Annotated in this window: 56 protein-coding genes (2 of these 56 only partly in view); 21 read left to right on the top strand and 35 right to left on the bottom strand. The window is 60.9% G+C overall.

Annotated elements, in window-relative coordinates; translation table 11 throughout:
• From nuoG to ACWHXD_RS17825, 15 genes are all read right to left on the bottom strand, one after another.
• Positions 1-206, bottom strand: partial view of an NADH-quinone oxidoreductase subunit NuoG gene (nuoG, locus tag ACWHXD_RS17895; protein ID WP_138761663.1) — the start only. The gene continues 2509 nt to the left of window position 1, outside the view; 206 of the gene's 2715 nt are visible here — the first part of the coding sequence; the start codon lies at positions 204-206; the stop codon falls past the left edge of the window.
• 135 nt (positions 207-341) lie between these two features.
• Complete coding sequence (nuoF, locus tag ACWHXD_RS17890; protein WP_032896666.1) at positions 342-1697, bottom strand: NADH-quinone oxidoreductase subunit NuoF; 1356 nt, start codon at positions 1695-1697, stop codon at positions 342-344.
• Positions 1694-2191: an NADH-quinone oxidoreductase subunit NuoE gene (gene nuoE / locus ACWHXD_RS17885; RefSeq protein WP_003174721.1), complete on the bottom strand. Its 498-nt coding sequence runs from the start codon at positions 2189-2191 to the stop codon at positions 1694-1696. The genes nuoF and nuoE overlap by 4 nt, the downstream gene beginning before the upstream one ends.
• Positions 2192-2193: 2 nt before the next feature.
• On the bottom strand, positions 2194-3978 hold the full coding sequence (gene nuoC, locus ACWHXD_RS17880; protein WP_003192111.1) for an NADH-quinone oxidoreductase subunit C/D: 1785 nt from the start codon (positions 3976-3978) through the stop codon (positions 2194-2196).
• A gap of 71 nt (positions 3979-4049) precedes the next feature.
• Positions 4050-4724 (bottom strand): NuoB/complex I 20 kDa subunit family protein, encoded by a 675-nt coding sequence (locus ACWHXD_RS17875; protein WP_003174719.1) that lies wholly within the window; start codon positions 4722-4724, stop codon positions 4050-4052.
• A 10-nt stretch (positions 4725-4734) separates the two neighbouring features.
• The gene (locus tag ACWHXD_RS17870; protein ID WP_003192109.1) at positions 4735-5148 is read right to left on the bottom strand and encodes an NADH-quinone oxidoreductase subunit A; all 414 of its coding nucleotides are present in this window, start codon (positions 5146-5148) and stop codon (positions 4735-4737) included.
• 656 nt (positions 5149-5804) lie between these two features.
• Positions 5805-7130, bottom strand: coding sequence for an isocitrate lyase (aceA, locus tag ACWHXD_RS17865; RefSeq protein ID WP_003174717.1), 1326 nt, complete (start codon positions 7128-7130; stop codon positions 5805-5807).
• A gap of 494 nt (positions 7131-7624) precedes the next feature.
• Positions 7625-8362, bottom strand: a complete 738-nt coding sequence (locus ACWHXD_RS17860) for a secretin N-terminal domain-containing protein (RefSeq protein WP_138761661.1) — start codon at positions 8360-8362, stop codon at positions 7625-7627.
• Between the two features lie 210 nt (positions 8363-8572).
• Positions 8573-8995 carry a GNAT family N-acetyltransferase gene (locus ACWHXD_RS17855; RefSeq protein WP_032896670.1) on the bottom strand — a complete coding sequence of 141 codons (423 nt, stop codon included), beginning with the start codon at positions 8993-8995 and terminating at the stop codon, positions 8573-8575.
• Complete coding sequence (locus ACWHXD_RS17850) at positions 8988-10154, bottom strand: ribosomal protein uL16 3-hydroxylase (protein WP_014718907.1); 1167 nt, start codon at positions 10152-10154, stop codon at positions 8988-8990. The genes ACWHXD_RS17855 and ACWHXD_RS17850 overlap by 8 nt, the downstream gene beginning before the upstream one ends.
• An 84-nt stretch (positions 10155-10238) precedes the next feature.
• Positions 10239-11609 (bottom strand): adenylosuccinate lyase, encoded by a 1371-nt coding sequence (purB, locus tag ACWHXD_RS17845; protein WP_014718906.1) that lies wholly within the window; start codon positions 11607-11609, stop codon positions 10239-10241.
• 125 nt (positions 11610-11734) lie between these two features.
• Positions 11735-12358 (bottom strand): high frequency lysogenization protein HflD, encoded by a 624-nt coding sequence (gene hflD, locus ACWHXD_RS17840; protein ID WP_003192101.1) that lies wholly within the window; start codon positions 12356-12358, stop codon positions 11735-11737.
• On the bottom strand, positions 12355-13479 hold the full coding sequence (mnmA, locus tag ACWHXD_RS17835) for a tRNA 2-thiouridine(34) synthase MnmA (RefSeq protein ID WP_138761659.1): 1125 nt from the start codon (positions 13477-13479) through the stop codon (positions 12355-12357). The genes hflD and mnmA overlap by 4 nt, the downstream gene beginning before the upstream one ends.
• Before the next feature lie 59 nt (positions 13480-13538).
• The gene (locus ACWHXD_RS17830; protein ID WP_138761658.1) at positions 13539-13985 is read right to left on the bottom strand and encodes an NUDIX hydrolase; all 447 of its coding nucleotides are present in this window, start codon (positions 13983-13985) and stop codon (positions 13539-13541) included.
• 290 nt (positions 13986-14275) lie between these two features.
• On the bottom strand, positions 14276-16501 hold the full coding sequence (locus tag ACWHXD_RS17825; protein WP_138761656.1) for an NADP-dependent isocitrate dehydrogenase: 2226 nt from the start codon (positions 16499-16501) through the stop codon (positions 14276-14278).
• Positions 16502-16984: 483 nt separating this feature from the next.
• Here ACWHXD_RS17825 and icd point away from each other — a divergent pair, with 483 nt between their 5' ends.
• Positions 16985-18241 (top strand): NADP-dependent isocitrate dehydrogenase, encoded by a 1257-nt coding sequence (gene icd / locus ACWHXD_RS17820; RefSeq protein ID WP_032897879.1) that lies wholly within the window; start codon positions 16985-16987, stop codon positions 18239-18241.
• A gap of 75 nt (positions 18242-18316) precedes the next feature.
• Here icd and cspD read toward each other — a convergent pair whose 3' ends face one another.
• A complete protein-coding gene (gene cspD, locus ACWHXD_RS17815) occupies positions 18317-18577 on the bottom strand; it encodes a cold shock domain-containing protein CspD (RefSeq protein ID WP_032897881.1) in 261 nt (86 codons plus the stop codon).
• Positions 18578-18802: 225 nt separating this feature from the next.
• Here cspD and clpS point away from each other — a divergent pair, with 225 nt between their 5' ends.
• Both clpS and clpA read left to right on the top strand, forming a co-directional pair.
• Positions 18803-19171 (top strand): ATP-dependent Clp protease adapter ClpS, encoded by a 369-nt coding sequence (clpS, locus tag ACWHXD_RS17810; RefSeq protein ID WP_005789091.1) that lies wholly within the window; start codon positions 18803-18805, stop codon positions 19169-19171.
• 29 nt (positions 19172-19200) lie between these two features.
• Positions 19201-21471, top strand: coding sequence for an ATP-dependent Clp protease ATP-binding subunit ClpA (gene clpA / locus ACWHXD_RS17805; RefSeq protein ID WP_138761655.1), 2271 nt, complete (start codon positions 19201-19203; stop codon positions 21469-21471).
• Positions 21472-22304: 833 nt separating this feature from the next.
• Here clpA and infA read toward each other — a convergent pair.
• The 3 genes from infA to aat all read right to left on the bottom strand — a co-directional run bounded on the left by infA (position 22305) and on the right by aat (position 24068).
• Positions 22305-22523, bottom strand: a complete 219-nt coding sequence (infA, locus tag ACWHXD_RS17800; protein ID WP_002553999.1) for a translation initiation factor IF-1 — start codon at positions 22521-22523, stop codon at positions 22305-22307.
• A gap of 100 nt (positions 22524-22623) precedes the next feature.
• A complete protein-coding gene (locus ACWHXD_RS17795; protein WP_032896674.1) occupies positions 22624-23331 on the bottom strand; it encodes an arginyltransferase in 708 nt (235 codons plus the stop codon).
• 56 nt (positions 23332-23387) lie between these two features.
• Positions 23388-24068, bottom strand: a complete 681-nt coding sequence (gene aat, locus ACWHXD_RS17790; RefSeq protein ID WP_138761653.1) for a leucyl/phenylalanyl-tRNA--protein transferase — start codon at positions 24066-24068, stop codon at positions 23388-23390.
• 476 nt (positions 24069-24544) lie between these two features.
• On the opposite strand from aat, the gene ftsK reads away from it, so the two are divergent.
• Genes ftsK through cysG form a run of 6 tightly spaced genes read left to right on the top strand, consistent with a single transcriptional unit; the run spans position 24545 to position 32046 of the window.
• Entirely contained in the window at positions 24545-26953 is a 2409-nt protein-coding gene (gene ftsK / locus ACWHXD_RS17785) for a DNA translocase FtsK (protein ID WP_032896677.1), read from the top strand.
• A gap of 54 nt (positions 26954-27007) precedes the next feature.
• Positions 27008-27631 (top strand): outer membrane lipoprotein periplasmic chaperone LolA, encoded by a 624-nt coding sequence (gene lolA, locus ACWHXD_RS17780; protein ID WP_032896679.1) that lies wholly within the window; start codon positions 27008-27010, stop codon positions 27629-27631.
• Positions 27632-27658: 27 nt separating this feature from the next.
• Complete coding sequence (locus ACWHXD_RS17775; RefSeq protein ID WP_032896681.1) at positions 27659-28984, top strand: replication-associated recombination protein A; 1326 nt, start codon at positions 27659-27661, stop codon at positions 28982-28984.
• Positions 28981-29355, top strand: coding sequence for a fluoride efflux transporter CrcB (crcB, locus tag ACWHXD_RS17770; RefSeq protein ID WP_003192080.1), 375 nt, complete (start codon positions 28981-28983; stop codon positions 29353-29355). Before ACWHXD_RS17775 ends, crcB begins: the two co-directional genes overlap by 4 nt.
• Before the next feature lie 15 nt (positions 29356-29370).
• A complete protein-coding gene (gene serS / locus ACWHXD_RS17765) occupies positions 29371-30651 on the top strand; it encodes a serine--tRNA ligase (protein ID WP_032896683.1) in 1281 nt (426 codons plus the stop codon).
• Entirely contained in the window at positions 30652-32046 is a 1395-nt protein-coding gene (gene cysG / locus ACWHXD_RS17760; RefSeq protein ID WP_138761652.1) for a siroheme synthase CysG, read from the top strand.
• Positions 32047-32171: 125 nt separating this feature from the next.
• Here the strand turns inward: cysG and ACWHXD_RS17755 are convergent, their stop codons facing one another.
• The 6 genes from ACWHXD_RS17755 to tusD form a co-directional block, all read right to left on the bottom strand.
• The gene (locus ACWHXD_RS17755; RefSeq protein WP_098951007.1) at positions 32172-33167 is read right to left on the bottom strand and encodes a glutathione S-transferase family protein; all 996 of its coding nucleotides are present in this window, start codon (positions 33165-33167) and stop codon (positions 32172-32174) included.
• Positions 33168-33255: 88 nt separating this feature from the next.
• Entirely contained in the window at positions 33256-34257 is a 1002-nt protein-coding gene (locus ACWHXD_RS17750) for a glycosyl transferase family protein (protein ID WP_138761651.1), read from the bottom strand.
• The gene (locus ACWHXD_RS17745) at positions 34254-34589 is read right to left on the bottom strand and encodes a TusE/DsrC/DsvC family sulfur relay protein (RefSeq protein ID WP_138761650.1); all 336 of its coding nucleotides are present in this window, start codon (positions 34587-34589) and stop codon (positions 34254-34256) included. Before ACWHXD_RS17745 ends, ACWHXD_RS17750 begins: the two co-directional genes overlap by 4 nt.
• Positions 34586-34864, bottom strand: a complete 279-nt coding sequence (gene tusB / locus ACWHXD_RS17740; RefSeq protein ID WP_044274586.1) for a sulfurtransferase complex subunit TusB — start codon at positions 34862-34864, stop codon at positions 34586-34588. Before tusB ends, ACWHXD_RS17745 begins: the two co-directional genes overlap by 4 nt.
• Complete coding sequence (tusC, locus tag ACWHXD_RS17735) at positions 34864-35214, bottom strand: sulfurtransferase complex subunit TusC (RefSeq protein ID WP_138761649.1); 351 nt, start codon at positions 35212-35214, stop codon at positions 34864-34866. The genes tusB and tusC overlap by 1 nt, the downstream gene beginning before the upstream one ends.
• A 1-nt stretch (position 35215) precedes the next feature.
• On the bottom strand, positions 35216-35608 hold the full coding sequence (tusD, locus tag ACWHXD_RS17730) for a sulfurtransferase complex subunit TusD (protein WP_032896695.1): 393 nt from the start codon (positions 35606-35608) through the stop codon (positions 35216-35218).
• Between the two features lie 157 nt (positions 35609-35765).
• Here tusD and ACWHXD_RS17725 point away from each other — a divergent pair, with 157 nt between their 5' ends.
• Positions 35766-36941 carry a CaiB/BaiF CoA transferase family protein gene (locus ACWHXD_RS17725; RefSeq protein WP_078467873.1) on the top strand — a complete coding sequence of 392 codons (1176 nt, stop codon included), beginning with the start codon at positions 35766-35768 and terminating at the stop codon, positions 36939-36941.
• A 626-nt stretch (positions 36942-37567) separates the two neighbouring features.
• On the opposite strand, the gene ACWHXD_RS17720 is transcribed toward ACWHXD_RS17725, so the two are convergent.
• Together ACWHXD_RS17720 and ACWHXD_RS17715 are read right to left on the bottom strand one after the other, a co-directional pair.
• Entirely contained in the window at positions 37568-38062 is a 495-nt protein-coding gene (locus tag ACWHXD_RS17720) for a SprT family zinc-dependent metalloprotease (protein ID WP_032897884.1), read from the bottom strand.
• A 128-nt stretch (positions 38063-38190) separates the two neighbouring features.
• Positions 38191-38793 (bottom strand): Yip1 family protein, encoded by a 603-nt coding sequence (locus tag ACWHXD_RS17715; RefSeq protein ID WP_003192065.1) that lies wholly within the window; start codon positions 38791-38793, stop codon positions 38191-38193.
• Positions 38794-39074: 281 nt separating this feature from the next.
• Between ACWHXD_RS17715 and ttcA the strand changes: the two genes are divergently transcribed.
• Positions 39075-39899, top strand: coding sequence for a tRNA 2-thiocytidine(32) synthetase TtcA (gene ttcA / locus ACWHXD_RS17710; RefSeq protein WP_138761648.1), 825 nt, complete (start codon positions 39075-39077; stop codon positions 39897-39899).
• A gap of 67 nt (positions 39900-39966) precedes the next feature.
• Positions 39967-40638, top strand: a complete 672-nt coding sequence (locus ACWHXD_RS17705) for a DNA-3-methyladenine glycosylase I (RefSeq protein ID WP_034127867.1) — start codon at positions 39967-39969, stop codon at positions 40636-40638.
• Positions 40639-40727: 89 nt separating this feature from the next.
• Here the strand turns inward: ACWHXD_RS17705 and ACWHXD_RS17700 are convergent, their stop codons facing one another.
• Genes ACWHXD_RS17700 through arsC form a run of 3 tightly spaced genes read right to left on the bottom strand, consistent with a single transcriptional unit; the run spans position 40728 to position 42092 of the window.
• Positions 40728-41144, bottom strand: a complete 417-nt coding sequence (locus ACWHXD_RS17700; RefSeq protein WP_044274584.1) for a DUF2069 domain-containing protein — start codon at positions 41142-41144, stop codon at positions 40728-40730.
• Positions 41128-41742 carry an NAD(P)H:quinone oxidoreductase gene (gene wrbA / locus ACWHXD_RS17695; RefSeq protein WP_003192060.1) on the bottom strand — a complete coding sequence of 205 codons (615 nt, stop codon included), beginning with the start codon at positions 41740-41742 and terminating at the stop codon, positions 41128-41130. The genes ACWHXD_RS17700 and wrbA overlap by 17 nt, the downstream gene beginning before the upstream one ends.
• Positions 41739-42092 carry an arsenate reductase (glutaredoxin) gene (gene arsC / locus ACWHXD_RS17690; protein ID WP_032896703.1) on the bottom strand — a complete coding sequence of 118 codons (354 nt, stop codon included), beginning with the start codon at positions 42090-42092 and terminating at the stop codon, positions 41739-41741. The genes wrbA and arsC overlap by 4 nt, the downstream gene beginning before the upstream one ends.
• 115 nt (positions 42093-42207) lie before the next feature.
• Between arsC and ACWHXD_RS17685 the strand changes: the two genes are divergently transcribed.
• Positions 42208-42669 (top strand): TlpA disulfide reductase family protein, encoded by a 462-nt coding sequence (locus ACWHXD_RS17685; RefSeq protein WP_003192057.1) that lies wholly within the window; start codon positions 42208-42210, stop codon positions 42667-42669.
• Positions 42670-43263: 594 nt separating this feature from the next.
• On the opposite strand, the gene ACWHXD_RS17680 is transcribed toward ACWHXD_RS17685, so the two are convergent.
• The 4 genes from ACWHXD_RS17680 to ACWHXD_RS17665 all read right to left on the bottom strand — a co-directional run bounded on the left by ACWHXD_RS17680 (position 43264) and on the right by ACWHXD_RS17665 (position 48062).
• Complete coding sequence (locus ACWHXD_RS17680; RefSeq protein WP_138761647.1) at positions 43264-43668, bottom strand: META domain-containing protein; 405 nt, start codon at positions 43666-43668, stop codon at positions 43264-43266.
• Positions 43665-44105, bottom strand: a complete 441-nt coding sequence (locus ACWHXD_RS17675) for a hypothetical protein (RefSeq protein ID WP_003192054.1) — start codon at positions 44103-44105, stop codon at positions 43665-43667. Before ACWHXD_RS17675 ends, ACWHXD_RS17680 begins: the two co-directional genes overlap by 4 nt.
• A gap of 71 nt (positions 44106-44176) precedes the next feature.
• A complete protein-coding gene (locus tag ACWHXD_RS17670) occupies positions 44177-45166 on the bottom strand; it encodes a 2-hydroxyacid dehydrogenase (RefSeq protein WP_138761646.1) in 990 nt (329 codons plus the stop codon).
• Between the two features lie 142 nt (positions 45167-45308).
• Positions 45309-48062 carry a response regulator gene (locus ACWHXD_RS17665; protein ID WP_032896707.1) on the bottom strand — a complete coding sequence of 918 codons (2754 nt, stop codon included), beginning with the start codon at positions 48060-48062 and terminating at the stop codon, positions 45309-45311.
• A gap of 205 nt (positions 48063-48267) precedes the next feature.
• Between ACWHXD_RS17665 and ACWHXD_RS17660 the strand changes: the two genes are divergently transcribed.
• Both ACWHXD_RS17660 and ACWHXD_RS17655 read left to right on the top strand, forming a co-directional pair.
• A complete protein-coding gene (locus ACWHXD_RS17660; protein ID WP_032897887.1) occupies positions 48268-48996 on the top strand; it encodes a response regulator transcription factor in 729 nt (242 codons plus the stop codon).
• The gene (locus tag ACWHXD_RS17655) at positions 48983-50341 is read left to right on the top strand and encodes a sensor histidine kinase (protein ID WP_032896708.1); all 1359 of its coding nucleotides are present in this window, start codon (positions 48983-48985) and stop codon (positions 50339-50341) included. The genes ACWHXD_RS17660 and ACWHXD_RS17655 overlap by 14 nt, the downstream gene beginning before the upstream one ends.
• A gap of 3 nt (positions 50342-50344) precedes the next feature.
• Here the strand turns inward: ACWHXD_RS17655 and ACWHXD_RS17650 are convergent, their stop codons facing one another.
• A complete protein-coding gene (locus ACWHXD_RS17650; protein WP_003192045.1) occupies positions 50345-50860 on the bottom strand; it encodes a DUF2062 domain-containing protein in 516 nt (171 codons plus the stop codon).
• A gap of 135 nt (positions 50861-50995) precedes the next feature.
• On the opposite strand from ACWHXD_RS17650, the gene ACWHXD_RS17645 reads away from it, so the two are divergent.
• The 6 genes from ACWHXD_RS17645 to kdsB all read left to right on the top strand — a co-directional run.
• Positions 50996-53221, top strand: coding sequence for a DNA internalization-related competence protein ComEC/Rec2 (locus ACWHXD_RS17645; protein ID WP_238344538.1), 2226 nt, complete (start codon positions 50996-50998; stop codon positions 53219-53221).
• A 108-nt stretch (positions 53222-53329) separates the two neighbouring features.
• Complete coding sequence (locus ACWHXD_RS17640; protein ID WP_003192043.1) at positions 53330-53965, top strand: flagellar polar localization protein PocA; 636 nt, start codon at positions 53330-53332, stop codon at positions 53963-53965.
• Complete coding sequence (locus tag ACWHXD_RS17635; RefSeq protein WP_014718877.1) at positions 53962-54390, top strand: flagellar polar localization protein PocB; 429 nt, start codon at positions 53962-53964, stop codon at positions 54388-54390. The genes ACWHXD_RS17640 and ACWHXD_RS17635 overlap by 4 nt, the downstream gene beginning before the upstream one ends.
• Positions 54390-55400 carry a tetraacyldisaccharide 4'-kinase gene (gene lpxK, locus ACWHXD_RS17630; protein WP_138761645.1) on the top strand — a complete coding sequence of 337 codons (1011 nt, stop codon included), beginning with the start codon at positions 54390-54392 and terminating at the stop codon, positions 55398-55400. Before ACWHXD_RS17635 ends, lpxK begins: the two co-directional genes overlap by 1 nt.
• Before the next feature lie 24 nt (positions 55401-55424).
• Positions 55425-55610, top strand: a complete 186-nt coding sequence (locus ACWHXD_RS17625; protein WP_003174668.1) for a Trm112 family protein — start codon at positions 55425-55427, stop codon at positions 55608-55610.
• A protein-coding gene (kdsB, locus tag ACWHXD_RS17620) for a 3-deoxy-manno-octulosonate cytidylyltransferase (protein WP_056783729.1) crosses the window boundary here: on the top strand, positions 55607-55665 show its start. It continues 706 nt past the right edge of the window; only the first 59 of its 765 coding nucleotides appear in the window; it begins with the start codon at positions 55607-55609; the stop codon falls past the right edge of the window. Before ACWHXD_RS17625 ends, kdsB begins: the two co-directional genes overlap by 4 nt.

The raw sequence follows: 55665 nt of genomic DNA, 5'->3' as shown, positions 1-55665 counted from the left end.
GTCATGCAGGACATGACGATACGACCACGGGTGTCGTTCTCGTCGGTGTATTGCTTGACCGCACACTGGCGGCAGGCACCGACGCTACCAAGCGCGGGGTGCCAGCAGAAATACGGGATGTCGAGGCCGAGTGACAGACACGCCTGTAACAGGTTGTCTGCCCCATCGACTTCGAGCGCTTTGCCGTCTACGTGGATAGTGGCCATGGTTCAAAGTTCTTCGTTGGCCCGTTGTCAGCGGGCGTGGCTAATGGAATCTTGTTATTCATGTGCATCTACACAGCCTTGAAGGCGTCAGCACATGAGCAGGCGAAGGGCACGGACCCTCCGCCTGTTTAAGCGTTACGCGCCGACTACGATCGGCTTCGCCAGAGGCGGGACGGCGGCGCTGGTGGGCGCGATGCCGGCTTCGAACTCCGAGCGGAAGTATTTGATTGCGCTGCCCAATGGCTCCACGGCGCCCGGTGCGTGAGCACAGAAGGTCTTGCCTGGGCCGAGGAAACCGACCAGGCCCAGCAGGGTTTCGATATCACCCTCGCGGCCTTCGCCGTTTTCCAGGGCCATCAGCAGCTTGACGCTCCACGGCAGGCCGTCGCGGCATGGGGTGCAGAAGCCGCAGGATTCACGGGCAAAGAACTGCTCCATGTTGCGCAGCAACGAGACCATGTTCACCGTGTTGTCCACTGCCATCGCCAGGCCAGTACCCATCCGGGTACCCACCTTGCCAATGCCGCCGGCATACATCTGTGCATCGAGGTGCTCAGGGAGCAGGAAACCGGTGCCGGCGCCGCCTGGCTGCCAAGCTTTCAAGGTGTAGCCGTCGCGCATGCCGCCGGCGTAGTCCTCGAACAGCTCGCGCGCGGTCACGCCGAACGGCAGCTCCCACAGGCCAGGGTTCTTGACCTTGCCGGAGAAGCCCATGAGCTTGGTGCCCATGTCTTCGCTACCTTCGCGCGCCAGGGATTTGTACCAGTCCACGCCGTCGGCGATGATCGCCGGCACGTTGCACAGGGTCTCGACGTTGTTCACGCAGGTCGGCTTGCCCCACACGCCCACGGCGGCAGGGAAGGGCGGCTTGGAGCGCGGGTTGGCGCGGCGGCCTTCGAGGGAGTTGATCAGTGCGGTTTCTTCACCGCAGATATAACGCCCGGCGCCGGTGTGCACGAACAGTTCGAAGTCGAAACCGGAACCGAGGATGTTCTTGCCCAGCAAGCCGGCGGCTTTGGCTTCTTCCACGGCACGGTTCAGGTGCTTGGCGGCGGTGGTGTACTCGCCACGCAGGAAGATGTAGCCGCGGTAGGTTTTCAGCGCACGGGCACTGATCAGCATGCCTTCGATCAGCAGATGGGGCAGTTGCTCCATCAGCATGCGGTCTTTCCAGGTGTTGGGCTCCATTTCATCCGCGTTGCACAGCAGGTAACGGATGTTGATGGATTCGTCTTTGGGCATCAGGCCCCACTTCACGCCGGTGGGGAAACCCGCACCGCCGCGACCCTTGAGGCCGGCGTCCTTCACGGTCTGGACGATATCGTCCTGGGCCATGTCGGCGAAGGCTTTGCGCGCTGCCGCGTAACCGTTCTTGGCCTGGTACTCGTCGAGCCATACCGGCTCGCCATCGTCACGCAGGCGCCAGGTGAGGGGGTGAGTCTCGGCCGAACGCTTGATCAGGTTGGCCGGGCCGAAGGAAGTCAGGGTCATGGGTAGCCCTCGAGCAATTGGGTGACGCCAGCGGGCTGTACGTCACCGAATGTGTCGTCGTCGATCATCAACGCCGGCGCCTTGTCGCAGTTGCCCAGGCAGCACACCGGCAGCAGCGTGAAGCGGCCGTCCGGGGTGGTCTGGCCGAGGCCGATGCCCAGCTTGTTCTGGATCTCGCTGACCACGGACTCATGGCCGCCGATGTAGCAGACCATGCTGTCGCACACGCGAATGATGTGGCGGCCCACCGGCTGGCGGAAGATCTGGCTGTAGAACGTGGCCACGCCTTCAACGTCGCTGGCGGGGATGCCGAGGATCTCGCCGATGGCGTAGAGGGCGCCGTCGGGCACCCAGCCACGTTCCTTCTGGACGATCTTCAAGGCTTCGATAGACGCCGCGCGCGGGTCTTCGTAGTGATGCAGCTCGTGCTCGATGGCCGAGCGCTCGGTTTCACTCAAGGTGAAACGGTCTGTCTGGATAAGCGTGCTGTTCATGCTTAGCGGTCCACGTCGGCCATAACGAAATCGATACTACCCAGGTACGCAATCAAGTCCGCGACCATCTCGCCTTTGATCACCGAAGGGATCTGTTGCAAGTGGGCAAAGCTTGGGGTACGAATCCGGGTGCGGTAGCTCATGGTGCCGCCATCGCTCGTCAGGTAATAACTGTTGATACCCTTGGTCGCTTCGATCATCTGGAAGGATTCGTTGGCCGGCATGACCGGGCCCCACGAAACCTGCAGGAAGTGCGTGATCAGGGTTTCGATGTGCTGCAGCGTGCGTTCTTTTGGCGGCGGCGTGGTCAGCGGGTGATCCGCCTTGTACGGGCCGGCCGGCATGTTGCGCATGCACTGCTCGATGATCTTCAGGCTCTGGCGCATTTCTTCGACGCGCACGATGCAACGGTCGTAGGCATCGCCATTGGCCGCCAGCGGTACTTCGAACTCGAAGTTCTCGTAGCCGGAGTACGGGCGCGCTTTACGCAGGTCGAAGTCGCAACCGGTGGAGCGCAGGCCGGCACCGGTGACGCCCCATTCCAGGGCCTCTTTGGTGTTGTACTGCGCAACGCCGATGGTGCGGCCTTTGAGGATGCTGTTGTCCAGGGCGGCTTTCTGGTATTCGTCCAGACGCTTGGGCATCCAGTCGATGAATTCCTTGACCAGGCGCTCCCAGCCGTTCGGCAGGTCGTGGGCTACGCCGCCGATGCGGTACCAGGCCGGGTGCAGGCGGAAACCGGTGATGGCTTCGATAACCTTGTAGGCGCGCTGACGGTCGGTGAAGGTGAAGAACACCGGAGTCATGGCGCCGACGTCCTGGATATAGGTACCCAGGAACAGCAGGTGGCTGGTGATCCGGAAGAACTCGGCCATCATGATGCGGATGGTGTCGACGCGGTCTGGCACCTTGATACCGGCCAGCTTCTCGACCGAGAGCACGTACGGCAGGTTGTTCATCACGCCGCCGAGGTAGTCGATACGGTCGGTGTACGGGATGAAGCTGTGCCAGGACTGACGCTCGGCCATCTTCTCGGCGCCACGGTGGTGGTAGCCGATGTCCGGGACGCAGTCGACGATCTCTTCGCCGTCCAGTTGCAGGATGATCCGGAAGGCACCGTGGGCCGAAGGGTGGTTCGGGCCCAGGTTGAGGAACATGTAGTCCTCGTTGGTGCCCGAACGCTTCATGCCCCAGTCTTCGGGGCGGAAGCGCGCGGCTTCTTCTTCCAACTGCTGCTTGGCCAGGTTGAGGCTGAACGGGTCGAATTCGGTGGCGCGTGCAGGGAAGTCCTTGCGCAGCGGGTGACCTTCCCAAGTCGGCGGCATCATGATGCGCGTCAGGTGCGGGTGGCCCGGGAAGTCGATACCGAACATGTCCCAGACTTCACGCTCGTACCAGCTGGCGTTCGGCCAGATACCGGTCACGGTCGGGATGCTCAGGTCGCTCTCGCTCAGCGCAACCTTGATCATCACGTCGCTGTTACGTTCCAGCGACATCAGGTGGTAGAACACGGTGAAATCGGCGCCGCTCGGCAGCCCCTGGCGCTTGGTCCGCAGACGCTCGTCCACGCCATGCAGGTCATAGAGCATGACGTACGGCTTGGGCAGGTTGCGCAGGAAGGTCAGGACTTCGACGAGCCTGGCACGCGCCACCCACAGCACCGGCATGCCGGTGCGTGTGGCCTGGGCGGTGAAGGCGTCAGGGCCAAAACGGTTATTGAGTTCGACAACCACATCCTGGTCGTCTGCCTTATAAGGCGGGATGTACAGAGCACTGCCTGTAGTCATGGTTTTTTATCGCTTTCGGTCAACGTAAAGAATGAAGCCAGGTTTTCGTTCTATAAAAGAAGCGGGCTGGATCAGACTTCGTCGGGGCTGCGCAGGTTGGTGACTGCGATTCGCTGTTCGCGGCGCTGTTCCTTTTGAGACGGCATCTCGGCGCGATAAACGCCTTGATCACCGACCACCCAGGACAGTGGGCGACGCTCCTTGCCAATCGATTCCTGCAACAGCATCAAGCCTTGCAGGAACGCTTCGGGACGGGGCGGGCAGCCAGGCACGTAGACGTCCACGGGCAGGAACTTGTCCACCCCTTGAACGACCGAGTAGATGTCGTACATGCCACCGGAGTTGGCGCACGAACCCATGGAGATAACCCATTTTGGTTCGAGCATTTGCTCATAGAGACGCTGGATGATCGGCGCCATCTTGATGAAGCAGGTACCGGCGATAACCATGAAATCCGCCTGGCGCGGCGAGGCCCGGATAACTTCGGCGCCAAAGCGCGCGATGTCGTGGGGCGCCGTGAAGGCGGTGGTCATTTCCACGTAGCAGCACGAAAGGCCGAAGTTGTACGGCCACAGGGAGTTTTTACGCCCCCAGTTGACCGCGCCACTCAGCACGTCTTCCAGCTTGCCCATGTAGATGTTTTTGTGGACTTGGTCTTCTAACGGGTCGGAAACGGTTTCCCGTTCGCCGATGGGGTACTGCTCGTTAGGAGCATCCGGGTCGATCCTGGTGAGATTGTATTGCATTGCCAAAGCCTCATTGTTTCAGCTTCGCCTGCCGCTTGCGACGAGCTTCCGGAGCCCAGTCAAGGGCGCCCACTCGGAACAGGTAGACAAGACCTGCCAACAGAATTGCTATGAAAACGAGAGCTTCGACGAATCCGGTCCAGCCGCTTTCGCGGACGGACACAGACCATGCAAAGAGAAAGAGGGCTTCGATATCGAAGATCACGAACAACATCGCGACCAGATAGAATTTGGCTGAGAGCCGCAAGCGGGCGCCACCTGTAGGCAGCATGCCGGATTCGAACGGTTCGTTTTTGCTGCGGCCCCAGGCTTTTGACCCGAGGAGGCTGGACACGCCGAGCATGAAGGCGCAGAGGCCTACAACACCGAGAAGGAAAATGGCAAAGCCCCAGTTGTGGGCCATGAGTCCTGTCGCGTCGGTCATGCTGGAAATCCTTAACAGAGAGCAAAGGTCTCTGAGCTCGAAAAAGTAACGATGCAGTGACGATATGTCGCACTGCAATCAATCGCGGTGATTTTATGGCTAAACACCGGGCAAGTAAAATTCCCAGGGCGAAATTATTCGGTGGAATAAGCACATAGTGCACCTTCTTGGGGCTGTAGCCCTTGTGGTGTGGGCATTAGCGGGCTTTTCATCAAATATGTTTTGTTTAAGCTGTAACGAAGTTTTCAAGCGCCAAATGATAATGACTATTGTTTGCGCGGGGTTTAAGCGAGTGTTTCTCATGTGGCGCGGGAAGTTAGCGTTACTTGCTTGAGTGTCGCTTAGTTGTCGCAACGGTCCTTTTAACCGATTGGGCCTGTGCGGATACCGCTCTGGATCAATGTTTTGCGCAAAAACCAAGCTCATGCACGCGCTCTCTGTAGGAGCGAGCTTGCTCCCGAAAATCGTCAACGATAACGCGGGTAACCCGCCAGCCAGCGGTGCTCTCAGGTTTTTCGCGAGCAAGCTCGCTCCTACAGGGGGCTATGAGCCTTTTTTTAAGGCAAAAAAAACGCCCCGAACCAGTCGGGGCGTGATTGTTGCGCGGCACTGCGGTTAGGTCTTCCGTGGGGCCGCAGTGGCCGTGTACGCGGTACTTAGTGGAACTGTTCTTCTTCGGTCGAACCGGTCAGCGCGGTCACGGACGAGGTGCCGCCCTGGATCACGGTGGTCATGTCGTCGAAGTAGCCGGTGCCCACTTCCTGCTGGTGCGCCACGAAGGTGTAGCCTTTGGCGGCGTCAGCGAATTCCTGCTCCTGCAGCTTCACGTAGGCCGTCATGTCGTTGCGAGCGTAGTCGTGCGCCAGGTTGAACATGCTGTGCCACATGTTGTGGATGCCCGCCAGGGTGATGAACTGGTGCTTGTAGCCCATGGCCGACAGTTCGCGCTGGAACTTGGCGATGGTCGCGTCGTCCAGGTTCTTCTTCCAGTTGAAGGAAGGCGAGCAGTTGTAGGACAGCAGTTGGTCCGGGTATTCCTTCTTGATCGCTTCGGCAAAGCGGCGTGCTTCGTCCAGGTCCGGCTTGGCGGTTTCGCACCAGATCAGGTCGGCGTATGGCGCGTAAGCCAGGCCACGGGCGATGGCCTGGTCGAGACCGGCGCGCACTTTATAGAAGCCTTCCTGGGTGCGTTCGCCGGTGACGAACGGCTGGTCGTACGGGTCGCAGTCCGAGGTCAGCAAGTCTGCTGCGTTGGCGTCGGTACGGGCCAGGATGATGGTTGGCGTACCGGCCACGTCAGCAGCCAGGCGAGCAGCGGTCAGCTTCTGTACGGCTTCCTGGGTCGGTACCAGTACCTTGCCGCCCATGTGGCCGCATTTCTTCACCGAAGCCAGTTGGTCTTCGAAGTGCACGCCGGCAGCGCCTGCCTCGATCATGCTCTTCATCAGTTCGTAGGCGTTGAGTACGCCACCGAAACCGGCTTCGGCGTCGGCCACGATTGGCGCGAAGTAGTCGATGTAGCCTTCATCGCCCGGGTTCTTGCCGGCTTTCCACTGGATCTGGTCGGCACGACGGAACGAGTTGTTGATGCGCTTGACCACGGTTGGCACCGAGTCCACCGGGTACAGCGATTGGTCGGGGTACATGGATTCAGCGGAGTTGTTGTCCGCTGCCACTTGCCAGCCGGACAGGTAGATCGCCTGGATACCGGCTTTTACCTGCTGGACTGCCTGGCCGCCAGTGAGGGCGCCCATGCAGTTGACGAAATCTTTGTCGGGACGGAAAGAAGGCTTGGCACCTTGGGTGACCAGGTTCCACAGCTTCTCGGCGCCGAGTTTTGCAAAGGTGTGCTCAGGTTGAACCGAGCCACGCAGGCGGACGACGTCAGCAGCGGAATAAGCGCGGGTTACGCCTTTCCAGCGTGGGTTTTCAGCCCAGTCTTTTTCAAGGGCTGCAATTTGCTGTTCGCGTGTCAGTGCCATGGGGAAAAACCTCGTCGCGTCTTGTTTGAAGTATCCGTTTGCCAGCCCGGCATTCGTTGCCTGGGTAGGGTTGCTCGCTGACCAGAAGCTTTGGTGTTCAAGTCAAATCTGACGGAGGGAGGCGACGGGATGAACGATGGGGCTCAAAGGGGGAGTTGAGCAGGTAAGGGCAAACTGCGAACGGTCTTCGGGCGTCGTGGGCCTTTGTACGATCCATCAGTGTGTAGCCGGGTTACCTGGTTAGCTTCCGTCCCTCGGGACAACTTCGTTCCAGTCGCAACCAACGTCAAACACACCTTGTGGGCGGTACAGACACGAATCGGCTCAGGTGGGTAGCTTAGAGCAGCGATCCGAAGGCCCTTGCCAGGGCCCCTGATTAGCGGGAGCGAGGCCATCATGCCCATGCTTTTTTGGCTCGTCAAATGTTTTGTAGTGCTTTTTTTCAAGCACTACATCTTTAGTCTAATGCGACTTGCCAGTCAGTTTTCGGTGCCTCAGTTCAGGGTGTCGACCTTGACCCGTAAAGTCAGGTCATCGCGGCCCTGAGTAGAGTAGCTGCGGGTTGTAGAGGATTTTTCCGCCTGGGTTTCACGATTGATGCCGGCCAGGGGAATCCACTCGCCCAAGCGGCCGCTGACTGTTGTGTCGGTGCTTTGCACGTTCACTACATCGGGACGTTCCTGGCTCATCCGGTCACGGTTGGTACTGATGGCCAGGTGCACGGTTTCGCCAGTGACGCTGGCGGTCACGTAAAACCCCTGTGTGACGTTGCGATACTGGGTCTGGTTTTGCAGACGGCCATAGCTGTCCTGCTGCGTGGAGGTCAGCGGCACGCTCTGGCCAACCTGGATCAGCGCGGGCACGCCTTCGCTGGCCTGGATCTGCTGGATGCCGCCATCGCGGCTGGCGGTACCATAGCTGATGATGCGGGTCTGGCTGTCACCGCTGTTCTGCTGGTTGTTCTCGTTGGTATCGACGGTGATCAGCAAGCGTTTGGCTGGTGTATCCAATTGGCCGAGCAGTGCGCGCAAGCCCTCGATCTTGGCGGGCTCGGCGTTAACGATTAGCTGGTTGCCGTAGGCGCTGACGGTGCCGTCCTTGCCGATGAAGTTTTGCGCGACCGGCAACAGGTCGGCGCTGGTACGGTTGTTCAGGTTGACGACTTCGGTGGCGGCCATGGCGCAAGCGCTGACGGTCATCAGGAGGGCGGTGAGCAGGGTGCGTAGGGACATGTCCGTTATCTCTGCGAGTCATTTGCTTGATAGTGCCAGTTTGTCGGCCTGGCAGGGCGCAAGTTGAATCGTAGACGGCAAAATGCCCTGGCAGGCAGGGCATTTAGGGTGTTGCTGAAATAGCTATCGCAGGCAAGCCAGCTCCCACACTTGGAATGCATTCACATGTGGGAGCTGGCTTGCCTGCGATAAAGGCGACGCGGTCTCAAATCAGCCCCCGCGCACCATATCCACATGCGGAATCCCGACTTCAAGAAACTCATCGCTGACAATCTTGAAACCCAGCCGCTCATAGAACGGCGCCGCATACACCTGCGCACTCAGGAACTGCCGGGTCTGGCCACGTTGCTCGGCCACGCCAATCACGGCTTCCATCAGCTTGTCGCCGACTTTCAGCCCGCGCCAGTCCTTGAGCACCGATACGCGACCAATCTCGCCGCTGGGCAGCAGTCGAGCAGTGCCAATCGGGAAGTCGCCTTCGAATGCCAGAAAATGCACCGCGTCGGCATCGTCGGCGTCCCACTCCAGTTCAGGCGGAACCGATTGTTCGGCGATAAATACCGCTTCACGAATGCGCCGAATCTCGTCGATATCCTTTCGCCAGTCCGCGACACTTACGTGAATTTTATTCATCCGCAAACCCCAGGCTGCCTTGCTTGACCAGTTCGCACAGCAGGTCGCGACCGTCTTCGTCGGCCAGCCACTCGCCCAGGTTTTCGCTGTGCAGTGCATCGGCCGAGCACACCAGCTTCAACAGTTCACGCAGTTTGCCCGGCAGGTAACGGCTCTGGCCGCTGGCGAACAGCAGCACGTCGTCGTCCACTTCGGACCAGGCCAGGCGCGCGCTTGGGTTGCGCACCAGAATCGCGCCGTCTTGCAGGCTGTTGATGAAGTCTTCTTCGCCCAACTCTTCGCCGGCTACCAGTTCCGGGTAGCGTGGTTCGGTCATGAACTGGCCGAACCAGGTCAGCAGCATGCGCTCATCGCTCATGTGTTCGGCGAGCAGGCCCTTGAGGCGGTCCAGTGCGTCGCCCTGAATCTGGTGCGGGTCGCTGACCGGCTGGGCGTCTGCGTCGGTGTAGCGTTCTTCGTCGGTCAGGTACTGGCTGAGGAAGTCGGTGAAGTGGGTCAGCACTTCAGCTGCGCTCGGTGCACGGAAACCTACGGAATAGGTCATGCAGTCGTCTTCAGCAATACCGAAATGGGCCAGGCGCGGCGGCAGGTAGAGCATGTCGCCCGGCTCCAGCACCCATTCGGCGCTTTCTTCGAATTCGGCGAGGATGCGCAGGTCGGCGTGTTGCAGCAACGGGCTTTCGGAATTGCACATCTGGCCGATCTTCCAGTTGCGCTTGCCTTGGGCTTGCAGCAGGAACACATCGTAGTTATCGAAATGCGGACCGACGCTGCCACCCGGCGCGGCGAAGCTGATCATCACATCATCGATACGCCAGCTCGGCAGGAAGCGGAAGTGCTCCAGCAGCTCGGCCACTTCCGGCACGAACTGGTCGACCGCTTGCACCAGCAGGGTCCACTCACGCTCGGGCAGGGTGCTGAAAGCGTCTTCGGCGAACGGGCCGCGACGCAGTTCCCACGGGCGCTCGCCGTGTTCGATCACCAGGCGCGACTCGACTTCTTCTTCCAGGGCCAGGCCTGCCAGTTCGTCGGCGTCGATCGGGCTTTCGAAGTCAGGGATGGCCTGGCGGATCAGCAGCGGTTTTTTCTGCCAGTAGTCGCGCAGGAATTCCCGTGCCGTGATGCCGCCCAGAAGTTGAAGAGGGATATCAGGATTCATGTGTAACCTATTGAAAAAAAGCACTTTTAAGACAGGAATAAAAACGCCCGGCGCGGCCGGGCGTCTCAAAGGAGCTTGCTTGGATCAGATGCGCTTGGCTTGCTCTACAGCGTTGCCGATGTAGTTGGCCGGGGTGAGCAGCTTCAGCTCGGCCTTGGCCGCGGCTGGCATGTCCAGGCCGTCGATGAAAGTTTGCAGCGCTTCGGGGCTGATGCCCTTGCCGCGCGTCAATTCTTTCAGCTTCTCGTAGGGGTTTTCGATGTTGTAGCGGCGCATCACGGTCTGGATCGGCTCGGCCAATACTTCCCAGCACGCGTCCAGGTCAGCGGCAATCTTCTGCTCGTTGAGCTCCAGCTTGCTGATGCCTTTGAGGCTGGCTTCGTACGCGATCACGCTGTGGGCAAAGCCCACGCCGAGGTTGCGCAGTACAGTGGAGTCGGTTAGGTCGCGCTGCCAGCGGGAGATCGGCAACTTGCTGGCCAGGTGCTGGAACAGGGCGTTGGCGATGCCCAGGTTGCCTTCGGAGTTTTCGAAGTCGATCGGGTTGACCTTGTGCGGCATGGTCGAAGAACCGATTTCGCCGGCAATGGTGCGCTGCTTGAAGTAGCCCAGGGAGATGTAGCCCCAGATATCGCGATCGAAATCGATCAGGATGGTGTTGAAGCGTGCAATCGCGTCGAACAGTTCGGCGATGTAGTCGTGCGGTTCGATCTGCGTGGTGTAGGGGTTGAAACCCAGGCCCAGCTCGTCTTCGATGAAGGCGCGGGCGTTGGCTTCCCAGTCGATCTCAGGGTAGGCCGACAGGTGGGCGTTGTAGTTGCCTACGGCGCCGTTGATCTTGCCCAGCAATGGCACGGCGGCGACTTGGGCGATCTGGCGCTCCAGGCGGTACACCACGTTGGCCAGTTCTTTGCCCAGAGTTGTCGGCGAGGCCGGCTGGCCGTGGGTGCGCGACAGCATCGGCACGGCAGCGAAACGGATCGCCAGCTCGCGGATGGCTTCGGCGGTCTGGCGCATCAACGGCAGCATCACGTCATCACGGCCTTCACGCAGCATCAGGGCGTGGGACAGGTTGTTGATGTCCTCGCTGGTGCAGGCAAAGTGGATGAATTCGCTGACCTGGGCCAGTTCCGGCAGTTGGGCCGCTTGCTCTTTGAGCAGGTATTCGATGGCTTTTACATCGTGGTTGGTGGTGCGCTCGATCTCTTTCACACGCTCGGCGTGCTCCAGGGAGAAGTTTTCCGCCAGGGTGTTCAATACAGCGTTGGCCTCGGCGGAAAACGCCGGCACTTCGCTGATGGCGGGATGAGCGGCCAGGCGCTGGAGCCAGCGCACTTCAACCAGGACGCGGGCACGGATCAGGCCGTACTCGCTGAAAATAGGGCGCAGGGCCTGGGTTTTGCCGGCGTAGCGGCCGTCAACAGGGGAAACCGCAGTGAGCGAAGAGAGCTGCATGGGGTGTTCTCGGACAGTCGGGCAACGAAATGGGGCGCGTATCATACATGAAAAAATCCGCCGGTCCGTCGCCAACTGACCGGCGTATTACGCGTAATGGCTTGAAAACAGCCTGTTGGTGCGACTTATTCGTTGCGCATCAACGGGTAAAGCTCTTTGAGCAATTTGCGCCGGCTGATCACCAACTGCCAGCGATGACCGCCCAACTGGCGCCATAGGCGTGCCGAACGAATACCGGCCAGGAGCAGGGCGCGGATTTTCGACGCGTTGTTGGGTTGCTGCAGGTTGCGCATGTCGCCGTGCACCTGGATACGCTGGCGCAGGGTGCTCAAGGTGTCCTGGTACAGCGCACCACAGGCGGCGATCACGTTTTCGTGGGCCGGGCCGAAGTGTTCTACCTGGGACTGGATCTGCGGCAAGCGCTTGCCGATGGTGTCCAGCAGGTCGTCGCGCTTGGCCAACTGGCGCTCAAGGCCAAGCATCGACAGGGCGTAGCGCAACGGTTCGCGCTGCAAGGTGCTGGGGTCGCGCTCCAGGGCGCCGATCAGGGCGCGATAGCCTTCGCGCAGGGCCAGGTCGTCGCCGCCGTAAACCTCAAGGGTGTCCTTGGGGTCGCGGATCAGCAGGCTGCCGAGCATGCAGGTCAGGCCGGCTTCCGTGACCTGGCCGGTCTTGGCGATCTTGTCCACCAGTACCGCAGCGAGAAACACACCGCCAAGGGCCGTCAATTGCTCCTGGGTCGGGCTCATGCCGGGTTGCTCCAGGCTTGCGCGACTTCAATCACGCCGCCGCCCAGGCAGATTTCACCGTCATAGAACACCACGGACTGGCCAGGGGTGACCGCGCGTTGCGGGTCATCGAAGGTGGCGCGGTAACCGGTGGCGGTCTTTTCCAGGGTGCAGGGCTGGTCGCTCTGGCGATAACGCACTTTGGCGGTCAGGCGGCGCGGGGTGCTCAAGTCGACAGGGTTGACCCAGTAGATCTCGGAAGCGAGCAGGGCGCCGGAGAACAGCAGCGGGTGCTCATTGCCTTGGCCGACCACCAGCACGTTGTTTTCCAGGTCTTTGACCAGCACGTACCACGGCTCAACGCCGGCGTCCTTCAGGCCGCCAATGCCCAGGCCCTGGCGCTGGCCAATGGTGTGGTACATCAGGCCATGGTGGCGGCCGATCACTTCACCCTCGGTGGTCTTGATCTCGCCCGGTTGCGCGGGCAGGTATTGCTTGAGGAAGTCGCTGAAGCGACGCTCGCCGATAAAGCAGATGCCGGTGGAATCTTTCTTCTTGGCGGTGGCCAGGCCATGTTTCTCGGCGATCTTGCGCACTTCGGGCTTTTCCAGCTCGCCGACCGGGAACAGGGTCTTGGCGATCTGTTCACCGCCCACGGCGTGCAGGAAGTAGCTCTGGTCCTTGTTCGGGTCCAGGCCCTTGAGCAATTCGGTGCGGCCATCGATATCACGACGGCGCACGTAGTGGCCGGTGGCTATCAGGTCGGCGCCGAGCATCATGGCGTAGTCGAGGAACGCCTTGAACTTGATTTCGCGGTTGCACAGGATGTCCGGGTTCGGCGTGCGGCCTGCCTTGTACTCGGCCAGGAAGTGCTCGAACACGTTGTCCCAGTACTCGGCGGCGAAGTTGGCGGTGTGCAGCTTGATACCGATCTTGTCGCACACGGCCTGAGCGTCCGCGAGGTCGTCCATGGCGGTGCAGTATTCGGTTCCATCGTCTTCTTCCCAGTTCTTCATGAACAGGCCTTCCACCTCATAACCCTGCTCCATGAGCAGAACGGCGGAAACGGAAGAGTCCACGCCGCCGGACATGCCGACGATGACGCGCTTCTTTTGTGTGTCAGAAGGGGCTGGATCACGCATAGGGTTTCAACGGGTGTCTTGAAAAAGGACGCGATTCTAGCAGGCCTGGGCCCGCAAGGCTAAAGAGAAGGGCGGATCAATTCGAGACTGTGGCGCTGGTCGGCCAGGTAATCATCGATGCAGCGGATAATCAGCTCGCTGCGCCAGTCGTCGCGCACCGCCATCAGCTCGTCACGGGTCATCCAGCGGGCGCGCAGGATGCCTTCGTCGAGTTGATACTCCGGGTGGTGTCTCAGGGCGTTGGCGATAAAGCAGACCCGTTGATAGGTCACGCCATTGCTGGGTGCGGTGTACAGGTAAATGCCAACGATGCCGGTAGCTTCCACGTCCCAGCCGGTTTCTTCCAGGGTTTCGCGCACGGCGGCTTCGGTCAGAGTTTCGTTCGGGTCCAGATGGCCGGCGGGCTGGTTGAGCACGGCGCGGCCGCCCTTGAGTTCTTCGACCATCAGGAACTTGCCGTTGTCTTCGACGATGGTGGCGACGGTGATGTGGGGGAGCCAGGTCATTGCAAACCTCGGTATCTGGAAGGTGGCACGGTCAATGTGGGAGCTGGCTTGCCTTAATGCCAGTCAATTAAGGCTTTTTTGTAGGAGCGAGCTTGCTCGCGAAAAGCGTCAACGATAACGCGTGCTTGCTGAATGAACGCGGCGCCTTTGAGTTTTTCGCGAGCAAGCTCGCTCCTACAGACTGCAATCGCAGGCAAGCCAGCTCCCACATTTGATGGGGTTTGTTCAATGAAGTCCCGATAAACAGAAACCCCGGCACTTGGCCGGGGCTTCTTTGCATCCTTACAACCTTACTTCAACTTGGCAATCGCCGCATTGAGGGTGTTGCTTGGGCGCATGGCTTTGCTGGTCAGCTCCGGGTTCGGCGCGTAGTAGCCGCCGATGTCCACTGGCTTGCCCTGTACGGCGTTGAGTTCGGCAACGATGGTTGCTTCGTTCTCGGCCAGGGTTTTGGCCAGTTCGCCAAACTGCGCTTGCAGTGCGGTGTCTTCGGTCTGGGCGGCCAGGGCTTGTGCCCAGTACAGTGCCAGATAGAAGTGGCTGCCGCGGTTGTCGATGTTGCCGACTTTGCGCGATGGCGACTTGTTGTTGTCCAGGAACTGGCCTGTGGCCTGGTCCAGGGTCTTGGACAGCACCAGGGCTTTGGGGTTGTTGTATGTCACACCCAAATGCTCAAGGGACGCGGCCAGGGCCAGGAACTCGCCCAAAGAATCCCAGCGCAGGAAGTTTTCTTCCAGCAGTTGCTGCACGTGTTTTGGCGCCGAGCCGCCAGCGCCGGTTTCGAACAGGCCGCCACCGTTCATCAGCGGCACGATCGACAGCATCTTGGCGCTGGTGCCCAGTTCCATGATCGGGAACAGGTCGGTCAGGTAGTCGCGCAGTACGTTACCGGTCACCGAGATGGTGTCCAGGCCCTTGCGGGTGCGCTCCAGGGTGAACTTCATCGCATCGACCGGGGCCATGATGCGGATGTCCAGGCCTTCGGTGTTGTGGTCTTTGAGGTAAGCCTGAACTTTCTCGACGACTACACCATCGTGGGCGCGCTTAGGGTCCAGCCAGAAGATGGCCGGGGTGTTGCTGGCGCGGGCACGGTTGACGGCGAGCTTGACCCAGTCCTGGATCGGCGCGTCTTTGGTCTGGCACATGCGGAAGATGTCGCCAGCTTCGACGTTCTGTTCCATCAGCAGGTTGCCCTGGCTGTCGGTGACGCGGACAACGCCGTCAGCCTTGATCTGGAAGGTCTTGTCGTGGGAGCCGTACTCTTCGGCTTTCTTGGCCATCAGGCCAACGTTTGGCACGCTGCCCATGGTGGTTGGGTCGAAGGCGCCATTGGCCTTGCAGTCTTCGATGACCGCCTGGTAGATGGTGGCGTAGCAGCGATCCGGGATCACGGCCTTGGTGTCGTGCAGTTGGCCGTCGGTGCCCCACATTTTGCCGGAGTCACGGATCATCGCTGGCATCGAGGCGTCGACGATCACGTCGCTCGGCACGTGCAGGTTGGTGATGCCTTTGTCGGAGTTGACCATCGCCAGGGCAGGGCGAGCGGCGTAGACCGCCTGGATGTCGGCTTCGATCTGCGCTTGCTGGTCGGCCGGCAGGGCCTTGATGCGGGCGTACAGGTCGCCGATGCCGTTGTTCAGGTTGAAGCCGATCTGTTCCAGCACGGGGGCGTGCTTGGCCAGGGCGTCTTTATAGAACTCGGCAACGATCTGGCCGAACATGATCGGGTCGGAGACCTTCATCATGGTGGCTTTCAAGTGAACCGACAGCAGCACGCCTTGCTTCTTGGCGTCTTCGATTTCAGCGGCGATGAAGCTGCGCAGGGCTTTCTTGCTCAGCACGGCGGTGTCGATGATTTCGCCGGCCTGTACGTTGGTCTTTTCCTTCAGGACGGTGGTGGTGCCGTCCTTTGCAACCAGCGCAATTTTGACAGTGTCAGCGGCTTCGATCTGCACGGCTTTTTCGCTGCCGTAGAAGTCGCCGTTGTTCATGTGGGCAATGTGCGACTTGGAGTCGGCGGCCCAGGCGCCCATCTTGTGCGGGTGCTTGCGTGCGTAGTTCTTGACCGACAGCGGTGCGCGGCGGTCAGAGTTGCCTTCGCGCAGCACCGGGTTCACGGCGCTGCCCTTGACCTTGTCGTAACGTGCACGGGTTTCTTTTTCCGCGTCGGTGGTTACGGTTTCAGGGTAGTCCGGCAGGGCGTAGCCCTGGGCCTGCAGTTCCTTGATCGCGGCTTGCAGCTGCGGGGTCGAGGCGCTGATGTTGGGAAGCTTGATGATGTTGGCTTCAGGCGTAACGGCCAGGTCGCCCAGTTCGGCGAGGTGGTCCGGGATGGCCTTGGTGCCCAGTTGCTCGGGGAAGCTTGCGAGGATGCGCCCGGCGAGGGAAATGTCGCGGGTTTCCACGGCAATATCAGCGGAAGCGGTGAAGGCCTCTACGATAGGCAGCAGTGAATAGGTGGCGAGGGCTGGGGCTTCGTCGGTGAAGGTGTAGATGATCTTCGAGCGGGTGGGCATATTCGGATTAACTCTCTTCTTTGCTGAAAGCGTGCGCAGAAACTCGAGATGCGCCGGGTAGAGCGCGTTCGTTCAAAGTCATCCATGAGCGAAATGTCGAGGTTTCTTCGCGGTGATGTTGGTTTGCATCAGTCGAGCGTCAAGCGGGTGGGCTATGGTAATAGTCCGGCTTTCTGGCGAAAGGCTACGTTCTAGAGCGGTCCGCCGTCGTGACTCTTTGGTCAGCGGCGGCATTATACATAGGTCGCTATGCTTACGCTGAGCCTTCATGAAAAAGGAGGCTCGTCCATTGGTCTAAAGGTCGCAGGCGCACAGGGTGGTGGGATGTGCTCAAGATTGGCGCTTTTCCCTTTGCTTTCAGGCTTGTAGGCCACCAAATATGCTGTTTTCGATGCAAATGAGCATGGCGTGAGGTTTCAGTCGCCATTTATCTGGAGTAGGCTCGAACGCAGCCAGATGTTCAATCCATAGATGGAGTTCAGCATGGGATACAAGAAGATTCAGGTTCCGGCAGTCGGCGACAAAATCACCGTCAATGCAGACCATTCTCTCAATGTTCCTGACCAACCGATCATCCCCTATATCGAAGGTGACGGTATTGGCGTCGACATCAGCCCGGTGATGATCAAGGTGGTCGACGCCGCTGTTGAAAAGGCTTACGGCGGCAAGCGCAAAATCTCCTGGATGGAGGTGTACGCTGGCGAAAAGGCCACGCAAGTTTACGACCAGGATACCTGGCTGCCCCAGGAAACCCTGGATGCGGTCAAGGATTACGTGGTGTCCATCAAGGGCCCCCTCACCACGCCGGTCGGTGGCGGCATCCGCTCGCTGAACGTGGCGCTGCGCCAGCAACTCGACCTGTACGTGTGTCTGCGCCCGGTGCGCTGGTTCGAAGGCGTGCCCAGCCCGGTGAAAAAGCCTGGCGACGTGGACATGACCATCTTCCGTGAGAACTCCGAGGATATTTACGCGGGCATCGAGTGGAAGGCCGGTTCGCCGGAAGCGATCAAGGTGATCAAGTTTCTCAAGGAAGAAATGGGCGTTACCAAGATCCGTTTCGACCAGGATTGCGGGATTGGCGTCAAGCCGGTCTCCAAAGAGGGCACCAAGCGCCTGGCGCGCAAGGCCTTGCAGTATGTGGTGGATAACGACCGCGATTCGCTGACCATCGTGCACAAAGGCAACATCATGAAGTTCACCGAAGGGGCCTTCAAGGAGTGGGCCTACGAGGTGGCGGCTGAAGAGTTCGGCGCGACCCTGCTCGACGGCGGGCCGTGGATGCAGTTCAAGAACCCCAGGACCGGCAAGAATGTGGTGGTCAAGGATGCCATTGCCGACGCCATGCTCCAGCAGATCCTGCTGCGCCCGGCTGAATATGACGTGATCGCCACGCTCAACCTCAATGGTGATTACCTGTCCGACGCCCTAGCGGCGGAGGTGGGCGGTATTGGTATTGCGCCGGGGGCCAACCTGTCGGACACCGTGGCAATGTTCGAAGCTACCCACGGTACTGCGCCTAAATACGCGGGCAAGGATCAGGTCAACCCTGGGTCATTGATCCTGTCGGCGGAAATGATGCTGCGGCATATGGGCTGGGTCGAGGCGGCGGATCTGATCATCAAGGGCACCAACGGCGCGATTTCGGCCAAGACCGTGACCTATGATTTCGAGCGTCTGATGGATGGCGCTACGCTGGTGTCGTCGTCGGGCTTTGGTGATGCGTTGATCAAGCATATGTAAACAGGCAGAGAAAACCTGCCGCCCTGATGGTTCGGGGCGGCCGGTTTGCTTTGAGTGCTTAATTTCAGTGGCTGGTCAGGCCTGTTGCTTCTCTGATTTTTCTACCTTTGTTTCTTTCACGCCTGTAGTGGCAGGCGCATCTACAATATTTACGGCATGCGTGCCTTTTGGCCCTTGAATGATTTCAAAGTTGACACGCTGTCCCGCTTTCAGTGTTTTGTAGCCATCCATCTTGATCGCTGAGAAATGCGCAAAAAGGTCTTCATCCTTGCCGTCTTCATTGACGAAGCCGTAACCCTTGGCATTGTTGAACCACTTGACCTTACCACTTAGCATCGCCATATCCCTCTGCACCAGACTCCATCACTGGAGTATCATCCTGTCTATCCGTCCTAACCCGAATAAATAAGGTTGACTGCGCGGACCTTTTTTACCCACTGTGGGCTCTATTCGTTGTAACACCGTTTCGCCGATAGTCAAGGTGACCAAAGGGTCAGAGTTGAAATTCTGACAGGTCGCCCCCACCACTGTAATTGAACCACTGACGAACCTTTCTTTCCCATGCATGCAAACAGCCAGATTCGACTAACATTCAATCAGGATCGCCCGGATCAGGAACATGACGACGACGGTTCTGCAGGCATTGCTGTTCAGGAGGCGAAGCCTGCTTTACAGGCGCCGCCGATGTACAAGGTGGTTTTGTTTAATGATGACTACACACCGATGGATTTCGTCGTCGAAGTGCTCGAGGTGTTTTTTAACCTGAACCGCGAGTTGGCGACCAAGGTAATGCTGGCCGTTCACACAGAAGGACGGGCAGTATGTGGAGTGTTTACCCGCGACATCGCCGAGACAAAGGCCATGCAGGTCAACCAGTACGCCAGGGAAAGCCAGCATCCGCTACTCTGTGAAATCGAGAAGGACGGTTAACGCCGACCACTTGGGTATGAGGTGAAGCTATGTTAAACCGCGAGCTCGAAGTCACCCTCAATCTTGCCTTCAAGGAGGCTCGTTCGAAGCGTCATGAATTCATGACCGTCGAGCACCTTTTGCTGGCACTTTTGGATAACGAAGCTGCCGCCACCGTTCTGCGTGCGTGCGGCGCCAACCTTGACAAGCTCAAGCATGACCTGCAGGAGTTTATCGACTCCACCACGCCACTGATCCCCGTGCATGACGAGGATCGCGAAACCCAGCCAACCCTGGGCTTCCAGCGGGTATTGCAGCGTGCTGTGTTCCACGTACAGAGCTCCGGTAAGCGTGAGGTCACAGGCGCGAACGTGCTGGTGGCGATTTTCAGCGAACAGGAAAGCCAGGCCGTGTTCCTGCTCAAGCAGCAGAGCGTTGCCCGTATTGATGTGGTCAACTACATCGCCCACGGTATCTCCAAGGTGCCTGGGCACGGCGATCATTCCGAGGGTGAGCAGGACATGCAGGACGAGGAGGGCGGAGAGTCTTCTTCTTCCAGCAACCCGCTGGATGCCTATGCCAGTAACCTCAATGAAATGGCGCGCCAGGGGCGGATCGATCCGCTGGTGGGGCGTGAGCATGAGGTTGAGCGTGTAGCGCAGATCCTTGCGCGTCGTCGCAAGAACAACCCGTTGCTGGTGGGCGAGGCGGGCGTGGGTAAGACCGCGATTGCCGAAGGCCTGGCCAAGCGCATTGTCGACAACCAGGTGCCAGACCTGCTGGCCAGTAGTGTCGTCTACTCCCTTGACCTGGGCGCGTTGCTCGCCGGGACCAAGTACCGTGGCGATTTCGAGAAGCGCTTCAAGGCGTTGCTCGGCGAGCTGAAAAAACGCCCGCAGGCCATCCTGTTCATCGACGAGATCCATACCATCATTGGCGCCGGTGCGGCTTCCGGTGGGGTGATGGACGCTTCCAACCTGCTCAAGCCGCTGCTGTCCTCGGGTGATATCCGCTGCATTGGTTCGACCACGTTCCAGGAATTTCGCGGCATCTTTGAAAAAGACCGTGCCCTGGCGCGTCGCTTCCAGAAAGTCGACGTGTCCGAGCCGTCGGTTGAAGACACCATCGGCATCCTGCGCGGGCTCAAGGGGCGTTTTGAAGCGCACCATGGCATCGAGTACACCGATGAGGCCTTGCGTGCGGCGGCTGAGCTGGCGTCGCGCTACATCAACGACCGGCACATGCCAGACAAAGCCATCGATGTGATCGACGAGGCGGGTGCCTACCAACGCCTGCAGCCAGTCGAGAAGCGCGTGAAGCGCATCGACGTGTCTCAGGTTGAGGATATCGTGGCCAAGATCGCGCGGATTCCGCCAAAACACGTCACCAGTTCCGACAAGGAACTGCTGCGTAACCTGGAGCGCGACCTCAAGCTCACCGTGTTTGGTCAGGATGCTGCCATCGACTCGTTGTCCACGGCGATCAAGTTGTCCCGTGCGGGCCTCAAGTCGCCGGACAAGCCAGTCGGTTCGTTCCTGTTCGCAGGGCCGACCGGCGTCGGCAAGACCGAGGCGGCTCGCCAGTTGGCCAAGGCCATGGGTATCGAGCTGGTCCGTTTCGACATGTCCGAATACATGGAGCGCCACACGGTGTCGCGCTTGATCGGTGCGCCTCCGGGCTATGTCGGTTTCGACCAGGGCGGCCTGTTGACCGAGGCGATCACCAAGCAGCCACACTGCGTATTGTTGCTCGATGAAATCGAAAAGGCTCACCCGGAAGTCTTCAACCTGCTGTTGCAGGTCATGGACCACGGCACCCTGACCGACAACAACGGGCGCAAGGCGGATTTCCGCAACGTCATCGTGATCATGACCACCAACGCCGGTGCTGAAACCGCGGCGCGTGCTTCGATTGGCTTTACGCATCAGGATCACTCGTCTGATGCCATGGAAGTGATCAAGAAGAGCTTCACGCCGGAGTTCCGCAACCGCCTGGACACCATTATCCAGTTTGGTCGCCTCAGTCATGAGGTCATCAAAAGCGTGGTGGACAAGTTCCTCACCGAGCTTCAAGCGCAGTTGGAAGACAAGCGCGTGCAGCTGGATGTGACGGAAGCGGCCCGCAGTTGGATCGCAGAGGGCGGCTACGATGCGGCAATGGGCGCACGCCCAATGGCGCGTCTGATCCAGGACAAGATCAAACGGCCATTGGCCGAAGAGATCCTGTTCGGCGAACTCTCCGACCATGGCGGCGTGGTGCATATCGACCTGAAGGACGGCGAGCTGACCTTCGACTTCGAGACCACGGCGGAAATGGCCTGATAGCAGGCTGCAACACACCAAAAAGGCGCCGAAAGGCGCCTTTTTGCTGCCTGCAATACGATTTGCGAGACAATGACGGTCAACTGTGGCTTGCCTGCGATAGCGGTGGTTCAGTTAACGATGCAGTGACTGACACACCGCTTTCGCGGGCAAGCCCGCTCCCACAGGGGACCTGTGCTAGGCGCTGATTCTTTGGGCAATACATAACCAGTGTGGGAGCTGGCTTGCCTGCGATGACAATCCTTCAGTAGCACAGCTTTAGCTGGCCCGCCGCTATCGCAGTATCTGTATCTACACAGCTTTGTGGGTTTGTAACCGTCAACGGTAACCACGATGCGAAGCGAGTCGCTCTTGCTCTTGATCTGCTTTTGATCTCAGGCGCCCCGTCAAACCACGCTGGCCGTAATTCGACAGGGATTTGGGGGGTAAACCGGCAGGGATGCCGGTTTAGCCGCCCCGCGCCATGGATGGCGCGTGGCGGCGGCCCCCCAAATCACTGGCGGATTACGGGCACACCGAGCCTAGGCGAGGTGCCGAGTGGTGGGGCAAGAGCGTTTTGCTTACTTTTGCGCTTTTCAAAAGTGAGCCGCCGTCGGGCGGAACCCTAAGCGGCCGTTACCGCAGCAATGGATATGTACACAATCCAACTGTGTTGACTGCCAGGCCGCCTTCGCGAGCAAGCCCGCAGTTGGATTGTGGGGTGTCAGGTAGAGAGATGTCGGCTGTCAGGCCGCCATCGCAGGCAAGCCAGCTCCCACAGGGTCAAGTGGTGACTGTTAAATCCTGCGCACACAAAAACGCCCGGCATAACCGGGCGTTTTGTATTGACTTGCTTAGCGAGCGCGGTAAGTGATGCGCCCTTTGCTCAAGTCATAGGGCGTCAGCTCGACGCGCACTTTGTCACCGGTAAGAATACGAATGTAGTTCTTGCGCATCTTGCCGGAGATATGCGCGGTTACGACGTGCCCATTTTCCAACTCCACACGAAACATGGTGTTGGGCAGGGTGTCGACGACAGTGCCTTCCATTTCGAAGCTGTCTTCTTTCGACATGCAGTAAAGCCCTCGGTATCCAGTGAATGGCCCGGTGCAACTGCGCCAGGCAAAAGCGGCGTGCATTGTGCCCGAAAAAGGGTGTTCACGCCAAGGGGTTCTAGTTAAGCGTGACCCATCTTTGATTAATCAGCAGCTCAATGGGCCGATATTGGGTCTTGTAGTTCATCTTTTTGCAGTTCTTGATCCAGTATCCGAGGTACACCGCTTCCAGTTCCAGGCGCAGCGCTTCGCCTATTTGCCAGAGGATGGCGAAGCGCCCGAGGCTGCGGCGCTCTTCGGTCGGTTCATAGAAGGTGTACACCGCCGAGAGGCCATTGGGTAGCAGGTCGGTGACCGCCACGGCCAGCAGGCGGCCGTCGAGGCGGAACTCGTAGAAGCGCGAAAAGGGCAGGTCACGCACCAGGAACGTGGAAAACTGGTCGCGGCTGGGCGGAAACATATCGCCGTCGGCATGACGCTGCTCGATATAGCGTTGGTAGAGATCGAAATACTCTTCGCTATATTGGGGGTTAGTGGCGTGTACGGTCAGGTCGGCGTTGCGCTTGAGAATGCGTTTCTGGTTACGGTCGGGCGAAAACTGCGCCACCGGGATACGCGCAGGCACGCAGGCATTACAGTTCTGGCAATGGGGGCGGTACAGGTGGTCGCCGCTGCGCCGAAAGCCCATCTCGGACAGGTCGGCATACACATGCACGTCCATGGGCTGGCTGGGATCGAGGAACAGTGTGGTGGCCTGCTCGTCGGGCAGATAGCTGCATGAGTGGGCTTGAGTGGCATAGAACTTCAAGCGCGCCAGCTCGGTCATGATCAACCCTCGGGATAAGCTTTGAAATAAGTGTAAGCCACGTGCGCGAAAGTCGCCTAGGAAACCCACGGCCCAGCGTTGGGCTGGTTCAGATGTTTGTGCAGGAAGTCAGCGAAGACGCTGCGCGGAATGCCACGAGCACCCAGGCTGTGCAGGTGATCGTTGGGCATCTGGCAGTCGATCAGCACAAACCCCCAGGCTTGCAGTTGCCGGGTCAACGTGGCGAAACCGAATTTGGAGGCGTTGTCGGCGCGGCTGAACATGGACTCGCCAAAAAACAACTGGCCCATCGCCAGGCCGTACAGGCCGCCCACCAGTTCGCCCTGGTCCCAGACCTCGACGGAATGCGCATAGCCGCGTTGGTGCAGCTCCAGGTAGGCCTGCTGGATGCCTTCGGTGATCCAGGTGCCATCGGCGTAGGCGCGGGGCGCGGCGCAGGCTTGGATGACGGCGGCGAAGTCCTGGTCGAAGGTCACGGTATAGCGCTGCTGGCGCAATAATTTGCCCAGGCTGCGGGAAACATGCAGCTCGTCGGGGAATATCACTGTGCGCGGGTCGGGTGACCACCAGAGGATAGGCTGGCCTTCGGAGAACCAGGGGAAGCAGCCATGGCGGTAGGCCTGGACCAGTCGTTCAGCCGACAGGTCGCCACCGGCGGCGAGCAGGCCGTTGGGTTCGCGCATGGCCTTGGCCAAGGGTGGGAATGTCAGGGTGTCGCGTTGCAACCAGGTCAGCATGGCATCCAGGCTTACGGTAGGGGAGGGGAGTGGCAGGTCATTCACCTGCGCCGCAAGCGTTGATTATTGACGACCCGGCGCCACTGGGCCAGCCCGAATAGGCTATTGACGTGGATTAGCATGAGCGGGTGTTTCTGCAACTCTGCACACCGGGTGTGGTCGTAATCGGGTCTGGCGCATGCCGGCCCTTTGCCAAGCTTGCCTGGATTGCTAAATACAGCTCATAAGCCTTTGTCAGCAAAGGCAATGCATGCTCAAATTGTGCGTGCAGTCAGGTGAGCGGCAAGTGTGTGGCATCGCGCACGCAAACCCGTACAATGCGGCCATTGTGGCGTTATCGCCATTTCACCTATCCGTCACCGGGTGTTAAAAGTAGATTCAGCAACATTCGTTCATTTTTCAGCTGCTCCGGATAGAGCAGTCGTGTGCAGTCATTCAACAGATGGACGCGCTAAAGGCGCAGGAATAGACCCGTTTTGAAGAAATCCGCCGCAGCACCTAAAGCAGCAGTCGTACCGGCCTGGCGCCAGCACCTGCATTACCGACTCAAGGAAGGCGCACTGATTGCCATCGGTGCGCTGTGCCTGTTCCTGATGATGGCCTTGCTCACCTATGGCAAGGACGATCCGGGCTGGAGCCATAACAGCAAGATCGATGACGTGCAGAATTTCGGCGGCCCGGTAGGTTCCTACAGCGCCGATATCCTCTTCATGATCCTGGGTTACTTCGCCTACATTTTCCCTCTATTGCTGGCGATCAAGACCTGGCAGATCTTCCGCCAGCGTCACGAGCCGTGGCAGTGGAGCGGCTGGCTGTTTTCCTGGCGCCTGATCGGCCTGGTGTTCCTGGTGCTGTCGGGCGCTGCGCTGGCGCATATCCACTTCCATGCACCGACCGGCCTGCCGGCGGGCGCGGGCGGGGCCCTGGGCGAAAGCCTTGGCGACCTGGCGCGCAGAACCCTGAATATCCAGGGCAGCACCCTGATGTTCATCGCGCTGTTCCTGTTCGGCCTCACAGTATTCACCGACCTGTCGTGGTTCAAGGTGATGGACGTGACCGGTAAGATCACCCTCGACCTGTTCGAATTGTTCCAGGGCGCCGCCAACCGCTGGTGGGCCGCCCGTGTCGAGCGCAAGCAAATGGTGGCGCAGTTGCGTGAAGTGGACACCCGTGTCAACGAGGTGGTGGCCCCAAGTACGCCGGATCGACGCGAGCAAGCCAAGGTCAAGGAGCGCTTGATCGAACGCGAGCAGGCCCTGAGCAAGCACATGTCGGACCGTGAAAAGCAGGTGCCGCCGGTGATCGCCCCGGCTCCGCCCAAGGCGCCGGAGCCCAGCCATCGCGTGCAAAAAGAGAAACAGGCGCCGCTGTTTATCGACAGCGCCGTCGAAGGGACCTTGCCGCCGATCTCGATTCTGGACCCGGCCGAAAAGAAACAACTCAACTATTCCCCCGAATCCCTGGCGGCCGTCGGCCACCTGCTGGAAATCAAGCTCAAGGAATTCGGCGTCGAAGTGTCGGTGGACTCGATCCATCCGGGCCCGGTGATTACCCGTTACGAAATCCAACCGGCCGCCGGAGTAAAAGTCAGCCGCATTTCCAACCTGGCCAAAGACTTGGCGCGTTCCCTGGCCGTGACCAGCGTGCGCGTGGTGGAAGTGATCCCGGGCAAGACCACCGTGGGCATCGAGATCCCCAACGAAGACCGGCAGATCGTGCGCTTCTCCGAAGTGCTGTCGACCCCGGAATACGACAACTTCAAATCGCCGGTCACCCTGGCGCTCGGCCATGACATCGGCGGCAAGCCGGTGATCACCGACCTGGCGAAAATGCCGCACCTGCTGGTGGCCGGTACCACCGGTTCCGGTAAGTCGGTGGGTGTGAACGCCATGATCCTGTCGATCCTGTTCAAGTCCGGGCCGGATGACGCCAAGCTGATCATGATCGACCCGAAGATGTTGGAACTGTCGATCTACGAAGGCATCCCGCACCTGCTGTGCCCGGTGGTCACCGACATGAAGGACGCCGCCAACGCCCTGCGCTGGAGCGTTGCCGAGATGGAGCGCCGCTACAAGCTGATGGCGAAGATGGGCGTGCGTAACCTGTCGGGCTTCAATGCCAAGGTCAAGGAAGCCCAGGACGCCGGCACACCGCTGACCGACCCGCTGTACAAGCGCGAAAGCATTCACGATGAAGCACCGCTGCTGACCAAGCTGCCGACCATCGTGGTGGTGGTCGATGAGTTTGCCGACATGATGATGATCGTCGGCAAGAAGGTTGAAGAGCTGATCGCCCGTATCGCCCAGAAGGCGCGGGCGGCGGGTATCCACTTGATCCTCGCGACCCAGCGACCGTCGGTGGACGTGATCACCGGTCTGATCAAGGCCAACATCCCGACGCGCATGGCGTTCCAGGTCTCCAGCAAGATCGATTCGCGCACCATCATCGACCAGGGTGGCGCCGAGCAACTGCTGGGCCACGGTGACATGCTCTACATGCCGCCGGGCACCAGCCTGCCGATTCGCGTTCACGGTGCCTTTGTTTCCGATGACGAAGTGCACCGTGTGGTCGAAGCCTGGAAACTGCGCGGCGCGCCCGAGTACAACGATGACATCCTCAACGGCGTCGAAGAAGCCGGCAGCGGCTTTGAAAATGGCGGCGGTGGCGGTGATGATGATGCCGAGACCGATGCCTTGTATGACGAAGCCGTGGCCTTCGTACTGGAAAGCCGCCGGGCCTCGATTTCGGCGGTGCAGCGCAAGCTGAAAATCGGCTACAACCGTGCCGCCCGCATGATCGAAGCCATGGAAATGGCCGGCGTCGTGACCGCAATGAACACCAATGGCTCGCGTGAAGTCATCGCCCCCGGGCAGATGCGCGACTGATTCCGCGTCGCGTGGCAACACGCGGCGTGCCCTGACTACTCAATGAGGACTCCCATGCGCTTTATCCGCATGCTGTTGTTGCCGGCCCTGGCCCTGACCGCTGTTTCGGCTCACGCTGACCCGGCTTCTGTCGCCAGCCTGAAGAACCTGTTGGACAAATCCCAGACCCTCACCGCGCGCTTCTCCCAGCTGACCCTGGATGCTGGCGGCACCCAGTTGCAGGAAACCGCTGGTGAAATGGCCGTGCAGCGCCCAGGGCTGTTCTACTGGCATACCGAAGGCAAGGCGGAGCAGACCATCGTTTCCGACGGTAAGAAAGTCACGCTGTGGGACCCGGACCTGGAGCAGGCCACCATCAAGAAGCTCGATCCGCGCCTGAATCAGACCCCAGCGTTGCTGCTGTCGGGCGATGTGTCGAAAATCAATGACAGCTTCGACATCACCTCCAAGCAGACCAGCAACGTCATCGAGTTCACCCTCAAGCCAAAATCCAAGGACACGTTGTTTGACACGCTGTCCCTGTCGTTCGGCAACGGCGTGATCAACAACATGCGCCTGGTCGACAGCGTCGGCCAGCGCACCGATATCCTGTTCTCCGGGGTCAAGGCCAACCAGCCGGTGCCCGCGTCCAAGTTCAAGTTCGACATCCCCAAGGGTGCCGACGTGATCCAGGAATAAACTGCCCAGAGGTTTCAAACGCTGCCCATGGATCTGTTTCGAAGTGACCCGATTGCCCAGCCATTGGCCGCGCGCTTGCGTTCGACCAACCTGGATGAGTACGTCGGTCAGGAACACCTGCTCGCTCGCGGCAAGCCCTTGCGCGAAGCCCTGGAGCAGGGTGCGCTGCATTCGATGATTTTCTGGGGCCCGCCGGGCGTGGGCAAGACCACCCTGGCGCGGTTGCTGGCGAAAGTCTCGGATGCGCACTTTGAAACGGTCTCGGCGGTGCTTGCCGGGGTCAAGGAGATTCGCCAGGCGGTGGAAGTCGCCAAGCAGCAGGCCGGGCAATACGGCAAGCGCACTATCCTGTTCGTCGACGAAGTGCATCGCTTCAACAAGTCGCAGCAGGATGCGTTCCTGCCTTATGTCGAGGACGGTACGCTGATCTTTATCGGCGCCACCACCGAAAACCCTTCCTTTGAATTGAACAACGCCTTGTTGTCACGGGCGCGGGTCTATGTGCTCAAGAGCCTGGATGAAGCGGCGATGCGTAAGCTGCTGCACCGTGCCTTGAGCGAAGACAAGGGCCTGGGCAAGCGTCAGTTGAGCCTCAGCGACGAAGGCTTCAAGATTTTACTGACCGCCGCCGATGGCGACGGGCGCCGCTTTCTCAACCTGCTGGAGAACGCCTCCGACCTGGCCGAAGACAGCGGCGAGATTGGCGTCGACCTGTTGCAAAGCCTGCTGGGTGACACGCGCCGGCGTTTCGACAAGGGCGGCGAAGCCTTCTACGACCAGATTTCGGCGCTGCACAAATCCGTACGCGGTTCCAACCCTGACGGCGCGCTGTATTGGTTTGCGCGCATGATCGACGGCGGTTGCGACCCGCTGTACCTGGCACGCCGCGTGGTGCGCATGGCCAGCGAAGACATCGGCAATGCCGACCCACGTGCCCTGAGCCTGTGCCTGGCCGCCTGGGAAGTGCAGGAGCGCCTCGGCAGCCCGGAAGGCGAGTTGGCGGTGGCCCAGGCCATCACTTACCTGGCCTGCGCGCCGAAAAGCAACGCGGTGTACATGGGCTTCAAGTCAGCCCTGCGTGCGGCCGCCGAGCATGGTTCCCTCGAAGTGCCGCTGCACCTGCGCAACGCGCCGACCAAGCTGATGAAACAGCTGGGGTATGGCGACGAATACCGTTATGCCCACGATGAGCCGGACGCCTACGCGGCCGGCGAAGACTACTTCCCGGATGAGCTGGAGCCGCAGCCGTTCTACCAGCCAGTGCCCCGTGGCCTGGAGCTGAAGATCGGTGAGAAGCTCAATCATCTGGCCACTCTCGACCGTCTGAGCCCTCGGCAGCGGAGAAAATCATGATTCCTTTAGTGGTCGCGGTTTCGGCGGGAGGTATCGCCGGTACACTGCTGCGCTTTGCTACCGGCAATTGGATCAACGCCAATTGGCCGAAACACTTCTATACGGCGACGCTCGCCGTTAATATCGTGGGCTGCCTGTTGATCGGCGTGTTATACGGCCTGTTTTTGTTACGCCCGGAAGTGCCTGTCGAGGTACGTGCCGGCCTGATGGTTGGCTTTCTTGGCGGCCTGACGACTTTTTCATCCTTTTCACTGGATACCGTGCGCCTGCTGGAAAGCGGGCAAGTGCCGCTGGCGATTGGCTATGCGGCCATCAGCGTATTCGGCGGGCTGCTCGCCACCTGGGCTGGCCTGTCCTTGACCAAACTTTGATAACGAGAGACCGACATGCTCGATTCCAAACTGTTACGTAGCAACCTTCAGGACGTAGCGGACCGCCTGGCATCCCGTGGCTTTGCCTTGGATGTTGCGCGCATCGAAGCGCTGGAAGAACAGCGCAAGACCGTCCAGACCCGCACCGAAGCACTGCAGGCTGAACGTAATGCGCGCTCCAAGTCCATCGGCCAGGCCAAGCAGCGCGGCGAAGACATCGCGCCGTTGATGGCGGATGTCGAGCGCATGGGCACTGAGCTGTCCGACGGCAAAATCGAGCTGGAAGGCATTCAGACCCAATTGGATTCGATCCTGCTGGGCATTCCGAACCTGCCCCACGAATCCGTGCCGGTCGGCGAAGACGAAGACGGCAACGTCGAAGTGCGCCGCTGGGGCACGCCCAAAGCTTTCGATTTCGAGATCAAGGACCACGTCGCCCTGGGCGAATTGACCGGTGGCCTGGATTTTGAAACCGCAGCAAAAATGTCCGGCGCACGCTTTGCCTTGCTGCGCGGCCCGATTGCGCGCATGCACCGTGCCCTGGCGCAGTTCATGATCAACCTGCACACCGGCGAACACGGTTACGAAGAAGCCTACACCCCGTACCTGGTTCAGGCGCCGGCGTTGATGGGCACCAGCCAACTGCCCAAATTCGAAGAAGACCTGTTCAAGATCAGCCGCGACGGCGAAGCCGACCTGTATCTGATCCCGACGGCCGAAGTGTCGCTGACCAATATCGTCGCCGGCGAAATCCTCGACGCCAAGCAACTGCCGTTGAAGCTGGTGGCCCACAGCCCGTGCTTCCGCAGCGAAGCCGGCGCGTCGGGTCGAGACACCCGTGGCATGATCCGCCAGCATCAGTTCGACAAGGTTGAGATGGTGCAGGTGGTCGAGCCGTCGACCTCCATGGAGGCCCTGGAAGGCCTGACTGCCAACGCCGAGCGCGTGTTGCAGTTGCTGGAACTGCCTTACCGCGTACTGGCCCTGTGCACCGGCGACATGGGCTTCAGCGCCGTGAAGACCTACGACCTGGAAGTGTGGGTGCCGAGCCAGGACAAATACCGCGAGATTTCGTCGTGCTCCAACTGCGGTGACTTCCAGGCCCGTCGCATGCAGGCGCGTTTCCGCAACCCGGAAACCGGCAAGCCGGAGCTGGTGCATACCCTCAACGGTTCGGGCCTGGCCGTAGGCCGTACCCTGGTGGCCGTGCTGGAAAACTACCAGCAGGCCGACGGTTCGATCCGTGTACCTGAGGTGCTCAAGCCGTACATGGCGGGCGTTGAGGTCATCCGCTAAATGGAATTTCTGCCGCTGTTTCATAACCTGCGCGGCAGTCGTGTGTTGGTCGTCGGTGGCGGGGAGATTGCCTTGCGCAAATCCCGGCTGCTGGCCGACGCCGGCGCGGTGTTGCGGGTGGTTGCTCCCCAGATCGAAAGCCAGCTGCGTGAGCTGGTGCTGGGCAGTGGCGGGGAACTGATGTTGCGCGGTTATCAGGAGGCCGACCTGGACGGTTGCACCCTGATTATCGCGGCCACCGACGATGAGCCACTGAATGCGCAAGTATCCAGTGATGCCAAGCGTCGCTGCGTGCCGGTCAATGTGGTGGACGCGCCAGCGCTGTGCAGCGTGATCTTCCCGGCGATTGTCGACCGTTCACCCTTGGTGATTGCCGTCTCCAGCGGCGGTGACGCGCCGGTACTGGCACGCCTGATCCGCGCCAAGCTGGAAACCTGGATTCCCTCAACCTACGGTCAACTGGCTGGGCTGGCCGCGCGTTTTCGGGCTCAGGTCAAAGGGTTGTACCCGGATGTGCAGCAACGCCGAGCGTTCTGGGAAGAAGTGTTCCAGGGCCCGATTGCCGACCGGCAGTTGGCCGGGCAGGGCGATGAGGCTGAGCGCCTGTTGATCGAAAAGGTCAATGGCGCGCCGCCTTATGCGCCCGGCGAGGTATACTTGGTGGGCGCGGGCCCAGGCGACCCGGATTTGCTGACCTTCCGCGCATTGCGCCTGATGCAGCAAGCCGACGTGGTGCTGTACGACCGTTTGGTGGCGCCGGCGATTTTGGAACTGTGCCGTCGGGATGCCGAGCGCGTGTACGTCGGCAAGCGTCGCGCCGATCACGCTGTGCCCCAGGACCAGATCAACCAGCAACTGGTCGACCTGGCCAAGCAAGGCAAGCGCGTGCTGCGCCTTAAAGGTGGCGACCCGTTCATCTTTGGCCGTGGTGGCGAAGAGATCGAGGAATTGGCGGCCCACGGCATCCCGTTCCAGGTGGTGCCGGGCATCACCGCAGCCAGTGGTTGCGCGGCTTATGCCGGGATTCCGCTGACGCATCGCGATTATGCTCAATCGGTGCGCTTCATCACCGGCCACCTGAAGAACGGTACCTCTGACTTGCCTTGGCAAGACCTGGTCGGCCCCTCTCAGACCCTGGTGTTCTACATGGGCCTGATTGGCTTGCCGATCATTTGCGAGCAGTTGATCAAGCACGGGCGCGCGTCGGATACCCCAGCGGCGCTGATCCAGCAGGGCACCACGTCCAACCAGCGCGTGTTCACCGGCACCCTGGCCGACCTGCCGCGCATGGTGGCAGAGCATGAAGTGCATGCGCCGACATTGGTGATCGTGGGTGAGGTGGTGGTACTGCGTGAGAAGCTCAAGTGGTTCGAGGGTGCCCAGTCCCAAGTCTGAACGACTGACCCACTGTAGGAGCGAGCTTGCTCGCGAAAAACTCAAGGACGCCGAGGGCTACCTGGTAGCGCTGCGTTATCGTTGGCGTTCTTCGCGAGCAAGCTCGCTCCTACAGGCGGTTTACGTCAGCTCCACACACCTTTGCCTTGCAATGCATGGCGATCATGCTCGGTATCAAACCCCTGCAACGGCCCCTTCGGCACAATCCCCGTCGGGTTGATCGTGCGATGGCTGGCATAGTAATGCCCCTTGATATGCTCGAAATCCACCGTCTCGGCCACGCCTGGCCACTGATACATCTCCCTTAGCCAGTTCGACAAATTCCCATAGTCGGCAATCCGCCGCAGGTTGCATTTGAAGTGGCTGTAATACACCGCATCAAAACGAATCAGCGTGGTGAACAGCCGCACATCGGCTTCGGTCAGGTACTCGCCGGCCAGATAGCGATGGCTGCCCAGGTGCTGTTCCAGATGATCCAGCTCGGCAAACACATCATCAAACGCGCTTTCATACGCCTGTTGTGAGGTGGCGAAGCCTGCGCGGTACACGCCGTTGTTCACGGCGGGGTAGATGCGTTCGTTGAGGGCGTCGATGGTCGGGCGCAGGGCTTGGGGGTAAAAATCCAGGGTATTGCCGGTCAGCTCATTGAACGCGCTGTTGAACATGCGGATGATCTCCGCCGATTCATTGCTGACGATGCGCTTGAGCTTTTTGTCCCACAGCACCGGCACGGTGACGCGCCCGGTGTAGTCGGCGGTATCGGCGGTGTAGCGCTGGTGCATGAAGTTGAACCCGTCGAGGCTATCGCCGCTGGAGCCGTGGGCCTTGTCGAAGGTCCAGCCGTTTTCCAGCATCAGCCAGCTGACCACCGAGACGTCGATCAGGCTTTCCAAGCCCTTGAGCTTGCGCAGGATCAAAGTGCGGTGCGCCCACGGGCAGGCAAGGGACACATAGAGGTGATAGCGACCGGCCTCGGCCTTGAAGCCGCCTTCGCCACTCGGGCCTGGCGCGCCATCGGCGGTCACCCAGTTGCGGCGTTGTGCCTGTTCCCGTTGGAAAGCGCCATCAGCGCTACTTTCGTACCACTGGTCTTTCCACTGTCCTTCGATCAATAAACCCATGACTGGCTCCTTGGCTGATAAGCGTTGGAGCCCAGTCTAAAGGGATGAGTTCGAACTAAAAGCGCAAAGAACCGGCGTGAATGATCGATTAAATCGATTTATCCCGTGCGTCCCAGTACTGCTGGGCCAATTCGAACGCCTGTTGCCGCGGGTGGCCAAGGCCGCGCAGGGCCAACGCCATGGTGGCGATCAACGCCAGTTGCGGGTAGCTGTCTTCAACGTCGCCGCGCCACAGCGCTTTGAGGTGCTCGGGCTCAAGCGTGGCTGGCTTGACGTGGCGCTGGTCGGAGAGGGCGGGCCACTCTTCGTCCCAGCTCTGGCCGTCGGTGCTGCCATACAAGTGACTGAGGGTGTCGGGGTTGACCTCGATCTCACCGCCGTCGCCTTTGACCACAATCACGTTGTCACCCAGCAGGCCGCTGGCATCACGATGCACGCCCTGGTAACCGGGGTGGAAAATGCTTTGCAGGCCACAGCGCGCATTCAGCGGGTTGAGCAGGCGCGCCAGGGAGTGGATAGGCGAGCGCAGGCCCAGGGTGTTGCGCAGGTCGATCATGCGTTGTAACTGTGGCGCCCAATCACCCAGCGGGATAAACGCCAGGTTGCCGTGGGCAAAGGCGCTTTCGACCTGTTGCCAATCGCGGCACAGCGGGATCTGCAAGCTGTCCAGCAATTGCTCGGTGTACAAGCGCCCCGCGGTGTGGGCGCCGCCGCCGTGCATCAGGATGCGCACGCCATTCTGTGCCAGGCATTTGGCTGCCAGCAGGAACCACGGCAGGTGGCGCTTTTTACCTGCGTAGGTCGGCCAGTCGATGTCCACGTTCAATGCTGGCGCGTGCAGGCGCTCACGGACGGCTTCGGTGAAGCCGGCGAGTTCTTCCGGGCTTTCTTCCTTGTGGCGCAACAGCATCAGGAAGGCGCCGAGCTGGGTGTCCTCGACCTTTTCGTCGAGCAGCATGCCCATGGCTTCCCGCGCTTCCTCACGGGTGAGGTTGCGCGCGCCGCGCTTGCCTTTGCCAAGGATGCGCACGAACTGCGCAAAGGGATGCTCTTGGGGCGTTACGAGAGTCAGGGGGGCAAAGTCGGTCATAAGCAATTCGTCGGCCTGGGCAGGCCCGCCAGCTTGGCGGCGAGTTTGGCGGGAGTGCCGTTGAACAGTTTGTTGAGGTGCAGGCTGTTGCCCTTATCCGGGCCCAGCTTCAAGGCGGTGTACTTGATCAGCGGTCGCGTGGCGGGGGACAGCTGGAATTCGGTGTAGAACTGGCGCAGCAGGGTGAGGATTTCCCAGTGATCCGGGGTCAGCTCCAAGGCTTCGGCAGCGGCCAGGGCATTCGCCACTTCATCGGACCAATCGTTGAGGTCGACAAGGTAGCCGTCTTTGTCCAGTTCCAGGGTGCGTGCGCCGACGGTCAGGGTGTTCATAGCCAGGTGTTGACCTTGTCGTAGTCGATGGACAGTTGCACGAAGCCTGGGTAATCGACGCTGTCAGCCCAGTCGGGCAGCGGCAGGTTGCGCGCCTGCATGTCTTCGGCCAATACAAACACCTTGACGCCTTTGGTTTGCAGGGCGGGCGTGTGCAGGCCGTAGGCACCGTCACCACACAGCAGGATGGCGTCCTCGGCGCCACAGAGGCGCAGGCAGCTGTCGAGGCGGCTGTCGGTAAACGGGGAATGAGACACCACATGTAGAGTCGACATCAGAGGGTAATCACCTGGTCGTAACGGTCAATCAGTTGGGAAATGGCTTGGCTGTCTAGCGCCTGCGCGTTGGCGGGTGGCGGCAGCCCGCGTGCGGACAGGCTATGGCTGCACGCGAACACGTCGTCAATGCCGAACAAGCCCAGGGCCTGCAGGTTGGCACTCAGGTCTTTCTGTTGCACGGCTTTCGCGGCTTGGTTCGGCGCCAGTTGGAACACGCCGTCATCCAGAAACAGCAGGCCAATGGGCAGATCGAACGCGCCACCGGCCAGCACGATATCCAGTGCTTCCCGCGCACTCGGCCCGGACCACGGCGCCTGACGGCTGATCACCAACAAGGATTTGGACATGTCACGGCCCTCCAAAACAGATCAGGCGGTCGGCGTCCTGGATTGCGTCATGCAATTGACCCAGGCCCGACAACGCCCAGGGAGCCTCCAGGTTGACTGCGCTGCGTTGATAGCGCGCAGCTTCCTCGGCATTCAGCACACCCCGGCGCAGGGCGGCGGCGATGCACACCACGCCGTCGAGTTGGTGCTGGCTGACAAACTCGCGCCATTGGCGCGCAGTGTCTTGCTCATCCTGGGGCGCGACAATGTTGTTGGACGCGCTGTACACGCCGTCCTGGTAGAAAAACAGCCGCACAATCTCATGCCCTCCGGCCAGCGCTGCCTGGGCGAACAACAGGGCGCGGCGCGAGGAGGGCGCGTGGGCGGCGCTATACAGTGCAATCGCGAACTTCATGGAAGACTCTGCCAACAAACGTCGGCCAATGATAAAGCCGCCGCCGCGAAAAAGCCCGCCGTGATCAAAACGGTCACTGTGGTTGATCGTTCTGACGATTGCCGACAGGTGCCCGGCTGCCTAGTCTGTGGGGATTCGCAACCCAACTGGAGTCCCTATGTCAGGTCCCTTGGCGTCCCTTAAAGTGTTGGATTTTTCCACCTTGTTGCCCGGCCCGTTTGCCTCCTTGATGCTGGCGGACATGGGCGCCGAAGTGCTGCGTATCGAATCGCCCACGCGGATGGACCTGTTGCGGGTATTGCCGCCCCATGATCGTGGCACGTCGGCCAGCCACGCCTACCTCAACCGCAACAAGCGCAGCCTGGCCTTGGACCTCAAGCAGGCCGAGGCGATCGAGATCGTGCGTGAGTTGGTCAAGGGCTATGACATCCTGCTCGAACAGTTCCGCCCCGGCGTCATGGAGCGACTGGGGCTGGGCTATGAGGCGCTGAAGGCGATCAACCCGCGGTTGATCTATGTGTCGATCACCGGCTACGGCCAGACCGGCCCCTATAAGGACCGCGCCGGGCACGATATCAACTACCTGGCGTTGGCCGGCGTGGCCAGCCATACCGGGCGCCAGGACACGGGCCCGTTGCCCCTGGGCGTACAACTGGCGGATGTGGCGGGCGGTTCGCTGCACGCCGTGGTGGGCTTGCTGGCGGCGGTGATTGCCAGGCAGCAGAGCGGGGTGGGGCAATACCTGGATGTGAGCATGACCGATTGCTCGTTCAGCCTGAACGCCATGGCTGGGGCCGGTTATCTGGCTTGCGGGGTCGAGCCTGGGTGGGAGAACCATGTGCTCAATGGCGGGAGTTTCTATGACTATTACCGCACACGCGATGGGCGCTGGATGTCGGTGGGCAGTCTGGAGCCGGGGTTTATGCAGCAGCTGTGCGAGGCATTGGGGCGGCCGGAATTGGCGGCACACAGTGTGACGCCCGAACGCCAGGCCGTGCTTAAGCAGGCGTTGCAGGTGGAGTTCGAGAAGCGCAGTTTTGACCAGTTGTGTGAGTTGTTTGCCGGGGTGGATGCGTGTGTGGAGCCGGTGTTGAGTCTGAGTGAGGCGGTGGAGCATCCACAGTTGAAGGCGCGGGAGCTGGTCAGCCAGGTGCCCCGGGGGGATGGCTCGACACAAGCGCAATTGGCCTGCCCGCTGAAGTTCTCCGAGGGGTTGCCGGCGCCCAGGCATATTGGGGTGGCGGTGGGGGCGCACAGTGATGAGGTGTTGGTGGAGTTGGGGGTCGGTGTTGAGCGGATAAAGCAATTGCGCCAGGCCAAGGTTGTGGGTTGACTGAAAGGGCGCTATCGCAGGCAAGCCAGCTCCCACATTTTGATTGCGTTCACAGATCCAAATGTGTGTGGCTTGCCTGCGATGAGCATAGGTATCTACACAACTGTGTAGTTCGCAGCAGCCTCCTGTAACCACGATGCGAAGCGAGTCGCTCTTGATCTTGATCTGCTTGTGATCTTGATCTCAGGCGCCCCGTCAAACCACGCTGGCCGGAATTCGACAGGGATTTGGGGGGTAAACCGGCAGGGATGCCGGTTTAGCCGCCCCGCGCCATGGATGGCGCGTGGCGGCGGCCCCCCAAATCACTGGCGGATTACGGGCACACCGAGCCTAAGCGAGGTGCCGAGTGGTGGGGCAAGAGCGCTTTGCTTACTTTCGCGCTTTTCGAAAGTGAGCCGCCGTCAGGGCGGAACCCTAGGCGGCCGTTACCGCAGCAATGGATATGCACTCGGTATAACGGTGTCGACTGTCAGGCCGCCTTCGCGAGCAAGCCCGCTCCCACAGTTGGGTCGTGGGGCGTCAGGTAAATAGGCGTCGGCTATCCGGCCGTCACGGGAGCAAGCTCCCTCGCCACAGGTTTAGCGTCGTACCGAAGTTGTGTAGATACCTATGCTGCGAAGAGGCCCTCATTCCACCCGAGTTTCTCCAGTGAACACCAGAGTCTGCCGACACCGCCGACACAAATACCGCCGCCCCTGGCCCACCAGCCCATGGCGCTGCGGTGAAAACGGAAAGTCACTGTCCGCACACGGGCAGCGGTAAATATAGCGAGTCACCTGCCGGCGCTTGACCTCGTAGGTGTGGCAACGGTCGGGCGGCAGTTCGTAAACCCCGCGCATGATCAACTGCCATTCCTCGCCATGGGGCTGGATGCGCTCGCCAAACAACTGGTGGGCAATCAGGTGCGCCACTTCGTGGGCCACGGTCTGCTTGAGAAAGTGTTGGCTGTTTTCACGGTACAACTGAGGGTTGAAGCGCAGCAGGTTCTCGTGCAAATGCGCGACACCGGCCTTCTGGCCCCGCAGCTTGAGGCTGACCTGGGGGCGTTTGAAGCTTCGTTTGAAAAAGGATTCGGCTTGCAGGAAACAATCTTCGACGCGGGTATTGAGTTGCTCGGGCATGCTGTACATATCTCCAGAGACGCCCAGTATGCCGCAAAGCTGGGGGTTTCCGAATCTGTCAGGCGCCGAATGGTCATGCATAACGCACAAAGCCACCTTGCGGTGGCCTTGCCTGCGGTTTTTTTCGGTCAACTGGTATAGATCGGCCCGACGCCCAGGCCCCAGACGATCACGGTAAAGGCCATGATCGCCACCAGCACCACCAGGCCCACGGCCAATACCGAACTGGAAAACAGGAAGCCTTCATCCGGGTCGATACTCATGAAGGTCGGCAGCCCTACATACAACAGGTACACCGTGTAGCAGATCGCCGCCGTGCCCACCACCATGCCCAGCCACATATGCGGGTAGAGCGCCGCCAGCCCACCTATAAACAAGGGCGTGGCGGTGTAGGTGGCAAACGCCACGCAGCGGGCCATGCTTGGGCTGGCGTCGTAAGTGCGAGCCATCCAGTGAATGAACGCGCCCATCACCGCCACGCCGCACAGCATGGCCGCGTAAGACATGAGGGTCATCCACAGCGCGCTTTCCTGGGTCAGCATCACCGGAGCGCGGTTGCCGATAACCCAGCCAACCTGAGTGGTGCCGATAAAGGCGGAAATGGCGGGGATCGCCGCGAGAATCAGGGTATGAGTGAGGTACATGTGGCCGATGCTTTCTTCTTTATCGCCACGGATTTCCCGCCATTCCTGGTCGGGATGGGTAAACAGCCCCACGACGTGATGGATCATGCCAGTCACTCCTGTCGTTATTACCATCGCCCCCCATCGGAGCGCCCACGGGCCAAATGGCCTGAAAGGTCTGGATAGATGTGCGACCTCAAGTCGCAGTATAGGAAGGGATGACCGGAATAACCGTAGGGCCTTTAGAGCAAATTGCGCTGTAAACACGGGCGCTAATCGCGGTGCGGTCTGTCAGGATTCATGGCATCCAGCTCCCACATTGGAACTGGGCCAGTCTTGCCGGTAAAATGCTGCGCTTTTCGTCACACACCTTTGCGGATCCAAGCGCCATGGGCACTCTTACAGTCAACCAGAACAAACTGCAAAAACGCCTGCGTCGCCTGGCCGGTGAAGCAGTCGCCGATTTCAACATGATCGAGGACGGCGACAAGGTCATGGTCTGCCTCTCCGGCGGCAAAGACAGCTACACCATGCTCGACGTGTTACTGCACCTGCAAAAGGTCGCGCCGATCAAGTTCGAGATCGTGGCGGTCAACATGGACCAGAAGCAACCCGGTTTCCCCGAGCATGTGCTGCCGGCCTACCTGAAAGAACTGGGCGTCGAGTACCACATCGTCGAGAAAGACACCTACTCGGTGGTCAAGGAACTGATCCCGGAAGGCAAGACCACCTGCTCGCTGTGCTCGCGCCTGCGCCGTGGCACGCTCTACACCTTTGCCGATGAGATCGGCGCGACCAAGATGGCCCTGGGTCATCACCGCGATGACATCGTCGAAACCTTCTTCCTCAACATGTTCTTCAACGGCTCGCTCAAGGCCATGCCGCCCAAGCTGCGTGCCGATGACGGGCGCAACGTAGTGATCCGCCCGATGGCGTATTGCAACGAGAAGGACATCCAGGCTTACTCCGACTTCAAGCAATTCCCGATCATCCCGTGCAACCTGTGCGGCTCCCAGGAAAACCTGCAGCGCCAGGTGGTCAAGGAGATGCTGGTGGACTGGGAGCGCAAGACCCCAGGGCGTACCGAAAGTATCTTCCGCAGCCTGCAAAACGTGATCCCGTCGCAATTGGCCGACCGCAACCTGTTCGACTTCACCAGCCTGAAAATCGACGAGACCGCCGCATCGCGTTTCGTCAATGTAGTGAACCTCTGAGCCTTCCCAAGGCTCTAGTACACGGCGCTTGCGGGCGCCGTTTTCAATTCGACTGACAGGAGAGGGCATGCGTGATTACAAGTGGCTGCACGAATATTGTCTGAACCGCTTCGGTTCGGCGGCCAAGCTGGAAGCCCATCTGCCGGTGCCCAAGACCCCGGCGCAATTGCGCAAGATCACCGATGACCGTTACCTGTCGACCTTGGCGCTGCGAGTGTTCCGCGCCGGTTTGAAGCACAGCGTGGTGGATGCCAAATGGCCGGCGTTCGAGCAGGTGTTCTTTGGCTTCGACCCGGAAAAAGTCGTGCTGATGGGCGCCGAGCACCTGGAACGGCTGATGCAGGACACGCGCATCATCCGTCACCTGGGCAAGCTCAAGAGCGTGCCGCGCAACGCGCAGATGATCCTGGATATCGAGCAGGAAAAAGGCAGCTTCGGCGCGTTTATCGCCGATTGGCCGGTGACTGATATCGTCGGGCTGTGGAAGTACCTGAGCAAGCACGGCCACCAGTTGGGCGGGCTGTCGGCGCCGCGCTTTCTGCGCATGGTCGGCAAGGACACTTTTGTGCCGAGCGATGACGTGGTGGCGGCGCTGAATGCGCAGAAGATCGTCGACAAGGCCCCGACCAGCCTGCGCGATTTGGCGACGGTGCAGGGCGCCTTCAACCAGTGGCATGCCGAGAGTGGGCGGCCGATGTGTCAGCTGTCGATGATGTTGGCTTATACCGTCAACCATTGAAACCGCGGTGATGCCTTCGCGAGCAAGCCCGCTCCCACAGGGGAACGCATTCCACCTGTGGGAGCGGGCTTGCTCGCGAAGGCTGACTTTCAGGCGCCCGGGGCTTCGGCCAGTCGCCGGTTCAGTTGATGCCGCCAACGCACATACAGCAACGCCGTGCAAAACACCGCCAGGCTCGCGAGCATTTCCAGCACACCAAACCACTGGCGGTTCGGGTCATACGCAGCCAGTGCGCCCTTGATGAAATACAGGTTCACCACAAAGCACATCCACGAATGCCCGCGTGCGCTGCCCATCAGCATGCCTGGCGCAAGTATCAGCAGCGGCACCAGCTCGATCAGCAGGATGACCCACGGGCGCGCCCCATGCAGGTCGGCGACCAACAGGTAGTACACGCACAACAAGCCCACCAGGCCCAAGAACGCCAGCAGGCTTAGCGCGCGTGCCACCTTGACCCGTGGCTCCAGCCACTCCCGTGGCGGCAGGACCTTAGGCTTCCTGGCCACGGCCGTTCTCCAACAGCGTGGCGGTCTTGGCCAGGCGCAGGCCCAAGGCCCGGCACAAGGTGATTTCATGTTGATCGAGCATACGCTTGCCGTCTGGCCCGGAATGGTGGCTGGCGCCATACGGCGTGCCGCCGCCCTGGGTGTCGAGCAGCGCCTGCTCGCTGTAGGGCAGGCCGGTGATCAGCATGCCGTGGTGCAGCAGCGGCAGCAGCATCGACATCAGCGTGGTTTCCTGGCCGCCATGCAGGCTGGCGGTGGAGGTGAACACGCCGGCCGGCTTGCCGACCAGAGCGCCGGTGAGCCACAGGTTGCTGGTGCCATCGAGGAAGTACTTGAGCGGCGCGGCCATGTTGCCGAACCGGGTGGGGCTTCCCAGGGCCAGGCCCGAGCAGTGCTTCAGGTCGTCTAGGCTGGCATACAGCGCGCCCTCGTCGGGAATGCTCGGCGCCACCGCTTCGCACTCGGTGGAAATCGCCGGCACCGTGCGCAACCGCGCCTCCATGCCGCCTTGCTCGATACCCCGGGCAATCTGCCTGGCCATCTCGCTCACCGAGCCGTTGCGGCTGTAATACAACACCAGCACATAGGGCGTACTCACGGCAGAATCTCCAGCACGTTCTCGGGCGGGCGGCCGATGATGGCTTTATCGGCGGTTTCCAGGATCGGGCGTTCCATCAGCTTGGGATGGGCGGCGATGGCGGCGATCAACTGTGCTTCGTTCACGCTGGCATCGGCCAGGTTCAGGGTTTTGTATTCGTCTTCACCGGTGCGCAGCAGTTGGCGTGCGCTGATGCCAAGCTTTTTGAGCAGGGCCTTGATTTGCGCGGCATTCAGCGGGGTTTCCAGGTAGCGCACCACGGTCGGGGTGAGGCCGCGGGCTTCCAGCAGTTCCAGCGCACCGCGGGATTTCGAGCAGCGCGGGTTGTGATAAAGCGTCAGATCGGTCATGTGCGGGTCGCATCTTGCGTAAGGTGGCGGGTATTCTACCTGCGCTGGCGCCTGTCCTTAAACCGTAAGAGGCGATAGGCCGCAGCCAACGTTCATTTTTGCGAAGGAATACCCCATGACAAGGCGACTGATCGGTGCATTGGCGATCATCACAACCCTGCTGCTCAGCGGCTGCGGTAACGATTACGGCGTTGACCAATATGGCCAGAAAGTGGCGGCCGAACGCTTGGACAAACAGTGGCTGGTGGTCAACTACTGGGCCGAATGGTGTGGCCCGTGCCGCACGGAAATCCCCGAGCTCAATGCCCTGGCAGAACAGCTGAAAGGCCAGAATGTCGGGGTGTTCGGCGTCAACTTCGACAATGTGCAGGGTGAAGAGCTCAAGGCCGCCAGCGACAAGCTGGGGATCAAGTTCACGGTGCTGGCGCAGAACCCGGACGGGATTTTCGAGATTCCGCGCAGCGAGGCCTTGCCGGTGACCTACATCATCGACGACAAGGGCAAGGTGCGTGAGCAGTTGATGGGGGAGCAGACGGCGGAAGGGGTGTTGGCCAAGCTCAAGGCCTTGAAAGGCTAAAACTGTGGGAGCTGGCTTGCCTGCGATGATGGCCTGACAGCCGACACCTATCTACCTGGCACCCCACAATCTAACTGTGGGAGCGGGCTTGCTCGCGAAGGCGGCCTGGCAGTCAACACAGTTGGACCGGGTACATATCCGTTATTTAGGTAACGGCCACTTAGGGTTCCGTCCTGACGGCGGCTCACTTTTGAACAGCGCAAAAGTAAGCAAAACGCTCTTGCCCCACCACTCGGCACCTCGCCTAGGCTCGGTGTGCCCGTAATCCGCCAGTGATTTGGGGGGGCGCCGCCACGCGCCATCCATGGCGCGGGGCGGCTAAACCGGCATCCCTGCCGGTTTACCCCCCAAATCACTGTCGAATTCCGGCCAGCGTGGTTTGACGGGGCGCCTGAGATCAAAAGCAGATCAAGATCAAGAGCGGCTCGCTTCGCATCGTGGAGTGTGTGGCCGGGCGCGGTCAACTGTGGGAGCTGGCTTGCCTGCGAAGGTATCGACTCGGTGTGCCTGAATCACCGAGTTGACTGGATCGCAGGCAAGCCAGCTCCCACAGAACCAGAGGACACCGCGTTAATACAGGAGCGTGCGCCTAGATTAGCCTTCTTCGAGCCATAAGCGGATTGGCTTGCCTTCGGCCGGCCAGAACCGCGTCTGCTCGATCGGCGAGATGTCCCAGCGCTGCACGCTTTGCAGGGCCTGGAAGAAGCGATGCTCTTGCTCCATCAGGGCTTCGGCGCACATTTTTCGGGTGCTGCCGACCGGGCCGAAGCTGAGCTTGTCACCGTCGACCGTGTACGGCGCAAACCAGTGGTTGCAGCCGCCATTGCCATAGGCGCGGCCATCGGCGCCCAGGGTGACGGTTAGGTGCGCGTAGTCCATCAACGGCCGCTCACCAATCCATTCCACTACGTAGCTGTGGTCGCGCTCGAGCTTGGCGACATCGGCGGCGCAGCCTGCCAGGCTCATGCCGATTGCGGCGAGCAGCAGCCGGCCTTTCATTGCGCGGCCTGCTGGCATTTCGGGCAACGGTGCTTGTCGCCTTCGCTGGCCCAGCCCAGTTCTTTGATACGTGCGTTGGCAGCCGGTTGCAGGGGTGCCTTGGTCAGCTTGGTTTCTACCGCGAATTCAAACTCCAGCACGGCGTCGCAGCTGTCGCAGTTGACCTTCCAGGTGTGAATTTCAAGTTCGCCGAACTTCGGCCCTTGGGCCATGGCGACCCACTGGCCCGCCGGGCGGATGGAGTAGCGTGCGTCACCTTCGACGGTCAGGCGCATCGACAGGGTTTTACTGCCGCGCAGGCTGACGATCAGGACGTCGCCATGTTTGATCGAACCACCGTTGCCGGTGACCTGGTAACGGCCCGGCACCAGGGCGCGGCATTCGATCAGGGTGTGTTGCGGGCTCAGCAAGCTGAAGCGGAAATCGTGTTCGGCCATGGATCCTCCAAATAGGCGCGGCATCCTATCACGGGTGCTGGCCTATCATGAGCCCGGTATGTGACCGCTGATCATCCCTCGACCAGGTTCAGCGGCCGGCCATCGGCCCACGCGGCGATGTTGGCCAGCGTGGTGCCGGCAATTGCCGCCAGGGCCTCACGGGTGAGGAAGGCCTGGTGCGCGGTGATGATCACGTTGGGGAAGGTCAGCAGGCGGGCGAGCACGTCATCCTGCAGGGGCAGGTCCGAGCGGTCTTCGAAAAACAACTGCGCTTCTTCTTCGTAGACGTCCAACCCCAGGTAGCCCAACTGGCCAAGCTTGAGCGCTTCGATCAGTGCTGGCGTGTCGACCAGGCCACCGCGCCCGGTGTTGATCAGCATCGCGCCGGGTTGCATCTGCGCGAGCGAGCGGGCATTGATCAGGTGTTTGCTGTCGGCGGTCAGCGGGCAGTGCAGGCTGATGATCTGCGCCTCGGCCAATAGTTCAGGCAGGCTCACGTAGCGGGCCCCCAGGTCCTGCACCTGCGGGTTGGGGAAGGGGTCGTAGGCCAGCAACTGGCAGCCGAACCCGGCCATGATCTTGGCGAAGGTCGCGCCGATCTGCCCGGTGCCAACCACGCCGACCGTTTTGCCGACCAGATCAAAACCGGTCAGCCCGTGCAGGCTGAAATCACCGTCGCGGGTACGATTGTAGGCCCGATGAAGGCGACGGTTGAGGGCCAGGATCAGGGCGACGGCATGCTCGGCCACCGCGTGGGGCGAATAGGCGGGTACGCGCACGATGCTCAGGCCCAGGCGCTGGGCGGCGGGTAAGTCGACATGGTTGTAGCCCGCCGAGCGCAGGGCAATCAGGCGTGTGCCGCCCTTGGCCAGTTGCTCCAGCACCGGGGCGCTGAGGTCGTCGTTGATAAAGGCACAGACCACCTCGTGGTGTTCGGCCAGGGCCACGGTATCGAGGTTCAGGCGTGCCGGTTGGAATTGCAGTTCCAGGCCAGCCGGCAGCGGTTCGCCGAGGAAACTCTCGCGGTCGTAGGTTTGGCTGCTGAAGAGAATGACGCGCATTAAAAAGGCTCCCTGCAATGACAAAATAGATGCGTACCCGTAGGAGCGAGCTTGCTCGCGAAAAACGTCAACGATAACGCGTTCATTCTGGTTTAACGCGGTGTTCTCTGGTTTTTCGCGAGCAAGCTCGCTCCTACAGTAGTCAGGCGCTGACCCTGGCTTCACTGGCCAACCGTGCAATCGCCATGTCCAGTTCATCCAGCGCAGCCATGGCCTTGGCGTCATCCTGCTTGAGCAGGGTTTCGGCGCGCTGGCAGGCGGCCCGCAATTGCGGCACGCCACAGTAGCGGGTGGCGCCGTGCAGGCGGTGAACGCGTTCGATCAAGGCGTGGTTGTCATTGGCTTCGCGGGCGACGGTAATCGCCAGGCGATCAGCCTCCAGGGAGGCCAGCAGCATGGCGAGCATATCGGCGGCCAGGTCGGCCTTGTTGGCGGCCAGGCGCAGGCCTTCTTCGTGGTCGAGTACCAACAGTTGCACGCCCTGGGCCGCACCTTCGTGGGTGCGCTCCGGGCCTTGGTTACGCAAAGCCAAGCCGGTCCATTTCAATACCACCTGGGCCAATTGCCGCTCGCTGATGGGTTTGGTCAGGTAGTCATCCATGCCGCTTTGCAGCAGGGCGCGTTTTTCGTTGGCCATGGCGTGTGCCGTGAGGGCTACCACCGGCAGCGGCGTGCCGTGGCGCTCGCTTTCCCACTGGCGGATCGCCTCGGTGCTCTGGCGGCCATCCATGCCGGGCATTTGCACGTCCATCAACACTAAATCGAAAGTTTCCTGCTTCACGGCGTCGACCGCCGCGTAACCGCTTTCCACCGCCTGCACCTTGGCGCCCATGTCTTCCAACAAGGTTTGCACCAGCAGCAGGTTGGCCGGGTTGTCGTCCACGCACAGCACCCGTGGCGCACGGCTGGACAACGGCTCACCGGGTTCGCTGCGCGAAGGGCGCGGGCTGATCAGGTCGGCCAGGGAGCGGCGCAGCTTGCGCGTACAAGCGGGCTTGGCCTGCAATTGGCTGTTGGGGTTGGGCACCGATTGGTTGAACAGCATCTGCTCGGTGGTCGGGCACAGCACCAACACCTTGCAGCCCAGGTGTTCAAGGTCCCACAGGTGTTGGTTGAGGCGCTCGGGCGGAATGTCATTGGCCGTGACACCGAGCACCGCCAGGCTGATGGCCTGTTCGGTCTGGTGCGCGCTGGTGATGCCGTTGGTCAGGCTTTCCAGGGTATTGAAAGGGGTGACTTCCAGGCCGCAGTCTTCCAACTGATGTTGCAGGGCCTGGCGCGCCAGTTCGTGGTTTTCCAGCACGGCCACACGCCGCCCCAGCAGCGGCGCGGCGGGCAAATCTTCGACGTCGTCGCGGGTTTTGGGCAGGTTCAGGCTGATCCAGAACTCGGAGCCTTCCCCCGGCGTGCTGTCGACGCCGATTTCGCCGCCCATCTGCTCGATCAACCGCTTGGAAATAACCAGGCCCAAACCGGTGCCGCCGGGCTGGCGCGACAGCGAGTTGTCGGCCTGGCTGAATGCCTGGAACAGGGCGCGCACATCCTGGTTGGACAGGCCGATGCCGGTATCCTGCACGCTGATGCGCAATTGCACGCTGTCTTCCTGCTCATCCTCGATCATGGCCCGGGCCACGATGGTGCCTTCGCGGGTGAACTTGATCGCATTGCTGATCAGGTTGGTCAGAATCTGCTTGAGCCGCAGCGGGTCGCCCACCAACGCCAGCGGCGTGTCGCGGTACACCAGGCTCACCAGTTCGAGCTGCTTGGCATGGGCGGCGGGGGCGAGGATGGTCAAGGTGTCTTGCAGCAAGTCGCGCAGGTTGAAAGGCACGCTGTCGAGCACCAGTTTGCCGGCTTCAATCTTCGAGAAATCGAGGATTTCGTTGATGATGCCCAGCAGGTTATCCGCAGACTTTTCGATAGTGCCCAGGTAATCCAACTGGCGCGGCGACAGCTCGCTTTTTTGCAGCAAGTGAGTAAAACCGAGGATGCCGTTGAGCGGCGTGCGGATTTCATGGCTCATGTTGGCCAGGAACTCCGACTTGATACGGCTGGCTTCCAGGGCTTCCTTGCGTGCCAGGTCCAGCTCGATGTTCTGGATCTCGATGGTTTCCAGGTTCTGGCGCACGTCTTCGGTGGCCTGGTCGATGCTGTGTTGCAGCTCTTCCTGGGCATTTTGCAGGGTTTCGGCCATGCGGTTGATGCCCGACGCGAGCTGGTCCAGCTCCTGGCTGCCCAAGGGAGGCAAGCGTGTCTCCAGGTTGCCGTCCTTGAGTTGGGCCACTGCTTGCTTGATCTGGCCAATCGGCGAATTGATGGTACGGCTGATACGCAGGGCGAGGGCGGCGGTGCACATCAGGCCGATGGCGATCAGCAGCAGGCTGGCGAACAGGCTGCGATAGCCACGCAGCAACATGCCATTGTGAGACAGCTCCACTTCGACCCAACCCAGCAGGCGGTCGGCCTCATCCGGAATCAGCTCGCCCGCCAGGTTGCGATGGCGGCCAAACACCGGCAATAGATAGCGAGTGGCATCGTTGCCGGTGCGCTGCAACAGGTGCGAGCTGTTGCCGGTGGGTGGCTGGTTGAGCATGGTCGGGCCGGCGTGGGCCAGGGAGGAGCGGTCTGGCGCCAGGAACGACACGGCGCGCACATCCGGCTGCTCCAGGGACTGGGTCGCGATACGCTCCAGCAGGTCGGTGTTGTTGTGGCCCAGGGCAGGTGCCACCAAGGGGGCCAATTGCTCGGCGATCATTTCGCCGCGTTGCAGCAACTGGGTCTGCAACTCCGAGAGCTGCATCCAGGTGAAATAGCCGCCCAACAACAGCGCCATCAGGCTGGTCGGTAATAAGGTCAGCAACAGTACGCGGCCTTTTATCCCCATTCTTCTAAGCACGCCACTCTCCTGCTACCACGTTGTTATCAATCATCCACGCCGGCATCCGGCCCGCGCCACCTGCGCAGTGTAGCCATTTGCGCGGCCTGGAATCTTGCAAATTAATGACATGCGGCAATCTTCGGGCCATTCGGCGCCGGGTGGCGATTGCCTGTGAACGTTTAATCTTGAATAATCAATGATTGAGAATGACTTGCAGACGCTAATGACTCCCGTAGCAATTGGCCTACCCAGTATCCTGACCATCGAAGATGACCCTGTGTTGGGCGCCTACGTGCACGAGCAGCTTGGCCGCAGTGGCTTCCAGGTGACCTGGTGCCGGAACGGTCAGCAGGGCCTGCAACTGGCCCGCGCCCAGGCCTTCGACCTGGTGCTGATGGACATTCTGCTGCCGGGGCTGGACGGTTTGTCGATCCTCACCCATTTGCGCCAGAGCCACGCCATGCCGGTGATCCTGATGTCGGCCCTGGGCGCTGAGGCCGATCGTATCAGCGGTTTTCGCCTGGGCGCGGACGACTATCTGCCCAAGCCGTTCAGCATGGTTGAACTGTGCGTGCGTATTGAAGCGATTCTGCGCCGTGTTGCCCTGGACCGCCGACCCGAGCCGCCGCGTGCCCCGGCACCCGAAGATACCCGGGTGCTGCACTTTGATGATGAGCGCTGCGATGTGTCCTGCCAGGACCAGTGGGCCGCGCTCACGCGCAGCGAATACCGCCTGCTGGAAACCCTGCACCGCAATACCGAAGAAGTCCTCAGCAAAGCTTTCCTGTATCAGCAGGTGTTGCAGCGCGGTTATGCGCCCCATGACCGCAGCCTCGACATGCACGTCAGCCAGATCCGCCGCAAGCTCAAGGCCATCGGTTACATCGAGCGTGAAGTGCGCACCGTGTGGGGCAAGGGCTACGTGCTGAGCGGTCACGATGAAGGGCTTTGAGCGACTGCCAGGCAAACACTCGTTGTTCTGGAAGCTGGCCTGCCTGTTGATCGCCTTCTGTTTGCTGATGATTTGGCTCAGTTGGTCGTGGGGCCGCTACATGGAGCAGCAGAGTGCGTACCTGTCCGACAAGTCGCGGGAGATTCTCACTGGCTATGCCGCGGGCGCCGAGCTGGCCTGGAGCACACAGGGCAGCGCTGGCGTGGACGCCTGGCTGCAGCGAATGGCCGAGCGTGAAAGCACCTGGGTTGGCGTGATCGGTAACGACTTGCAGTCCCTGGGCAGCACGCCCTTGAGTGATAAGGAAAGCCAGCGCCTGACGTTCTTGCGCGGATTGGATTGGCCGGTCAGCCGGCATGTCATCGGTTTGCCCTGGATGAAGGTGCCTTTTCCGGTCGACCCTGGCGCGGGGTCGCTGGTGATCGAATTGCCGCAGCGCTTTATGCCAGGGCGCTATCAACTGTTCTGGCGAGTGGTCACCAATGGTGTGATTCCCGGTCTGTTTACCCTGTTGCTGTGCATCGGCCTCTATCGGCTGCTGATCATGCCCCTCAATCAATTGCGCGAGCAGGCCAATGCCTGGCGTGCCGACCAACTCAATACGCGGATGTCCCGTGATGCCACCAGCCGTCAGGATGAATTGGGCGAGCTGGGCCGCGCCTTTGACCACATGTCCGAACGCTTGCAGGGCACGGTGCGTTTGCAGCAGCAGTTGCTGCGCGATATGTCCCATGAACTGCGCACACCCTTGAGCCGCCTGCGGGTGGCCTGCGACAGTGAGCAAGACCTGGCCAGACTGCGCGAACGCCTGGGCCGGGAAATCGACGCCATGCAGCGCCTGGTGGAAGACAGCCTGCAACTGGCCTGGCTCGACAGCGAAACGACGCCGCTGCCCCAGGAAGATATTCAGCTCCAGGCGTTATGGGACATATTGCGTGAGAACGCGTGTTTTGAAAGCGGTTGGCCGGCCTCGCGCTTGCCGTGCCTGCTACCGGCAGACAGCTGGGTGCGCGGCAACCTGAATGCACTGGCCCAGGCCCTGGAAAATATCCTGCGCAACGCCATACGCCACTCGCCCACGGGCGGCTGCGTGAAACTCGACGGCTGTCGTGAAGGAGACTATTGGCATATCTGGCTGCAGGATCAGGGCCCGGGGATTGCGGAGGGGGACTTGGAGCGCATCTTCGCGCCCTTTACCCGCCTGGACGGCTCGCGGCCCGGCGATGGCGGTTTCGGTCTGGGCCTGAGCATTGCCCGCAACGCCGTGCAGCGCCAGGGCGGTCGCTTATGGGCGGAAAATACCGGGCAGGGCCTGCGGGTGCATTTGCGTTTGCTGGCCCGTTAGCGCTCAGCGCCGGCGCAGTTTGCGTTTTTTCCACTGGTGCGCCACCCACCAGCGCCAGTACGCCATGGTCAGGCAATAGGCCAGGGCGCCCAAAACTACCCCTAATACCACCGAACCCAGCAAGAATGGCTGCCACAGTGTGCTCAACTGGCCGCTGATCCATTCCCACGTCAGGTTATCGGGCAAGCTGCGTGGCGGTACATTCATCAGCCAGGCGCCGGTCATATAGGTGCAGATGAACACCACCGGCATGGTGATGGGGTTGGTCAACCACACCAGGCTGATGGCGATAGGCATATTGCCGCGCACCGAGATCGCGAGCACTGCGGCGAGCAACATCTGCAACGGAATCGGGATAAACGCCGCAAACAGACCCACCGCCATGGCGCGCGCCACGGAGTGCCGGTTCAGGTGCCAGAGGTTGGGGTCATGCAGCAGCGTGCCAAGAAACTGTAATGACTTGTGTTCCCTGATACTGCTGGGATCGGGCATGTACCGTTTGAATAAGCGCCGGGGCATAAGGGGTCCAGGTCAATTCGAGGGGCAAGTATGCCCGGATTCTATAAACAGAAAATTCAGACTTTGTGACAAAACATCATAGGCGCTGTCGTTCAGCCGGCTAAGACTGAGTGGATCACGGGAAAAGGATGATCCATGAAGACAGGGATGTTGGCGTTGGCGCTGGGGTTGCTGACGTTGCGTTGGTTGCCGGCGCTGCCGCCCGGCGCCGGGCTATTGGCCATGCTGGTGCTGGCCTTGATGCTGTTGCCTTTTCGGTCCTATCCCTTGGCGTTTTTCCTGGTGGGCTTGAGTTGGGCTTGCTTCAGCGCGCAGCGGGCGCTGGATGATCGACTGCAGCCGGCCCTCGACGGGCAGACTCGCTGGGTGGAGGGGCGTGTGGTCGGCTTGCCTCAGCAGACGGGTACGGGCGTGCGCTTTGAACTGGCCGACGGCCGGTCGCGCAAGGGGCGGCTGCCCAAACGTATTCGCGTGTCCTGGCACGGCGGGCCAGTGGTCAACAGCGGCGAACGCTGGCGCCTGGCGTTGACGCTCAAGCGGCCTGCGGGCCTGCTCAATTTCCATGGGGTTGACCATGAAGCCTGGCTGCTGGCCCAGCGTATCGGTGCCACTGCAACGGTAAAAGACGGTGAACGTCTCGCACCGGCCCGCAATGCCTGGCGCGATGCTGTTCGCCAGCGCCTGATGGCGGTGGATGCCCAAGGCCGCGAGGCAGGCTTGGCGGCGCTGGTATTGGGCGACGGTTCCGGCCTGGCGCCTGAGGATTGGCAGGTGTTGCAGGACACGGGCACGGTGCATCTGCTGGTGATTTCCGGGCAGCATATCGGCTTGTTGGCGGGCTTGATCTACGGCTTGGTCGCGGTTTTGGCGCGCTATGGTTGCTGGCCCCGAACCTGGCCGTGGCTGCCGTGGGCGTGCGGCCTGGCATTTGGCGCAGCGTTGGGTTATGGCCTGCTGGCAGGGTTTGGTGTGCCGGTGCAGCGGGCCTGTGTGATGGTCGGCCTGGTGCTGCTGTGGCGTTTGCGTTTTCGCCATTTGGGGCTGTGGTGGCCGTTGTTGCTGGCGCTGAACGGCGTGCTGGTGCTGGAGCCCCTGGCCAGCCTGCAGGTGGGGTTCTGGCTGTCGTTTGCAGCGGTCGCGGTGTTGCTGCTGGCGTTCGGCGGGCGCTTGGGGCCGTGGAGCGTCTGGCAGGCGTGGACCCGGCCCCAGTGGTTGATTGCCATTGGCTTGTTTCCGGTGTTGCTGGTGCTGGGTCTGCCCATCAGCCTCAGCGCACCGGTGGCCAATCTGTTTGCCGTGCCGTGGATCAGCCTGGTGGTGCTGCCCCTGGCGCTGCTGGGCACGGCGTTGTTGTGGGTGCCGCTGGCGGGGGAAGCTGTGCTGTGGCTGGCCGGCGGCGCGCTGGACGGATTGTTCAAGGGCCTGGCGTTGCTGGCCGGGCAATTGCCGGCCTGGGTGCCGCCCGAGGTGCCGCAGGGGTATTGGCTGGTCAGCCTGGTGGGCGCGGTGGTGTTACTGCTGCCCAAAGGGGTGCCGTTCCGGGTGTTGGGCTGGCCCATACTGTTGATGGCCGTTTTTCCGCCCCGGGAGTGGGTGCCCCACGGACAGGTCGAGGTGCTGCAACTGGATGTCGGCCAGGGGCAAGCACTGATCCTGCGTACCCGCCACCACACCTTGCTCTACGATGCAGGGCCGCGCTCTGGGCCTGTCGACCTCGGCGCGCGCGTCGTGTTGCCGTCGTTGAAAAAACTCGGGGTAGGGCAGTTGGACATGATGCTGCTCAGCCATGCCGACGCCGATCACGCCGGTGGTGCGGCAGCAGTGGCTCGGGGGCTGCCCGTCAAACGCGTGGTGGGCGGCGAAACCGAGGGCTTGCCAGCCTTTCTCGCCACCCAGCCCTGTAGCAGCGGCGAGCGCTGGGAATGGGACGGGGTGTGGTTTGAACTGTGGCAGTGGGCGGGTGGGCTTGAGGGCAATCCGAGGTCGTGCGTGCTGCACGTCCAGGCCAATGGCGAACGCCTGCTGCTCACCGGCGACATTGATCGCGCCGCTGAGCAGGCATTTCTGGCTTCCCCGCTGGCCGTTCCGACCGACTGGCTACAAGCCCCGCACCATGGCAGCCGCAGTTCTTCGTCCTGGCCTTTCGTGCAGCGGTTGGCGCCCACCTCGGTGTTGATTTCCCGCGGGCGCAGCAATACGTTCGGCCATCCTCATCCGCAGGTCCTGGAACGCTACCAAGCGCTGGGCAGCCGCGTGTATGACAGTGCAGAACAGGGGGCCGTGCGCCTGCGCCTGGGGGCGTTTGTGCCGGCGACGGTTGCGCGCAGCCAACGTCGTTTCTGGCGCGAACCGTTACCGTAATCAGGCGTTGCCAAGGTCTCGAACCGCGACAGACGGACCTGTAGCCGGTGAACCCCTCTGTTGACCCTATATGGTAAAGTGGCGCACTTTTTCGAGGGGACATTCACTGTGTGGGAATTGGTCAAATCCGGCGGCTGGATGATGTTGCCGATCATTCTGAGCTCCATCGTCGCACTCGGCATCGTCGCCGAACGCCTGTGGACCCTGCGCGCCAGTCGCGTCACCCCCGAGCACTTGCTGGGGCAAGTCTGGGGCTGGATCAAGAACAAGCAGCTCGACAAGCAAAAGCTCAAGGAACTGCGTGCCAATTCGCCACTGGGTGAAATCCTCGCCGCCGGCCTGGCCAATTCCAAGCATGGTCGCGAGATCATGAAGGAGTGCATTGAAGAAGCAGCCGCCCGGGTCATCCATGAGCTGGAGCGCTACATCAACGCCCTTGGCACTATCGCCGCCATGGCGCCGTTGCTGGGTTTGCTCGGCACGGTCCTGGGCATGATCGATATCTTCAGTGCATTCACGGGCTCGGGCATGACCACCAACGCGTCGGTACTGGCCGGGGGTATCTCCAAGGCCCTGATCACCACTGCCGCGGGCTTGATGGTGGGGATCCCTTCGGTGTTCTTCCACCGTTTCCTGCAGCGGCGCATTGATGAGCTGGTGGTCGGTATGGAACAGGAAGCCATCAAGCTGGTAGAAGTGGTGCAGGGCGACCGTGATGTAGACCTGGTCGAGGGCAAAGCGTGAAATTTCGCCGCAAGCAACGGGAGAATGTCGATATCAACCTCGCGTCGTTGATTGACGTGGTGTTTATCCTGCTGCTGTTTTTTGTCGTGACCACCACCTTCACCCGCGAAACCCAGCTGCGTGTCGACTTGCCTGAAGCGGTAAGCGGCTCGCCTGCCGAAGACCAGCAGGTCAAGCAACTGGACATCGCCATCAGCGCCGAAGGGGTGTTTTCGGTGAATAACCAGTTGCTGGAGAAAAACGACCTTGCCAGCCTGATGGAGGCCTTGCAGAAGGAGTCCGGCGGCGACACCCAATTGCCGCTGTCCATCAGCGCCGATGGCAAGACCCCGCATCAAGCGGTGATCACCGCCATGGACGCTGCCGGCAAGCTCGGCTTCAGCCATTTGCGCATGACCACCGTCGAGGCGGCGAGCCCGCCCTGATGGCCATGTCCGAGCGCTTACTCAAGGCCTGGTACGAGGGCCACCCGGCACTGGCATTGTTGCGGCCGCTGGAATCGCTGTATCGCCGCGTGGTGCAACGTAAGCGTGCGCGTTTTGTGGCAGGCGAGGGCGAGATTTATCAAGCGCCGGTGCCGGTGGTCGTGGTGGGCAATATCACGGTAGGCGGCACCGGCAAGACGCCGTTGATCCTGTGGTTGATCGAGCACTGCCGCCGCAGCGGTTTACGCGTGGGCGTGGTCAGTCGAGGCTACGGTGCCAAGCCGCCGCAGTTGCCGTGGCGGGTCGAGGCCGACCACAGTGCCGAGGTGGCCGGTGATGAACCCTTGCTGATCGTGCAGCGCAGTGGCGTCCCTTTGATGATCGACCCCGATCGCAGTCGCGCGGTAAAGGCCCTGCTGGCCAGTGAGCCCCTGGACCTGATCCTCTCGGATGACGGCCTGCAGCATTACCGCCTGGCACGCGACCTTGAACTGGTGCTGATCGATGCCGCCCGCGGCCTCGGCAACCGCCGCTGCCTGCCTGCCGGGCCGTTGCGCGAACCAGTGGAGCGCCTGCACAGTGTGGATGCGGTGCTCTATAACGGTGCCGCCTCGGACCGTGAAGAGGGTTTTGCCTTCCGCCTGCAGCCCACAGCGCTGGTCAACCTGCACAGCGGCGAGCGCCAGCCGGTCACCTATTTCCCGCAGGGCCAGCAGGTGCATGCGGTGGCCGGCATAGGCAACCCGCAACGTTTCTTCAATACCCTTGAAACGCTACACTGGCAGCCGCTGCCCCATGCTTTTGCCGACCACGCGCCCTACAGCGCCGAGGTCTTGAGTTTTACCCCGTCATTGCCGCTGGTCATGACCGAAAAGGACGCGGTGAAGTGCCGCGCCTTTGCCCAGCCCGACTGGTGGTACCTTGCGGTGGATGCGGTACCGTCGCCGGCGTTCGTCGCCTGGTTCGACACGCAGCTGATGCGTCTGCTGCCCAACCGTCTCTTGCCTTAAAACGCTTCTTTCCAGGAAACACTCATGGACACCAAACTGCTCGATATCCTCGCTTGCCCGATCTGCAAAGGCCCGCTCAAGCTCAGCGCCGACAAAACCGAGCTGATCAGCAAAGGTGCCGGCCTGGCTTACCCCATCCGTGATGGCATCCCGGTCATGCTCGAAAGCGAAGCCCGTACCCTGACCACCGATGAGCGCCTGGATAAATGACCACCGCCTTTACCGTTGTGATTCCCTCGCGCTATGCCTCGACGCGCCTGCCGGG

The organism is Pseudomonas fjordensis, from assembly GCF_976987115.1.
The sequence above is the reverse complement of the archived record's forward strand: the minus strand, read 5'-3'. Positions and strand labels throughout refer to the sequence as shown.

What these genes read in the sequence shown, in the direction of transcription:
- nuoF (WP_032896666.1), bottom strand. Translation starts at nt 1,697, where the DNA reads ATGACCCTGACTTCCTTCGGCCCGGCCAACCTGATCAAGCGTTCGGCC.
- nuoE (WP_003174721.1), bottom strand. Translation starts at nt 2,191, where the DNA reads ATGAACAGCACGCTTATCCAGACAGACCGTTTCACCTTGAGTGAAACC.
- nuoC (WP_003192111.1), bottom strand. Translation starts at nt 3,978, where the DNA reads ATGACTACAGGCAGTGCTCTGTACATCCCGCCTTATAAGGCAGACGAC.
- ACWHXD_RS17875 (WP_003174719.1), bottom strand. Translation starts at nt 4,724, where the DNA reads ATGCAATACAATCTCACCAGGATCGACCCGGATGCTCCTAACGAGCAG.
- ACWHXD_RS17870 (WP_003192109.1), bottom strand. Translation starts at nt 5,148, where the DNA reads ATGACCGACGCGACAGGACTCATGGCCCACAACTGGGGCTTTGCCATT.
- aceA (WP_003174717.1), bottom strand. Translation starts at nt 7,130, where the DNA reads ATGGCACTGACACGCGAACAGCAAATTGCAGCCCTTGAAAAAGACTGG.
- ACWHXD_RS17860 (WP_138761661.1), bottom strand. Translation starts at nt 8,362, where the DNA reads ATGTCCCTACGCACCCTGCTCACCGCCCTCCTGATGACCGTCAGCGCT.
- ACWHXD_RS17855 (WP_032896670.1), bottom strand. Translation starts at nt 8,995, where the DNA reads ATGAATAAAATTCACGTAAGTGTCGCGGACTGGCGAAAGGATATCGAC.
- ACWHXD_RS17850 (WP_014718907.1), bottom strand. Translation starts at nt 10,154, where the DNA reads ATGAATCCTGATATCCCTCTTCAACTTCTGGGCGGCATCACGGCACGG.
- purB (WP_014718906.1), bottom strand. Translation starts at nt 11,609, where the DNA reads ATGCAGCTCTCTTCGCTCACTGCGGTTTCCCCTGTTGACGGCCGCTAC.
- hflD (WP_003192101.1), bottom strand. Translation starts at nt 12,358, where the DNA reads ATGAGCCCGACCCAGGAGCAATTGACGGCCCTTGGCGGTGTGTTTCTC.
- mnmA (WP_138761659.1), bottom strand. Translation starts at nt 13,479, where the DNA reads ATGCGTGATCCAGCCCCTTCTGACACACAAAAGAAGCGCGTCATCGTC.
- ACWHXD_RS17830 (WP_138761658.1), bottom strand. Translation starts at nt 13,985, where the DNA reads ATGACCTGGCTCCCCCACATCACCGTCGCCACCATCGTCGAAGACAAC.
- ACWHXD_RS17825 (WP_138761656.1), bottom strand. Translation starts at nt 16,501, where the DNA reads ATGCCCACCCGCTCGAAGATCATCTACACCTTCACCGACGAAGCCCCA.
- icd (WP_032897879.1), top strand. Translation starts at nt 16,985, where the DNA reads ATGGGATACAAGAAGATTCAGGTTCCGGCAGTCGGCGACAAAATCACC.
- cspD (WP_032897881.1), bottom strand. Translation starts at nt 18,577, where the DNA reads ATGCTAAGTGGTAAGGTCAAGTGGTTCAACAATGCCAAGGGTTACGGC.
- clpS (WP_005789091.1), top strand. Translation starts at nt 18,803, where the DNA reads ATGCATGCAAACAGCCAGATTCGACTAACATTCAATCAGGATCGCCCG.
- clpA (WP_138761655.1), top strand. Translation starts at nt 19,201, where the DNA reads ATGTTAAACCGCGAGCTCGAAGTCACCCTCAATCTTGCCTTCAAGGAG.
- infA (WP_002553999.1), bottom strand. Translation starts at nt 22,523, where the DNA reads ATGTCGAAAGAAGACAGCTTCGAAATGGAAGGCACTGTCGTCGACACC.
- ACWHXD_RS17795 (WP_032896674.1), bottom strand. Translation starts at nt 23,331, where the DNA reads ATGACCGAGCTGGCGCGCTTGAAGTTCTATGCCACTCAAGCCCACTCA.
- aat (WP_138761653.1), bottom strand. Translation starts at nt 24,068, where the DNA reads ATGCTGACCTGGTTGCAACGCGACACCCTGACATTCCCACCCTTGGCC.
- lolA (WP_032896679.1), top strand. Translation starts at nt 27,008, where the DNA reads ATGCGCTTTATCCGCATGCTGTTGTTGCCGGCCCTGGCCCTGACCGCT.
- ACWHXD_RS17775 (WP_032896681.1), top strand. Translation starts at nt 27,659, where the DNA reads ATGGATCTGTTTCGAAGTGACCCGATTGCCCAGCCATTGGCCGCGCGC.
- crcB (WP_003192080.1), top strand. Translation starts at nt 28,981, where the DNA reads ATGATTCCTTTAGTGGTCGCGGTTTCGGCGGGAGGTATCGCCGGTACA.
- serS (WP_032896683.1), top strand. Translation starts at nt 29,371, where the DNA reads ATGCTCGATTCCAAACTGTTACGTAGCAACCTTCAGGACGTAGCGGAC.
- cysG (WP_138761652.1), top strand. Translation starts at nt 30,652, where the DNA reads ATGGAATTTCTGCCGCTGTTTCATAACCTGCGCGGCAGTCGTGTGTTG.
- ACWHXD_RS17755 (WP_098951007.1), bottom strand. Translation starts at nt 33,167, where the DNA reads ATGGGTTTATTGATCGAAGGACAGTGGAAAGACCAGTGGTACGAAAGT.
- ACWHXD_RS17750 (WP_138761651.1), bottom strand. Translation starts at nt 34,257, where the DNA reads ATGACCGACTTTGCCCCCCTGACTCTCGTAACGCCCCAAGAGCATCCC.
- ACWHXD_RS17745 (WP_138761650.1), bottom strand. Translation starts at nt 34,589, where the DNA reads ATGAACACCCTGACCGTCGGCGCACGCACCCTGGAACTGGACAAAGAC.
- tusB (WP_044274586.1), bottom strand. Translation starts at nt 34,864, where the DNA reads ATGTCGACTCTACATGTGGTGTCTCATTCCCCGTTTACCGACAGCCGC.
- tusC (WP_138761649.1), bottom strand. Translation starts at nt 35,214, where the DNA reads ATGTCCAAATCCTTGTTGGTGATCAGCCGTCAGGCGCCGTGGTCCGGG.
- tusD (WP_032896695.1), bottom strand. Translation starts at nt 35,608, where the DNA reads ATGAAGTTCGCGATTGCACTGTATAGCGCCGCCCACGCGCCCTCCTCG.
- ACWHXD_RS17725 (WP_078467873.1), top strand. Translation starts at nt 35,766, where the DNA reads ATGTCAGGTCCCTTGGCGTCCCTTAAAGTGTTGGATTTTTCCACCTTG.
- ACWHXD_RS17720 (WP_032897884.1), bottom strand. Translation starts at nt 38,062, where the DNA reads ATGCCCGAGCAACTCAATACCCGCGTCGAAGATTGTTTCCTGCAAGCC.
- ACWHXD_RS17715 (WP_003192065.1), bottom strand. Translation starts at nt 38,793, where the DNA reads ATGATCCATCACGTCGTGGGGCTGTTTACCCATCCCGACCAGGAATGG.
- ttcA (WP_138761648.1), top strand. Translation starts at nt 39,075, where the DNA reads ATGGGCACTCTTACAGTCAACCAGAACAAACTGCAAAAACGCCTGCGT.
- ACWHXD_RS17705 (WP_034127867.1), top strand. Translation starts at nt 39,967, where the DNA reads ATGCGTGATTACAAGTGGCTGCACGAATATTGTCTGAACCGCTTCGGT.
- arsC (WP_032896703.1), bottom strand. Translation starts at nt 42,092, where the DNA reads ATGACCGATCTGACGCTTTATCACAACCCGCGCTGCTCGAAATCCCGC.
- ACWHXD_RS17685 (WP_003192057.1), top strand. Translation starts at nt 42,208, where the DNA reads ATGACAAGGCGACTGATCGGTGCATTGGCGATCATCACAACCCTGCTG.
- ACWHXD_RS17680 (WP_138761647.1), bottom strand. Translation starts at nt 43,668, where the DNA reads ATGAAAGGCCGGCTGCTGCTCGCCGCAATCGGCATGAGCCTGGCAGGC.
- ACWHXD_RS17675 (WP_003192054.1), bottom strand. Translation starts at nt 44,105, where the DNA reads ATGGCCGAACACGATTTCCGCTTCAGCTTGCTGAGCCCGCAACACACC.
- ACWHXD_RS17670 (WP_138761646.1), bottom strand. Translation starts at nt 45,166, where the DNA reads ATGCGCGTCATTCTCTTCAGCAGCCAAACCTACGACCGCGAGAGTTTC.
- ACWHXD_RS17660 (WP_032897887.1), top strand. Translation starts at nt 48,268, where the DNA reads ATGACTCCCGTAGCAATTGGCCTACCCAGTATCCTGACCATCGAAGAT.
- ACWHXD_RS17655 (WP_032896708.1), top strand. Translation starts at nt 48,983, where the DNA reads ATGAAGGGCTTTGAGCGACTGCCAGGCAAACACTCGTTGTTCTGGAAG.
- ACWHXD_RS17650 (WP_003192045.1), bottom strand. Translation starts at nt 50,860, where the DNA reads ATGCCCCGGCGCTTATTCAAACGGTACATGCCCGATCCCAGCAGTATC.
- ACWHXD_RS17645 (WP_238344538.1), top strand. Translation starts at nt 50,996, where the DNA reads ATGAAGACAGGGATGTTGGCGTTGGCGCTGGGGTTGCTGACGTTGCGT.
- lpxK (WP_138761645.1), top strand. Translation starts at nt 54,390, where the DNA reads ATGGCCATGTCCGAGCGCTTACTCAAGGCCTGGTACGAGGGCCACCCG.
- ACWHXD_RS17625 (WP_003174668.1), top strand. Translation starts at nt 55,425, where the DNA reads ATGGACACCAAACTGCTCGATATCCTCGCTTGCCCGATCTGCAAAGGC.